This is a genomic window from Rhizobium phaseoli (genome assembly GCF_010668805.1).
GTDB classification, from domain to species: Bacteria; Pseudomonadota; Alphaproteobacteria; order Rhizobiales; family Rhizobiaceae; genus Rhizobium; species Rhizobium phaseoli_A.
The window spans coordinates 56248-111455 of sequence record NZ_WUFT01000010.1; the positions used below are offsets into that span (position 1 = coordinate 56248).

58 protein-coding genes and 1 tRNA gene (2 of these 59 only partly in view) are annotated in these 55208 nt (G+C 61.3%); 26 read left to right on the forward strand and 33 right to left on the reverse strand.

The features are described from left to right. Positions 1-120 carry the end of a FecR domain-containing protein gene (locus tag GR197_RS16830; protein WP_164011451.1) on the forward strand. Its footprint begins 3639 nt before the window's first position, so only the last 120 of its 3759 coding nucleotides appear in the window; its start codon lies beyond the left edge, outside the window; the stop codon is at positions 118-120. After that, a complete protein-coding gene (locus GR197_RS16835) occupies positions 120-2102 on the forward strand; it encodes a CHASE2 domain-containing protein (protein WP_164011453.1) in 1983 nt (660 codons plus the stop codon). Before GR197_RS16830 ends, GR197_RS16835 begins: the two co-directional genes overlap by 1 nt. Before the next feature lie 40 nt (positions 2103-2142). Here GR197_RS16835 and GR197_RS16840 read toward each other — a convergent pair whose 3' ends face one another. Continuing rightward, on the reverse strand, positions 2143-3009 hold the full coding sequence (locus GR197_RS16840) for a LysR family transcriptional regulator (RefSeq protein ID WP_164011846.1): 867 nt from the start codon (positions 3007-3009) through the stop codon (positions 2143-2145). Positions 3010-3078: 69 nt separating this feature from the next. Between GR197_RS16840 and GR197_RS16845 the strand changes: the two genes are divergently transcribed. Next, entirely contained in the window at positions 3079-4050 is a 972-nt protein-coding gene (locus tag GR197_RS16845) for a quinone oxidoreductase family protein (RefSeq protein WP_164011455.1), read from the forward strand. Positions 4051-4118: 68 nt separating this feature from the next. On the opposite strand, the gene GR197_RS16850 is transcribed toward GR197_RS16845, so the two are convergent. Then, the gene (locus tag GR197_RS16850; RefSeq protein ID WP_164011457.1) at positions 4119-4655 is read right to left on the reverse strand and encodes a GNAT family N-acetyltransferase; all 537 of its coding nucleotides are present in this window, start codon (positions 4653-4655) and stop codon (positions 4119-4121) included. A 322-nt stretch (positions 4656-4977) separates the two neighbouring features. Here GR197_RS16850 and GR197_RS16855 point away from each other — a divergent pair, with 322 nt between their 5' ends. After that, entirely contained in the window at positions 4978-5958 is a 981-nt protein-coding gene (locus tag GR197_RS16855) for an SDR family oxidoreductase (protein ID WP_164011459.1), read from the forward strand. Positions 5959-6773: 815 nt separating this feature from the next. Here GR197_RS16855 and GR197_RS16860 read toward each other — a convergent pair. Further along, entirely contained in the window at positions 6774-7586 is an 813-nt protein-coding gene (locus GR197_RS16860) for a class I SAM-dependent methyltransferase (RefSeq protein ID WP_164011848.1), read from the reverse strand. A gap of 310 nt (positions 7587-7896) precedes the next feature. After that, entirely contained in the window at positions 7897-8649 is a 753-nt protein-coding gene (locus tag GR197_RS16865; protein WP_164011850.1) for a nucleotidyltransferase domain-containing protein, read from the reverse strand. A 283-nt stretch (positions 8650-8932) separates the two neighbouring features. Here GR197_RS16865 and GR197_RS16870 point away from each other — a divergent pair, with 283 nt between their 5' ends. Further along, positions 8933-9628 carry a fumarylacetoacetate hydrolase family protein gene (locus GR197_RS16870; RefSeq protein WP_164011461.1) on the forward strand — a complete coding sequence of 232 codons (696 nt, stop codon included), beginning with the start codon at positions 8933-8935 and terminating at the stop codon, positions 9626-9628. Between the two features lie 10 nt (positions 9629-9638). Continuing rightward, positions 9639-10169, forward strand: coding sequence for a gamma carbonic anhydrase family protein (locus tag GR197_RS16875; protein ID WP_164011463.1), 531 nt, complete (start codon positions 9639-9641; stop codon positions 10167-10169). Between the two features lie 203 nt (positions 10170-10372). On the opposite strand, the gene GR197_RS16880 is transcribed toward GR197_RS16875, so the two are convergent. Then, positions 10373-10774, reverse strand: coding sequence for a hypothetical protein (locus GR197_RS16880; RefSeq protein ID WP_164011465.1), 402 nt, complete (start codon positions 10772-10774; stop codon positions 10373-10375). Positions 10775-11066: 292 nt separating this feature from the next. Next, positions 11067-11642: a transglutaminase-like cysteine peptidase gene (locus tag GR197_RS16885; RefSeq protein ID WP_164011467.1), complete on the reverse strand. Its 576-nt coding sequence runs from the start codon at positions 11640-11642 to the stop codon at positions 11067-11069. A gap of 191 nt (positions 11643-11833) precedes the next feature. On the opposite strand from GR197_RS16885, the gene GR197_RS16890 reads away from it, so the two are divergent. Further along, positions 11834-13117, forward strand: a complete 1284-nt coding sequence (locus GR197_RS16890) for a hypothetical protein (RefSeq protein ID WP_164011468.1) — start codon at positions 11834-11836, stop codon at positions 13115-13117. Positions 13118-13327: 210 nt separating this feature from the next. Here GR197_RS16890 and GR197_RS16895 read toward each other — a convergent pair whose 3' ends face one another. Genes GR197_RS16895 through GR197_RS16905 form a run of 3 tightly spaced genes read right to left on the reverse strand, consistent with a single transcriptional unit; the run spans position 13328 to position 15469 of the window. After that, on the reverse strand, positions 13328-13726 hold the full coding sequence (locus tag GR197_RS16895; RefSeq protein WP_164011470.1) for a Fur family transcriptional regulator: 399 nt from the start codon (positions 13724-13726) through the stop codon (positions 13328-13330). After that, on the reverse strand, positions 13723-14538 hold the full coding sequence (locus tag GR197_RS16900; protein WP_164011472.1) for an iron chelate uptake ABC transporter family permease subunit: 816 nt from the start codon (positions 14536-14538) through the stop codon (positions 13723-13725). The genes GR197_RS16895 and GR197_RS16900 overlap by 4 nt, the downstream gene beginning before the upstream one ends. Continuing rightward, positions 14531-15469, reverse strand: coding sequence for an ATP-binding cassette domain-containing protein (locus tag GR197_RS16905; protein WP_164011474.1), 939 nt, complete (start codon positions 15467-15469; stop codon positions 14531-14533). The genes GR197_RS16900 and GR197_RS16905 overlap by 8 nt, the downstream gene beginning before the upstream one ends. A 102-nt stretch (positions 15470-15571) precedes the next feature. Between GR197_RS16905 and GR197_RS16910 the strand changes: the two genes are divergently transcribed. The 3 genes from GR197_RS16910 (at position 15572) to GR197_RS32050 (ending at position 18108) form a co-directional block, all read left to right on the forward strand. Further along, positions 15572-16582, forward strand: a complete 1011-nt coding sequence (locus GR197_RS16910; protein ID WP_164011476.1) for a zinc ABC transporter substrate-binding protein — start codon at positions 15572-15574, stop codon at positions 16580-16582. A 132-nt stretch (positions 16583-16714) separates the two neighbouring features. Beyond that, complete coding sequence (gene zigA, locus GR197_RS16915) at positions 16715-17935, forward strand: zinc metallochaperone GTPase ZigA (protein WP_164011478.1); 1221 nt, start codon at positions 16715-16717, stop codon at positions 17933-17935. Further along, positions 17932-18108: a hypothetical protein gene (locus GR197_RS32050; protein ID WP_204330252.1), complete on the forward strand. Its 177-nt coding sequence runs from the start codon at positions 17932-17934 to the stop codon at positions 18106-18108. The genes zigA and GR197_RS32050 overlap by 4 nt, the downstream gene beginning before the upstream one ends. A 162-nt stretch (positions 18109-18270) precedes the next feature. Here GR197_RS32050 and GR197_RS16920 read toward each other — a convergent pair whose 3' ends face one another. Next, positions 18271-18597 carry an RcnB family protein gene (locus GR197_RS16920; protein ID WP_164011480.1) on the reverse strand — a complete coding sequence of 109 codons (327 nt, stop codon included), beginning with the start codon at positions 18595-18597 and terminating at the stop codon, positions 18271-18273. Between the two features lie 320 nt (positions 18598-18917). Between GR197_RS16920 and GR197_RS16925 the strand changes: the two genes are divergently transcribed. Both GR197_RS16925 and GR197_RS16930 read left to right on the forward strand, forming a co-directional pair. Next, complete coding sequence (locus GR197_RS16925) at positions 18918-19301, forward strand: VOC family protein (RefSeq protein ID WP_164011852.1); 384 nt, start codon at positions 18918-18920, stop codon at positions 19299-19301. A 183-nt stretch (positions 19302-19484) separates the two neighbouring features. Continuing rightward, positions 19485-20816, forward strand: coding sequence for a hemolysin family protein (locus GR197_RS16930; RefSeq protein ID WP_164011482.1), 1332 nt, complete (start codon positions 19485-19487; stop codon positions 20814-20816). Positions 20817-20877: 61 nt separating this feature from the next. Here GR197_RS16930 and chrA read toward each other — a convergent pair whose 3' ends face one another. Beyond that, a complete protein-coding gene (chrA, locus tag GR197_RS16935; RefSeq protein ID WP_164011484.1) occupies positions 20878-22299 on the reverse strand; it encodes a chromate efflux transporter in 1422 nt (473 codons plus the stop codon). A 1-nt stretch (position 22300) separates the two neighbouring features. Continuing rightward, on the reverse strand, positions 22301-23116 hold the full coding sequence (locus GR197_RS16940; protein WP_164011486.1) for a chromate resistance protein ChrB domain-containing protein: 816 nt from the start codon (positions 23114-23116) through the stop codon (positions 22301-22303). Between the two features lie 337 nt (positions 23117-23453). On the opposite strand from GR197_RS16940, the gene GR197_RS16945 reads away from it, so the two are divergent. Continuing rightward, positions 23454-23768 carry a hypothetical protein gene (locus GR197_RS16945; protein ID WP_164011487.1) on the forward strand — a complete coding sequence of 105 codons (315 nt, stop codon included), beginning with the start codon at positions 23454-23456 and terminating at the stop codon, positions 23766-23768. A gap of 239 nt (positions 23769-24007) precedes the next feature. On the opposite strand, the gene GR197_RS16950 is transcribed toward GR197_RS16945, so the two are convergent. The 9 genes from GR197_RS16950 to GR197_RS16990 form a co-directional block, all read right to left on the reverse strand. Next, the gene (locus GR197_RS16950) at positions 24008-24310 is read right to left on the reverse strand and encodes a hypothetical protein (protein ID WP_164011489.1); all 303 of its coding nucleotides are present in this window, start codon (positions 24308-24310) and stop codon (positions 24008-24010) included. A 71-nt stretch (positions 24311-24381) separates the two neighbouring features. After that, positions 24382-24678: a hypothetical protein gene (locus GR197_RS16955; protein WP_164011491.1), complete on the reverse strand. Its 297-nt coding sequence runs from the start codon at positions 24676-24678 to the stop codon at positions 24382-24384. Positions 24679-24832: 154 nt separating this feature from the next. Beyond that, positions 24833-24908 (reverse strand) — tRNA-Lys (locus GR197_RS16960). Between the two features lie 221 nt (positions 24909-25129). Continuing rightward, the gene (locus GR197_RS16965) at positions 25130-26041 is read right to left on the reverse strand and encodes a PhzF family phenazine biosynthesis isomerase (RefSeq protein ID WP_164011493.1); all 912 of its coding nucleotides are present in this window, start codon (positions 26039-26041) and stop codon (positions 25130-25132) included. Positions 26042-26170: 129 nt separating this feature from the next. Then, positions 26171-26941 (reverse strand): NUDIX hydrolase, encoded by a 771-nt coding sequence (locus GR197_RS16970; RefSeq protein WP_164011495.1) that lies wholly within the window; start codon positions 26939-26941, stop codon positions 26171-26173. Between the two features lie 8 nt (positions 26942-26949). Next, positions 26950-28059: an endonuclease/exonuclease/phosphatase family protein gene (locus tag GR197_RS16975; protein WP_164011497.1), complete on the reverse strand. Its 1110-nt coding sequence runs from the start codon at positions 28057-28059 to the stop codon at positions 26950-26952. 120 nt (positions 28060-28179) lie between these two features. Further along, complete coding sequence (locus GR197_RS16980) at positions 28180-29199, reverse strand: ABC transporter ATP-binding protein (RefSeq protein WP_164011499.1); 1020 nt, start codon at positions 29197-29199, stop codon at positions 28180-28182. Then, positions 29187-30881, reverse strand: a complete 1695-nt coding sequence (locus GR197_RS16985) for an ABC transporter permease (RefSeq protein ID WP_164011501.1) — start codon at positions 30879-30881, stop codon at positions 29187-29189. The genes GR197_RS16980 and GR197_RS16985 overlap by 13 nt, the downstream gene beginning before the upstream one ends. 7 nt (positions 30882-30888) lie before the next feature. Further along, the gene (locus GR197_RS16990) at positions 30889-31866 is read right to left on the reverse strand and encodes an ABC transporter substrate-binding protein (protein ID WP_164011503.1); all 978 of its coding nucleotides are present in this window, start codon (positions 31864-31866) and stop codon (positions 30889-30891) included. Between the two features lie 280 nt (positions 31867-32146). Here GR197_RS16990 and GR197_RS16995 point away from each other — a divergent pair, with 280 nt between their 5' ends. Then, positions 32147-33205, forward strand: a complete 1059-nt coding sequence (locus GR197_RS16995; RefSeq protein WP_164011505.1) for an aldo/keto reductase — start codon at positions 32147-32149, stop codon at positions 33203-33205. 332 nt (positions 33206-33537) lie between these two features. Here GR197_RS16995 and GR197_RS17000 read toward each other — a convergent pair whose 3' ends face one another. Next, a complete protein-coding gene (locus GR197_RS17000; RefSeq protein ID WP_164011507.1) occupies positions 33538-34758 on the reverse strand; it encodes a PLP-dependent aminotransferase family protein in 1221 nt (406 codons plus the stop codon). A 317-nt stretch (positions 34759-35075) separates the two neighbouring features. On the opposite strand from GR197_RS17000, the gene GR197_RS17005 reads away from it, so the two are divergent. The 5 genes from GR197_RS17005 to GR197_RS17025 all read left to right on the forward strand — a co-directional run bounded on the left by GR197_RS17005 (position 35076) and on the right by GR197_RS17025 (position 38467). Then, a complete protein-coding gene (locus tag GR197_RS17005) occupies positions 35076-36176 on the forward strand; it encodes a branched-chain amino acid aminotransferase (RefSeq protein ID WP_164011854.1) in 1101 nt (366 codons plus the stop codon). Positions 36177-36513: 337 nt separating this feature from the next. Beyond that, entirely contained in the window at positions 36514-36762 is a 249-nt protein-coding gene (locus GR197_RS17010) for a ribbon-helix-helix domain-containing protein (protein WP_164011509.1), read from the forward strand. Further along, complete coding sequence (locus GR197_RS17015) at positions 36749-37081, forward strand: type II toxin-antitoxin system RelE/ParE family toxin (RefSeq protein ID WP_164011511.1); 333 nt, start codon at positions 36749-36751, stop codon at positions 37079-37081. Before GR197_RS17010 ends, GR197_RS17015 begins: the two co-directional genes overlap by 14 nt. Then, positions 37071-37658 (forward strand): class I SAM-dependent methyltransferase, encoded by a 588-nt coding sequence (locus GR197_RS17020; protein WP_164011513.1) that lies wholly within the window; start codon positions 37071-37073, stop codon positions 37656-37658. The genes GR197_RS17015 and GR197_RS17020 overlap by 11 nt, the downstream gene beginning before the upstream one ends. A 455-nt stretch (positions 37659-38113) precedes the next feature. After that, complete coding sequence (locus tag GR197_RS17025) at positions 38114-38467, forward strand: ADP-ribosylation/crystallin J1 (RefSeq protein ID WP_164011515.1); 354 nt, start codon at positions 38114-38116, stop codon at positions 38465-38467. 205 nt (positions 38468-38672) lie between these two features. Here the strand turns inward: GR197_RS17025 and GR197_RS17030 are convergent, their stop codons facing one another. From GR197_RS17030 to GR197_RS17045, 4 genes are all read right to left on the reverse strand, one after another. Next, positions 38673-38837 carry a hypothetical protein gene (locus GR197_RS17030; protein ID WP_164011516.1) on the reverse strand — a complete coding sequence of 55 codons (165 nt, stop codon included), beginning with the start codon at positions 38835-38837 and terminating at the stop codon, positions 38673-38675. Positions 38838-38938: 101 nt separating this feature from the next. Next, positions 38939-39289: a hypothetical protein gene (locus GR197_RS17035; protein WP_164011518.1), complete on the reverse strand. Its 351-nt coding sequence runs from the start codon at positions 39287-39289 to the stop codon at positions 38939-38941. A gap of 94 nt (positions 39290-39383) precedes the next feature. Beyond that, entirely contained in the window at positions 39384-40403 is a 1020-nt protein-coding gene (gene ilvC, locus GR197_RS17040; RefSeq protein ID WP_164011520.1) for a ketol-acid reductoisomerase, read from the reverse strand. A gap of 50 nt (positions 40404-40453) precedes the next feature. Continuing rightward, complete coding sequence (locus GR197_RS17045) at positions 40454-41110, reverse strand: TetR/AcrR family transcriptional regulator (protein ID WP_204330254.1); 657 nt, start codon at positions 41108-41110, stop codon at positions 40454-40456. A gap of 181 nt (positions 41111-41291) precedes the next feature. On the opposite strand from GR197_RS17045, the gene GR197_RS17050 reads away from it, so the two are divergent. Together GR197_RS17050 and GR197_RS17055 are read left to right on the forward strand one after the other, a co-directional pair. Continuing rightward, a complete protein-coding gene (locus tag GR197_RS17050) occupies positions 41292-41738 on the forward strand; it encodes a hypothetical protein (RefSeq protein ID WP_164011524.1) in 447 nt (148 codons plus the stop codon). Positions 41739-41760: 22 nt separating this feature from the next. After that, complete coding sequence (locus tag GR197_RS17055; protein ID WP_164011526.1) at positions 41761-42126, forward strand: DUF4087 domain-containing protein; 366 nt, start codon at positions 41761-41763, stop codon at positions 42124-42126. A 6-nt stretch (positions 42127-42132) separates the two neighbouring features. Here GR197_RS17055 and GR197_RS17060 read toward each other — a convergent pair whose 3' ends face one another. The 3 genes from GR197_RS17060 to GR197_RS17070 form a co-directional block, all read right to left on the reverse strand. Continuing rightward, the gene (locus GR197_RS17060; RefSeq protein WP_164011528.1) at positions 42133-43815 is read right to left on the reverse strand and encodes a hypothetical protein; all 1683 of its coding nucleotides are present in this window, start codon (positions 43813-43815) and stop codon (positions 42133-42135) included. Further along, complete coding sequence (locus GR197_RS17065) at positions 43815-44870, reverse strand: glycosyltransferase family 2 protein (protein ID WP_164011530.1); 1056 nt, start codon at positions 44868-44870, stop codon at positions 43815-43817. Before GR197_RS17065 ends, GR197_RS17060 begins: the two co-directional genes overlap by 1 nt. Before the next feature lie 98 nt (positions 44871-44968). After that, positions 44969-45877, reverse strand: coding sequence for an AraC family transcriptional regulator (locus GR197_RS17070; protein ID WP_164011532.1), 909 nt, complete (start codon positions 45875-45877; stop codon positions 44969-44971). A 218-nt stretch (positions 45878-46095) separates the two neighbouring features. Here GR197_RS17070 and GR197_RS17075 point away from each other — a divergent pair, with 218 nt between their 5' ends. Continuing rightward, positions 46096-47142, forward strand: a complete 1047-nt coding sequence (locus tag GR197_RS17075) for an NAD(P)-dependent alcohol dehydrogenase (protein WP_003593509.1) — start codon at positions 46096-46098, stop codon at positions 47140-47142. A 180-nt stretch (positions 47143-47322) separates the two neighbouring features. On the opposite strand, the gene GR197_RS17080 is transcribed toward GR197_RS17075, so the two are convergent. The 4 genes from GR197_RS17080 to GR197_RS17095 form a co-directional block, all read right to left on the reverse strand. Next, positions 47323-49278, reverse strand: a complete 1956-nt coding sequence (locus GR197_RS17080; RefSeq protein WP_164011534.1) for an elongation factor G — start codon at positions 49276-49278, stop codon at positions 47323-47325. 373 nt (positions 49279-49651) lie between these two features. Next, on the reverse strand, positions 49652-50917 hold the full coding sequence (locus GR197_RS17085) for an NAD(P)/FAD-dependent oxidoreductase (protein ID WP_164011536.1): 1266 nt from the start codon (positions 50915-50917) through the stop codon (positions 49652-49654). A 339-nt stretch (positions 50918-51256) separates the two neighbouring features. After that, on the reverse strand, positions 51257-51775 hold the full coding sequence (locus tag GR197_RS17090) for a BA14K family protein (RefSeq protein WP_164011538.1): 519 nt from the start codon (positions 51773-51775) through the stop codon (positions 51257-51259). A 144-nt stretch (positions 51776-51919) separates the two neighbouring features. Then, positions 51920-52384, reverse strand: a complete 465-nt coding sequence (locus GR197_RS17095) for an Lrp/AsnC family transcriptional regulator (RefSeq protein ID WP_164011540.1) — start codon at positions 52382-52384, stop codon at positions 51920-51922. 155 nt (positions 52385-52539) lie between these two features. Here GR197_RS17095 and GR197_RS17100 point away from each other — a divergent pair, with 155 nt between their 5' ends. The 4 genes from GR197_RS17100 to GR197_RS17115 form a co-directional block, all read left to right on the forward strand. Beyond that, a complete protein-coding gene (locus GR197_RS17100) occupies positions 52540-53259 on the forward strand; it encodes an aspartate/glutamate racemase family protein (protein ID WP_164011542.1) in 720 nt (239 codons plus the stop codon). A 234-nt stretch (positions 53260-53493) separates the two neighbouring features. Then, positions 53494-54411 (forward strand): bifunctional helix-turn-helix transcriptional regulator/GNAT family N-acetyltransferase, encoded by a 918-nt coding sequence (locus GR197_RS17105; RefSeq protein WP_164011544.1) that lies wholly within the window; start codon positions 53494-53496, stop codon positions 54409-54411. A 60-nt stretch (positions 54412-54471) separates the two neighbouring features. Further along, complete coding sequence (locus GR197_RS17110) at positions 54472-55089, forward strand: TetR/AcrR family transcriptional regulator (RefSeq protein ID WP_164011546.1); 618 nt, start codon at positions 54472-54474, stop codon at positions 55087-55089. 108 nt (positions 55090-55197) lie between these two features. Next, positions 55198-55208: the beginning of an MFS transporter gene (locus GR197_RS17115; protein ID WP_164011549.1), read on the forward strand. It continues 1198 nt past the right edge of the window; 11 of the gene's 1209 nt are visible here — the first part of the coding sequence; it begins with the start codon at positions 55198-55200; the stop codon falls past the right edge of the window.

A 55208-nucleotide genomic window follows, 5' to 3' on the forward strand; every position in this document is an offset into this window, starting at 1 on the left:
GACAAGCGCATCGCACTCGAAGCAGCCGCTTATAACCTGCTCGATGAGGAGTTCGAGATCACGCCCGGTGTGCCCGGTTGGGGCCGCGCCTTCAAGGGCACCCTCAAAGTCCGCTTCTGATGCGGGATCAGGATAAGTCTCGGCAGGCTGGGACGACCCGCGGGCAAGCCGGAAACCGTCACCTCAGGCTGCTGGCGCTGTCGCTGACCGTATTGATCGCCATCTCGTTGCTGTCACGCCTGCCCGCCTGGTCGCTGCTGGAACTCAGAAGCTTCGACTATCTCTCGACTGCAGACGATCCACGCCCGCCGCCGGACGGGCCGGTCATCGTTGCGATCGACGAGCCGTCGCTTGCCGATATCAACGCGCAATGGCCCTGGCCACGCAGCCTGCATGCCGAACTCGTGAGACAGCTGCGCGCCGCCGGCGCCCGTGTCATCGGCCTCGACATCATCATGGCCGAACCTTCGAACCCGGATAATGATGCGGCAATCACCGAAGCCGTTGGCACCGACGTCGTGCTCGCCGGCGACGAAACGCTGATCGAGACGCCACAGGCTTCGCAGCTGATCCGTGCCACGCCGCTGCCGCAGCTGACGCAAGCGGGCGCTGCGACCGGCATCGCTTCGATCGATCTCAGCGGCGACGGCATCTTCCGCCGCATTCCGGGCTATGAGGACGGCTTTGCCGCCATGCTGGCGAAGACGTCGGGAACGCCGGCGGAGATCCTGCCGGCCGGCCGGCTCATCCAGTCCTTCGGCCCGGCCCGCAGCTATCCTACGGTCTCCTACTACCAGGCGCTCGACCCTGAGAATTTGCTGCCGCGGAATTATTTCAAGGGTCGCGTCGTTCTCGTCGGCCTCAGCCTGCAGAATGCGCCCGCGATCGACAAGGGCGGTGTCGATGCCTTTGCGACGCCCTATACGGTTCACACCGGCAAACTCGTCTCCGGCGTCGAGATCCAGGCGACGATCTACGACAATATCCGCGCTGGCCTGTCGATCGCGGAAGCCCGCCTGCCCATGGTTGCAGCCTGCATCCTGATATCGGTGCTGCTTGCCGCCACGACCGTCTGGCGCTCGACGGGATGGCTGACGATCGTCACCAGTGCGGCGGCTCTGCTCGCCTTCGCCGCCGTCAGCTTTGCCGGCATCCGACTTGCCCATGTCTTCGTCTCGCCGCTCGGCCCGACCGTCGCCTATATCTCGGTCGTCTTCGGCCAGGCCGCTTTCGATTATGCCGAGGAGCGCCGCAACAAGCGGCAGATCATCCGCGCCTTCGCCCAATATATCTCCCCCGATCTCGTCAAGCGCCTGTCGAACGATCCCTCGCAGCTGAAGCTCGGCGGCGAGCGGCGCACGCTCTCCGTGCTGTTCTCCGATGTGCGCGGATTCACCACCATCGCCGAGACGCTGAAGGACGATCCGGAGCAACTGACCGGTCTGATCAACCGGCTGCTGACGCCGCTCTCCGAGGTAGTGATGGACCATGGCGGTACGATCGACAAATATATGGGCGACTGCATCATGGCCTTCTGGAACGCGCCGCTCGACGATCCCGACCATGCCCTCCACGCCGTGCGCGCCGCGCTTGCGATGCAAATGGCGATTTCGCGGCTGAACAACCAGCTGGAGCGGGAGGCGGCCACGCGTGGCGGCAAGCCGCACGACCTGAGGATGGGCGTCGGCATCAACACCGGCGAATGCATCGTCGGCAATATGGGCTCGACCCGCCGCTTCGACTATTCCTGCCTCGGCGACAGCGTCAACCTTGCCTCCCGCCTGGAAGGCGCCTCGAAGAATTATGGCGTGGCACTGCTGCTTGGCGAGGAGACCGCAAGACTGGTCGCCGACACTTACACCGTGGTCGAGCTCGACCGGATCATCGTCAAGGGCCGTACCGTGCCGTCGCCGGTCTTCACCGTCCTCTACAAGGCCGATCCGCAGTCCCTCGCCGCCCACCGGGTGTTCATCGAGGCAAAATATGCCGGCACGCTCGCGCCATCCGACCCCGTCTTCGAGACGCTGGCGGCTGACCTGCCCGAGCTTGCGCCCTATTACGCGATTGTCAGGGATGAGCTGGTTGGCGACGGCGGGGAATGACGGTCTTGGGCAGCGCTGAAACTTGACGCTTGGCAGCCGATTACTTCCCGAAGGCGGGCTTGAGCGCGTCCACGACCACGCGCACAGAGGGGACATCCTTGATCTCCGAATGCACGACCAACCACACGTCCCTTGCAAGAGCATGTTCGTCCGTGATGCGTTGGAGATCGCCGGATTCCGCGACGGCGAAATCCGGGAGCATGACGACGCCGCCACCAAGTCTCGCGGCCGCGGCCTGAAATTCCAGTACGGATGATCTTACCGCTATTGGCCGGCCAGCGGCCAGCTCAAAAAGACGGACCTGCTGGGGCGAGGCGTTCATGGTTTCGTCATAGCCGATAAAAGTCCATTCGGATGGCCCAACGGTTTCGAGATATGACTTTGAGGCATAGAGGTCGAAGGTGATCTCGCCCAGCTTGATGATGGAATAGTCGCCATCTTCTGGTCGCGACAACCGCACGGCGATGTCCGCCTCCCGTCGATTCAACGACGCGAGCCGTTTCTCGCCGACAAGCGTGATCTGGACGGCTGGATGGTCTCGCCGGATGGCCACGATTGGCTGCGCCAGACGTACGCTCGAAAGCGCGGGAGGAGCGCTGATCCTTACATGTCCACGCAATTCACTCGAGCTGCTGCGACCAAGCTGCTCGATTGCAGCAGTTTGCGTGGCGATAAGCATTGCATGCCTGGCAACCTGTTCGCCATCGGCGGTTAGAACGACGCGCCGTCCACGACGGTCGATGAGCTTGCGTCCCAGTCTGGCTTCCAGCGATGCAACACGTCGGCTTATTGTCGCATGTTCAACGCCGAGCTGCTTGGCCCCGCCGAGAAACGTTCCGGACTGTGCGAGCGCCAAGAAATGCCGCAGGTCGTCCCAATCGATTTGTGTGAATTCTCTCCCAATCATTGGGCGATAATAGGGAATTTTTACGCATCTCGCCACCGAGTAGTTTGTCTGCATCAAGGAGACAAAACGATGACAGATCAGATCATACTGCTGAACTCGCCGGGCGACGTCACTCACTTCCAGGTCGATGATCAACGTGTCGATCTCCCTGGGAAAGGCGAGATCCAAATCCGCCACCACGCTATCGGAACCAACTTTCTCGACGTCTATCACCGCAAGGGCATCTACCCTCTGCCCGCATATCCCGCAGTGATCGGCGTGGAGGCCGCGGGCGTCGTCGAAGCTGTCGGTCCCGGCGTCGACAGCGTCAAAGAGGGCGATCATATCGCCTATGCGGGACCGCCGGTCGGAGCCTACTGTTCGACGCGGAACATCGCCGCCGACCGTGCAATCACGCTTCCCAAGGTGATTTCGGCCAAAACGGCGGCAAGTTCGCTGCTCAAAGGCATGACCGCTTACATGCTGTTGACGAAGACCTTCCATGTGCGTGACGGAAGTTCTGTTCTCGTTCATGCGGCCGCCGGTGGACTGGGCAGCATGCTTGTTCGTTGGGCAAAGTCGCTCAATGCCACGGTGATCGGCACGGTCAGCAGCGCTGAGAAGGCAGCACTGGCCGCCTCCTACGGAGCCGATCATCTGGTGGTTGGACGGGCAGCGGATATTGTCGCTGAGGTCAAGCGGCTGACGGGCGGAAACGGTGTCGACGTCGCCTTTGACGGAATTGGCGGCGACATGCTTGTTAAAAGCATCCGCTCGGTCCGACCTTTCGGCATGGCTGTCAGCATCGGCCAGGCCGCCGGTCCAGTTCCACCCGTTCCGGTCGAGGAACTCCGGCCAGGCAAGGCGCTCTCTCACCCGAGCATCATGGCTTGGTGCGCTGATATCGATAGATATCGTGAGGCCGCTCAAGCGGCAGTGCGGGCAATGGAAACAGGGATCGTCTCTCAGATCGGCGGCGAATACAGCCTGACAGATGTTGCGACGGCCCATGAAGAACTGGAGTCGGGACGTTCGGCGGGAAGTATCTTGCTGATACCTTAGAGCGAGCAAAAATGCGCAACGGTTTTGGGCCCGCGCAAACCGGCCAACCCGAACGTCCACGTCAACTCCTAAGTCCGGAATTCGTCGAGGGCGTACATATTGGTCGGTGCGCCGTGCAGCATCACTCCGCGGTCGAAGTGAAAGCCGCATTTCTCCAGAATGCGCTTTGACGCGACATTGATAGGGCGGACCAAACCGATCACCCGCTCCGCATGCAGATCGTAGAAGGCAAAGGTCAGTGTTTCCCGGACCAATTCCGTGGCATATCCCTGCCCCCAGCTTTCGGGGTGCAGATGATACGAAAGATTGAGGCCGCCGAATTCTTGCGAAACGGTCACGCCGCCGAAACCGATCAGCGCGCCGTTCGCTTCGACCGCCCAACGCCCGAACCCATGATCTTTCCAATGCCCGATATCACGGGCAAGCCGCGCAGTACTTTCTTCGGGCGAGTCCGGCCGCGGCACGGGTCGGTGTGCGACCAGTTCCGGTCGAGAGAAAAGCTCGGTCAGGAAATGAATATCCGTTGGCGCAGGAGCCCTGAGCGACAATCGCGCTGTATGCCTCACTGTCGGCGAGGCGGCGCCATTGAATTCTTTGTCGAACATCGTCTACCTCTTCATCGAGGAGGGATATCCTCGGCACTTCTCATCTAGGTGCGGCCAGGACGCAATATCCTCCGCACTTTTCATCTGGACGCTGCATCCTCCAACGCTCCTCATCGGGAAGTGTGCAGACCAGAGGCCGGAGCCTCGAAGGACACGCCGCAACGCTGCTCCTTGCATCCATCACCGCCCAGAACATCCGCCTCGCCCTCAGAGGCCGCTTCCAGGCATCTAGGGACGATGGCGAGATTTCTGGGAGACGATCAAGTTCTTTCGCGCTATGAAGAGCCATCATCGATCCCGCGCAGACCCCGAGGTCACTCTCATGGCTTTGAAAGTTCTTTTCATTGGCGGCACCGGCCAAATCTCCTATCCATGCGTCGAGCGGGCCGTTGCTCAGGGCCATCATGTCAGCGTCTACAATCGCGGCTTGAGAAGCAACCCGCTGCCTGAGGGGGTGACCTCGATCGTCGGCGAACTGGGATCAAGCAGCTATGCGGATCTCGCCAAGGCCAACTATGATGTCGTATGCCAGTTCATCGCCTTCACGCCCGATCAGGTCGCGCGCGACATCGAGGTCTTTGCGGGCAATTGCGGTCAGTATATTTTCATCTCGTCGGCCTCGGTCTATGAAAAGCCGCCGCGTCACTACGTGATTACCGAGGACACCCCGGCGATCAATCCCTACTGGCCATACAGCCAGGCGAAGATTGCCTGCGAGGAATTGCTCAAGAAATCCAGCAATCTCGCCTGGACGATCGTCCGCCCCAGCCACACCGTTCGCACCGGCCTGCCGATCATGATGGGCGACAGCGACGTCATGGCAAGACGCATGCTCGATGGCGAGCCCACCATCGTGGCGGGCGATGGCCACACACCGTGGACACTGACCCGCGCCGTCGATTTCGCAGTGCCTTTCGTCGGGCTTTTCGGCAAGGAGGCAGCGCTCAACGATATTTTCCACATCACCTCCGATCGCGCGCATATTTGGGACGATATTCAAAAGACCATCGCAAAGTTACTGGGCGTCGAGGCGAAGATCGTCCACATCCCGACGGACACCCTGATCAAATACAATCCGGAGTGGGTAGGCCCGCTGCTCGGCGACAAGGCCTGGACGGCAATCTTCGACAATTCGAAGGTCAAGCGCGTGGCCGGCGATTTCACCTGCGCCGAGAGCCTGGATGAAATCCTGGCCGAGCCGATCATGCACCTCAAGCAGCGCCTGGCCAAAGGCCGTCCGCCAAGGGGTGAACTCGATGCTCTGATCGACAGGATCTGCGCCGCCCAAGGCGCACTTGGTTAGGATAACCGGGAGGCGTGGAATGATGGCGACAGTGCACCGCGGACACGCCACCGCCTCGTTTATCGAAGAATGACCGGCTGAAAATACTATGACGAAGGCCTTACTCTATTTCTTTCTTACATTGATATTGACGGTTACGTCCTTGATTGTTCCTTCGCCGTAGGACACCCTCACCTTATACATATCCTTTCCGGAGTATCCGCTATTGGAAGTATAATATTCGGACTTGCCAGGAGATCGCCTGGAATTACACCTAATCTGGGCGGCGCCTGTCGCATAATGTGAAAAAATCTTTTCGCTTACGAATTCTACCGATCCATGCGCCGGGGGCTGCACTAGTTTTATGCTCGGCATTGTCGCAGCGGTGCAGTCTGCATTCAAATTGTAAGACTGGCCCATTTTCGTCCGCTCTCCACTCAGGGCGCGACTATGATCCTCGGAGATTTGAACACCATCCTTGGTGGTAACGCATCCAGACAGACCCAAAGCTACGAAAAGCATGGGAGTTAGAATATGATTTGCTCTGAAAAATCGCGAACTCGGCATGCTTCTTTCATCCTCTGGTTTTAATAATATTACAATTCACCTTATCCAACTGGCAGCTTATTGCAATGGCGCGAGCCTTCACGGACGCCCCGCAAGCCGTCCGCAAAGGGATGAACTTGATGCTCTGATCGACAGGATCTGCGCTGCCCGAGGCGCTCTCGGCTAGGCATGCATTACGGGCGTTCGCCGGCTCTAGCGCATGATGCCGAAAAGTGTGTGCGGTTTCCGGGCGACATCATGCTCTACTGTTAATTTAAAACAGGATGATTTTAGGCCACGGCCACGATGACATGTGCCTGAATTTTGGCAGCAACCTCGCCGCCGCCATGCCTGTCTGCAATCGCGGATGCAGCGTAATCGGTCGCAGCCTCCAGTTTTCCCGTCTCTCTGGCCTCGATCTCATTGCGAAGAAGCGTGCCCTGACAATAGGCAACGGCCGGAATGCGGGGCGAGGATGCGCGGCTTTGCTCGGCTCTCGTTTCGATCACCACATGGGAGAAACCTGCGCCCTCGAGTTCGGACCGGATCAGGTCCTTATCGTGGTAGCCGTGCGGCGTGCGTGCCAGGAAGCGCGGCGGATCGTTCGGGAAAATCCTGGCGAGAGCATTCGTCACATCGTTCGCAAACACATTCTCTTCGATGCGATCCCATACGCTCAGCAAAAAATGACCTCCCGATTTCAGGACCCGCCTTGCTTCGCGATAGGCAGCCGGCCGGTCGGGAAAGAACATCGCCCCGAACTGACAACAGACGAGATCGAAGGTCCGATCCTCAAACGGCAGCGCCAGAGCATCCGCCTGGCGCCATTGGATGCGACTGTCGGGCGTTTGCCGGGAAGCGGCATAATCGAGCATCGGCTGGTTGAGGTCGCTGACGACATAGCTTGCGCCTGACGACAATCTTGGCGCCAATACACGGGTGACGACCCCTGTGCCCGCGGCGGTTTCCAACACGGCGCTCGGCGAGAAGGACGCTGCCCGCCCCGCAAGATCGGCAGCGTACGGCTCGAAAATCAACGGCACCATATAGCGGTCGTAGTTTTCCGGAACCGAGCCTGCGAACACCTTATCCGTTTCCAGCATTGCCATCACATCCATCCTTCCGATGGTTCAGGAGATTAGCATGGAAGGACCTGTTTAGTTTTGTTTTCGCACGAGAGACGTTCAACAGCGTCTGCGGCCATGTCGGCTGACCAGCTCACGGTTGCGGATGATATAATGGATTGAAACCGTCGGTGCGCGGACCACCAACCTCCGTTAGGTGCGCAGCCCGCAGGGCGAAGCCTCGAAGGACACGCCTCTGAGGGAGGCTCTCTTCATTGGCCGCACCGAGCCGGGAGCCAGAGCGTAGCCGCGGATTCTTCCATTCCGTGCTGGAAACCCGTCAGCTTGACTATTCCAGGCGACGCGCCTCCAGCGGCGCCTCCTGCCTGAACCCCTCGAAATAGCGGCCGCCATGCAAGGCAAGCTCGCGGTCGGCCAAAGCCAGCAATCGCGCAGCGTCGCCCCCTGCCGCCAGCCTGAACGCCCCTTCGAATTCGGCTGCCAATTGTGCGTCGAGCGCTCTCATGAGACGCGGCGCCCACTTTCCGCGGCCGGCCCACGCCCCACGCCCGAGGAGGATGAGGTCGGCGAGTTTCTGATAGAGCTGCGCGGCGATGGCCGCGACCTCTTCGGGCGGGCGCGACCCGCGCAGATCGTCGGCAAGATCGGTGACGTGATAGCGCAGCATGTCGTAGCTTGCGCCGGCAAGAGGTTTCGGCCCTGCCGCGAGCATGCTTTCGGCCCTGGCCTGAACGATGCGTGCGCGGTCGAAATCCGGCCCCACGATGCTGCCTGTCGCCACCATGGTGACCATGACGGGGCAGCCGCTCTCCGCATCGGCATGAAGATAATGCGCCAGCGTCTGTTCGTCGTGGACGAAGGCCTCGACCGGGAAACCGTCCTCAGTGAACGACTCCCGCCAGGCTCTTTCCAGCGATGGGAACACGACCACCAGATCAATATCCGAAAACGCAGTCCCATCGCCACGCATGAGCGAACCAGCCACGTAGACGAAAGCGGCCTCGGCAAAGCGGCTGGCGACGCAGCGGCGGGCAACGGCCAGCGCCCGCTCCGCAAGAATATGTTTCTGGATATCCACGATTTCGTCCTCGAATACTGGGACACGAGCGGCAACAAAAAACCCGCTCGTCTCCGGCGGGTTGGTCTCAGCGGCAATGAACGGAATTCAGTTCACGCGTCTACCAACCCCCGCGGCGCGGTGGTCGTAGACTGTGTTGAAACTGCAAAAATCCTATCCATGGCCAACGTTAACCTGCGACATTGACAGCGTCAATGCATCGAAGCCGGACACCCAAGACGCTTCCCCGGCGCGATGTTTTCCGTCTAAGGTGCTGCCAGACTTCGAAAACAGAAAGAGCCCGCTCATGTCCGATCCCGCAACCGTCATCCCGCTTCCGCAACCGGTTTTGCTCCCGGTCGAAGGCAGCGCCGAGCGTTTTCCGGTGCGCCGCGTCTATTGCGTAGGGCGCAACTATGCCGACCATGCGATCGAGATGGGTCATGATCCCACCCGCGAGCCGCCCTTCTTCTTCCAGAAGAATGCCGATAACCTGCTGCCGGCCGGCAATGCTTTTCCTTATCCGCCGCTCTCGAACGACGTCCATTACGAGGTGGAATGTGTGCTTGCGCTGAAATCCGGCGGCGCCAACATCAAGACCGCAGACGCGCTCGACTGCATCTACGGCTATGCCGTCGGCGTCGACTTCACCCGCCGCGACCTGCAGGGCGAGGCCAAGAAGCTCGGCCGTCCCTGGGAACTGGCCAAGGCCTTCGAACATTCCGCCCCCGTCTCGTCGATAGTTCCGGCAAGCCGCCTCGGCCATCCCTCGCAGGCAAAGATCTGGCTGGAACAGAACGGCAGGCCTGTCCAGGACGGCGATCTCAACCAGATGATCTGGAAGGTGCCGGAAATCATCGCCGAACTGTCGAAGCTCTTCACGCTGGCGCCGGGCGATATCATCATGACCGGCACGCCTGCCGGCGTCGGTGCGGTCGCCAGGGGCGATCGCATCAGTTGCGGCATCGACGGCGTCGCCACCCTATCGGTCGAGGTCGTTTGAGGAGAGAGCCATGTCGGTTTACGCGCTCGGCGGATCAACGCCGAAACTGCCCGCCGCCGGCCTCTATTGGATCGCACCGGACGCCAACATCATCGGCGAGATCGAACTCGGCGAGAATGTCGGCATCTGGTTCGGCGCAGTGCTGCGCGGCGACAACGAGAAGATCACAATCGGCGAAGGCACCAACATCCAGGAGGGTGTGATGGCCCATACCGACATGGGCTTCCCGCTGACCACGGGCAAAGGCTGCACCATCGGCCACCACGCCATCCTCCACGGCTGCACGCTCGGAGACAACGTGCTGATCGGCATGGGCGCCACCATTCTGAACGGCGCGAAGATCGGCAACAACTGCCTTGTTGGCGCCAATGCGCTGGTAACCGAAGGCAAGCAATTCCCCGATAATTCCCTGATCGTCGGAGCACCGGCCCGCGTCGTGCGCTCGCTCGACGCGGCGGCAATCGAAGCCATCCGCCGTTCGGCGGAAAACTATGTCGCCAACTGGCAACGCTTCGCGCGCGATCTCAAGCAGATCGGCTGATCGGGTAATTCAGAAGTGGTGGCCGGCCCCGTCCTTCGAGGACCCTGCGGGGCACCTCAGGATGTGGTTGGAGAGAAGTGGCAGTCTACAGCGAAGAAAACCACGATGAGCAGGTCGGCGAGGATCGGAACATCGAGAGAGCAGAGCGACAGCGCTATGCCAAGGCTACCGCAATGACGACTGATTTCGTTGAAAAAACCGCCTTATTCGGCAGCTTCGAGAAACTGACTGCTTCGTGAGGAAGAGGCAAGCGCCTGAACCCTGGCTTCCGCCTTGGCGATCAGCTGATAGAATTCGTCCTGCGCCTCGACATCCAGTTGAATGACGGCATTGACATCATCGGGCGTATCGCAAACGCAGGCGATCGCCGAAATGGGACAGATGCCGCCGGGGTAGCGCTTGCCGGCTCCGGTATAGGCGCGACGGCCCCACCGCTCGGAATAGACCGTCTCTTCCCGCTCGAGATGCAGGATCGTTCCCTTGCAGGCGGTCACAATAGCCGCTTTGCCGTAAGCGAACCAATGATAGTTCAGCTTCCGGAGAATATATTTGCCGGTGATATCCTCGCCAGCCAGTTCGGCAGGGTTTTCAATCATTCTGATCATGAAGGCTTCCCTCAACGTTTGCAGAATATCCTTCATCTCTTCTTAAGCGGCAAGTCAAAAAACGCTGATTTTGGAGACACTTAGTCACAAAGTGTTTCCGATTCTTACATGATTCACGCGCTGGGCCGTGTTTCGGGCACACAATTCCTCGTCGAATTTACCGCACGTGCACCCGATTTCGCCATTGCCAGCAGGAGAGTTTCGGGCTGCAAGACAGGACCAATTCGCGGCCGAGACCGGGCTGCCGGTGTCAGACACCTTGGCGATGCGATTGAACGACGACGCGTCTGGTTCAGGAGAACTCACCGGCGCGAGGACCAGCAAGCGTCACGCGCCAGCCCGTTCGCGACCGGAAATCCTGCGTGGCCAGAAACGTATAGCCGGTTATGCGCCAGGGCTTCACGGCGCTGCTCAGATTATCGAGTACGAAATCGCCACCGTCCGTCCGGGCAATGAGAACGACATGGTTTTGATCATGCGGTCCGATGACCACGGAAAGCGCCAACCGGTTCGAGGGAAAACCAGCCTCTATCAGGTCCTTCATCTTCTGGAGGGCGTAGTCCTCGCAGTCGCCACGGCCGGCGACCGGGAGAGACCAAACATCCTTGGATCCGGAAGAGGGGCGATCTTCTGCGGGAATGATGCGTCCATTTACAGCACGATTGACCTTTTGAAGAAGCGCCATGCCTGCCGCGTCGTTCAGCTGTTGCGTCGCCATCCTGCCGCACAGCCATTTGTATTTGGCGCAGGCTGCGCCGAATCCCACAGGCGCGCCGATGCTTCTCGTTACAGGCAGCGATGACCCGGCAACAGCCTGAAAAGCCAGAAGAATGAATGAGATAGCAGCAAGAGAAAAGAGACGCGCCATAGCCGATTCCCCTTATTTGTATCGTCACGATAGCAGAGTCGGTCTAAAAATTTATTAAAATTTTATACTTGCGAATTTAACCTTATTATAGGACTGAAACAGGTTAACTATTGTTTATTCTTCACGTTAATTGATCGTTAGTATAAGAAGTCTCTCCATTAACATTCAGTTAACCTTGGGAGACGAGTGAAATGATCAGCAGAGCATCGAAATTGGGCATTGCCTTTGCTTCGCTTCTGGCAAGCAGCAGCTTGGCAACCGCAGCCCCGGCAGTGGTTAACTGCAACAGCGCAGTTCGCGGCACACTCGAATACAGGCTGTGCATGCCGACCAAATCAATTCCGGCCGGCAGCAAGTTCAGCCCGAGAGATAGCGACCCCAGCAGCCAGGGCACCGGCAGCGGCAAGAAAACATCGAACACCGGCTCGACTACCGAAAACAGCGGCAACCAAGTTGCGGACGGTGGCGGAAACGATACCGGCGGCGGAGATGACACCGGTGATGGCAAGGACCACGATCATCACGGTGGCAAAGACCGCGATCATCACGGCGGCAAGGACCGCGATCATCACGGTGGCAAAGACCGCGATCACCACGGCGACAAGGACCGCGATCACCACGGTGACAAGGACCGCGATCACCACGGCGACAAGGACCGCGATCATCACGACGACAAGGACCGCGATCATCACGACGGTGACAAGGGCAAGGATCACGGTCACGGCAAGAGCGACAATGGTGGCTCCGGCAAGGGCGACAATGGCGGTTCCGGCAAGAGCGACAATGGCGGCTCCGGCAAGGGCGACAACGGCGGCTCCGGCAAGAGCGACAACGGCGGCTCCGGCAAGAGCGATAATGGCGGCTCCAGCAAGAGCGACAATGGCGGCTCCGGAAAGGGCGACAATGGCGGCTCCGGAAAGGGCGACAATGGCGGCTCCGGCAAGGGCGACAATGGCGGCTCCGGCAAGGGCGACAATGGCGGCTCCGGAAAGAGCGACAATGGCGGCTCCGGCAAGGGCGACAATGGCGGCTCCGGCAAGAGCGACAATGGCGGCTCCGGAAAGAGCGACAATGGCGGCTCCGGCAAGAGCGACAATGGCGGCTCCGGCAAGAGCGATAATGGCGGCTCCGGCAAGAGCGACAACGGCGGCTCCGGCAAGAGCGACAATGGCGGCTCCGGCAAGAGCGACAATGGCGGCTCCGGCAAGGGCGACAACGGCGGCTCCGGAAAGAGCGATAATGGCGACTCCGGCAAGAGCGACAACGGCGGCTCCGGCAAGAGCGATAATGGCGGCTCCAGCAAGAGCGACAATGGCGGCTCCGGCAAGAGCGACAATGGCGGCTCCGGCAAGAGCGACAACGGCGGCTCCGGAAAGAGCGACAATGGCGGCTCCGGCAACAGCGACAATGGCGGCTCCGGAAAGGGCGACAATGGCGGCTCCGGAAAGGGCGGTTCTGAATCCAAGCCGGACTAACCTTACCCACACAGAAATGCAAAAGGTGGGGCCGCTCTCGCGGCCTCACCTTTTTGAGTCATCGCTTTGTGTATTGATCTGCAGCAAACACCCAGAGGAAACAACGCGTGGATCGTCACCTTCGGGCACGCCGCCTCCCCGCCCTGCCTTGTATGTGCAGGTCAGGGATTTCGTGCGATAGGATAAGGCGCCGACGGATAATGTGGCCGCTTACGCCGCACAAGCCTCGCACAAACCGCGGATCTCGATCGTCGTCTTCGCTGGTTTGAACTTCTGCCCCCGCACCCAGGCCATCAGCCGATGGTCGACCTCGTGGTCGTGGAACTCCATCACCTGGCCGCAGCTTTCGCAGATCGCGAAGGCGACGATGCCATGGCTGTGGCAGTCATCGCCCGGATGGGCGCAGGCGACGAAGGAATTGATGCTTTCGAGCCGATGGACGACACCGTATTCGAGCAGCTTTTCCAGCGCCCGGTAGACCTGCAGCGGCGCGCGAAACCCGTGGTCGCGCAGCTTGTCGAGTATGGTGTAAGCGCTGAGCGGTCCTTCGGCTTTTTCGAGCACGTCGAAGACCAGCGACTGGTTCTTGGTGAGTTGCGGTGTCGTCATGAACCTTGTCCTTGCATGGCCGCGCGGTGACGCCTGGCGGGAAGCAGGCTGAGCATGAAGAGGATCAGCGCCGCGACCACGATCGATGGGCCCGACGGCGTGTCGTAGGTGAGCGAGCCGAACAGCCCGCCGACGACGGCGGCCGCCCCGATCAGCGAGGCGAGCACCGCCATGATCTCCGGCGTCGCCGAAAAGCGTCGCGCCGCAGCCGCCGGAATGATCAGCAGGGAGGTGATCAGCATGATGCCGACGATCTTCATGGCGATGGCGATGACGACGGCCATCAGCAGCATGAAGAACAGCCGCGCCCGCTCAGGCCTAAGCCCCTCGGCCTCGGCAAGCTCGGCATTGACGGTCGCAGCCAGCAGCGGCCGCCAGAGCCAGGCCATTGCCACGAGCACGAAGAGCCCGCCGCCCCAGATCAGCACGATGTCGGTCGTTGAGACGGCAAGGATATCGCCGAACAGGAAGGCGATGAGATCGATCCGCACCCAGCTCATGGAGGCGACCATGACAAGGCCGATTGCCAGTGTGGCATGCGAGAGGATGCCGAGCAGCGCATCGGCCGACAGCGCCTGTCGCTTCTGCAGGAAGAGCAGCAGCACCGACACGAGCGCGGCGACGGCAAAGACCGCCAGCGTCAGATTGAGTTCGAAGAGCAGCGACAGCGCGACGCCGAGCAACGCCGAATGAGCGATCGTATCGCCGAAATAGGCCATGCGCCGCCAGATGATGAAGCAGCCGAGCGGCCCCGTCGTCAGCGCCAGGCCGACGCCGGCAAGGATGGCGCGCACGAAGAAATCGTCAAGCATGGCGGCCCTCCCCACTGTGAGAATGGGCATGCGGGTGCTCATGTCCATGGCGATCGTCGTGATCCTGCGCATGGTCGTGGTCGTGCGCGTGATGTCCGTCAAGCTCATGGTCCCGTTCGGGACCATGAGCGGGGTGGCAGTGATCGGTGACCGTGCCGTCGGCATGTTGCACGCGCCCATCCGGCAGGTGCGTATGGTCGTGGTGATGGCTGTAGACGGCAAGCGTCTGCGCCGCCCGGCTGCCGAACAGGCGCACATATTCCGGGCTGCGGCTGACTGCCTCCGGCGTGCCGCGGCAGCAGACATGGCCGTTAAGGCAGATGACCGTATCGGTCTCGGCCATGACGACGTGGAGATCGTGCGAGATCAGCAGGATGCCGCAGCCAGTCGCATTGCGGATCGACTTGATCAGGTCGTAGAGCGCGATCTCGCCTGAGAAATCAACCCCCTGCACCGGCTCGTCGAGCACCAGCAGATCGGGTTTGCGGGCAATCGCGCGGGCCATCAGCGCCCGCTGGAACTCGCCGCCGGAGAGATGCTGCACTTCGGCATCAAGCATGTGAGCAACGCCGGCGGATTCGAGCGCCGAAAGCATATCACGCTCCGGCAGCGGGCCGGTCAGCGTCATCAACCGGCGCACCGAAAGCGGCAGCGTCCAGTCGATCGAAAGCTTCTGCGGAACATAGCCCACTTTGAGGCCGGCCTTGCGCTCCACCCTGCCTTCGTCAGGCTTTAGCACGCCGATCGCCGCCTTGGCGCTGGTCGACTTGCCGGAGCCGTTCGGCCCGATCAGCGTGACGATCTCGCCGCGCGACACGGAAAATTCGACGCCGCGCACCAGCCAGCGGCCATTGCGAAGAACGCCGACATTCTCAAGCGAAACCAGCGGTTCGGCCCTGATACCAGCCGGGGACTTTGCGGGAGAGAGCATCAATTTTTCCGAAAGTGCTGTTGCGTCCTGCTATCGCACACGTTATAGCATAACGCAATTGATGTAATAACATAACATATTGAATTCAAGCGGAGCATGCCGATGAAACGCGCCTTGAGGTCTGCCCTCCAAATGCTGGCCCTTAGAATGCCGGTTCTTGTAATCCCGGCTTTGGCAATCCCCGCTTTGTTGTTTGCCGGCACGATGCGTGCGGCCGATGCGCCTGTCGTCGTCACCTCGATCAAGCCGATCCATTCGCTGGTTGCGGCGATCATGCAGGGTGTGGGCGAGCCGGAACTGATCGTCGACGGCGCCGCCTCGCCGCACACCTACAATCTGAAGCCCTCGAATGCGCGGGCCTTGCAGGAAGCCAAGGTGATTTTCTGGGTCGGTCCCGGCCTCGAGGCTTTCCTCGAAAAACCGCTGCAGGCTCTGGGTTCGGATGCCAGCTTCGCAGAACTCGACGACGCGCCTGGTCTCGTGAAGCTGCCGTTTCGCGAGGGCGGCGCATTCGAGCCGCATGACGACGGCGATGAACATATTGGGGCCGAAGCCGCGCACGGCGCCGAAGCCGACCATGATCACGACCACGGCGCCTTCGACACCCATCTCTGGCTCGATCCGATGAACGCCAAGGCGATGGCCGCCATGATCACCACGACGCTGGTCGCCGCCGATCCCGCCAATGCGCTGACCTATCAGGCCAATGCCAAGGCGCTGGACGACCGGCTGACGGCGCTGGACAAGGAGATCGCCGCCGCCGTCGCCCCCGTCAAGGACAAGCCCTTCATCGTCTTCCACGACGCCTATCAGTATTTCGAGCACCGCTACGGCATCCGCGTCGCCGGCTCGATCACCGTCAGCCCGGAAACCATCCCCGGTGCCGAGCGCGTCTCGGAAATCCACCGCAAGGTCGGCGAACTCGGGGCTACCTGTGTTTTTGCCGAACCCCAGTTCGAGCCGCGGCTCGTCGATGTCGTCATCGAGGGCACGCGCGCCAGGTCAGGCGTGCTCGACCCGGAAGCCGCCACGCTGAAGGCCGGCCCCGACCTCTACTTCACCCTCATGCGCGGCATTGCCGAGAGCATGAAGGATTGTCTCTCCAACGCATGACCTTCATGCGGCGCTCTGCACGTCCTCGCGGACGCGCGGGGAGAGATGAGGCGGAAAAAGGCGGCGACACCCCCGTTCCGCCTTTTTTCGGCAACACTTATGTAATGATATAACATTAATAAAGGTGACGTGATGAATATCAGACAGAAAGACAACAGACTTCCGGTCACGGTGCTTTCAGGCTTTCTCGGCGCCGGCAAGACGACGCTACTCAACCATGTGCTCGCCAATCGCGAGGGGCTGCGTGTCGCCGTCATCGTCAACGACATGAGCGAGGTGAATATCGACGCCGCCCTCGTGCGCGGTGGCGGCGCCAATCTCTCTCGCACCGAGGAGCAACTGGTCGAGATGACCAATGGCTGCATCTGCTGCACGTTGCGCGACGACCTGCTGAAGGAAGTGCGCCAGCTCGCTGATCAGGGCCGCTTCGATTATCTGCTGATCGAATCGACGGGCATCGCAGAGCCCCTACCCGTCGCCACCACCTTCGAGTTTCGCGACGAGAACGGCCAAAGCCTTTCCGACCTCGCAAGGCTGGACACGATGGTGACCGTCGTCGATGCCGCCAATCTGCTCGCCGACTATGCCTCGGCCGATTTCCTCGCCGACCGCGGCGAAACGGCAGGCGATGGCGATACCAGAACCATCGTCGACCTGCTGGTCGAGCAGATCGAATTCGCCGATGTCGTGGTACTGAACAAGATCGGCACGGCGAGCGAGACGGAACGCGACGCCGCGCGGAAAATCATCACTGGTCTCAACCCGGATGCGAAGCTGATCGAGGCGGATTTCGGCAAGGTGGCGCTGAAGGAGATGCTCGGCACCGGTCGCTTCGATATCGACAAGGCCGAGACCCACCCGCTCTGGTACAAGGAACTGCACGGCTTCAAGGACCATGTGCCGGAGACCGAGGAATACGGCATCCGCTCCTTCGTTTATCGCGAGAAGCGTCCCTTCCATCCGGCAAAATTGCAGGCCTTTCTCGACAGGACATGGCCGGGCGTGGTGCGCGCCAAAGGCTTCTTCTGGTTGGCGACGCGCCCGCATCACGTCGGCGAAATCAGCCAGGCGGGCGCGATCGTCCGCACCGGCAAGATGGGTCTGTGGTGGGCAGCGGTGCCGCGCGAACAATGGCCGGACGAGCCGGGCTTCCTCAGCGCCATCAGCCCCTATCTCGACCCCGTCTGGGGCGACCGTCGCCAGGAGATCGTCTTCATCGGCGCCGACCCGATGGAAGAGACCTGGATCAGAGGAGAGCTCGACGCCTGTCTCGTCGAAACCGCAGTCTTCGCGCCCGAGCATTGGCGCAACCTGCCCGACCCCTTCGCCAGCTGGAACCGGCAGGCGGCATGAAGGCGACGGCAATCAAACGCTACCGTTGCATCTGCGAGGAATGTGATCCGTTGCCGCCGATCGAGGGGCTTCATCCGTCGACCCATGAGGGGGATGTGAAGGTTGATCGAACACCAGGGGGATTGTTTCGTATTATTGCCAAGCGGGTGACGGCGGCACGGCGGCAGAATTAGGCGCGGGCCGTGCCCAATCTCCCTCATCCCTTCGGGCTTGACCCGAGGAAGGAATGAGGTGGTGGGGAGAACAACGACGCTCATCGATAGGGTGTCCATTTTCCACCACCCCCTCCCGGAATCGGAAAGGGCGGCTAAAGCCGCCCTCCTCATATCCACCCATCAACGACCGGCAATAATGCTGGAGATCACACCGCTGGTGACGCCGATCAGCAGGTAGTCGTTGTCGGCCCGGACCCAGCGATAGCCGCGCGGCGGCGGCGCCAGCCGGTAGCGGCGGTAGTCATTGACGTCGTGAAACCGGCGCCTCTCGCTGGCATTGACGCGGTATCCCTTCTTCCAATGCGGCCGGAGGACCGTTTTCTCGACGATCACCCTCTTCTGCACGACGACAGGCGGACGGCGATAATCATCCGCGCTGGCCTGGGAGACAACCATCGGGGAGAGAAGGAAGGAAGCGGAAAGAAGAGCTGCAAAAACCTTTTTCATGTGGCGTTCCTTTGTGTTGGGCACGGGAGAAAACTAGGCCCGAAAAGATGAACCGAAACTGAAATTTAAATTAAACTTTCGTAATGGAATCCGATGACTGAGGCATAAATCTTATATTTCAGATGAGGCTTATACAGCTTCGCAAACAACGGTTTTGCCCGAGACGGCGATTGGCGGGCCGTTGCGAAGATCAGATTCGATTTTCGGAAGGATTGGGCGCAGATTCAATTCATGGAGCGCCCTTCGCCCGTCCGATCCAGCGCTTGGCGCTGTCGGATCGTCGCGCGGGATTGCTCGATAAACAGATGATGGAGGAAACCATGCCCGGCATCAGCATGCGCTACATCGTCGACGACGTCGACGCCGCCCTGGAATTCTACACGAAACATCTTGGCTTCTCGATTGCGCTTCACCCCGCGCCGACCTTCGCCATCCTGACCAGGGACGGGTTTCGTCTGCTCGTCAGCGGTATGACGGGACCGGGCGGCGGAGCCCAGGCAATGCCGGACGGACGGAAGCCGGAGCCCGGCGGGTGGAATCGCATCCAGATCGAAGTGGCGGACCTGGAGGCGGAAGTCGCCGCGCTGCGCCTGGCAGGCGCGCGTTTTCGCAACGAGATCGTGCAGGGCATAGGCGGCAAGCAGATCCTGCTCGAAGACCCGGCAGGAAACCCGGTCGAACTCTTCGAAGCGCCGAAGAGATGAACGCCACGGCAGCGATCATTCGGTCGGCTGCGCACTCTTGCGCGCCGCATCGGGCAACTGCGCAGATCATCTGACGCGGTGGGCCAGCAGCGGCATCATCACTGCAAGAATGGCGGCTGCGCCTTGCTACCTGTGTGCCAGCGTGTAGTTTCGGGCTAGCATCATTTCAGAGGTAGGGAAAACATGTCCGAATCCGCGGGCGGGCTCTTCGACTTTGTCGGGATACTAGCCGTGCTACTTCTCGTGGCTGCCAACGGCTTCTTCGTCGCCGCCGAATTCGCCCTGGTCTCGGTGAGGCGCAGCCGCGTCACCGAACTTGCCGCGGCAGGCCGCATGAATGCCTCGGCGCTTCAGCGCGCCGTCGACAATCTCGACGCCAACCTCGCCGCCACCCAGCTCGGCATCACCATCTCGTCGCTGGCGCTGGGCTGGGTTGGCGAACCGGCGCTTGCCCACCTGATCGAACCTCTGCTGTCCTGGCTGCCCGGACAGTGGGCGACAACAGGCGCGCATACCGTCGCCATCGTCATTGCCTTCGTCATCATCACAGCACTTCACATCGTGCTCGGCGAGCTCGCGCCGAAAAGCTTGGCGCTTCAGCGAAGCGAGGCGACCTCGCTTGCCGTGGTGCGTCCGCTCGGGATTTTCCTGTTGCTGTTCAAGCCGGCGATCTCTGTCCTGAACGGCATGGGTAACCTGGTGCTGCGAGGTGTGGGGCTTCGCGCCGGAACCGGCGAATCGTCGTTCCATTCGCCGCAGGAGCTCAAGCTGCTCGTCGCCGAAAGCCAGGAGGCCGGCCTTCTCAACCAGGTGCAGCAGCAGCTCGTCGAGCGAGTCTTCAACATCGGCGACAGGCCGATCTCGGACATCATGACCCCGCGTCTCGATATCGAATGGTTCGACGCCGATGACAGCGAGGCGGAGATCCTGAAAACGATCCGCGAATGCAGTCACGAACAATTGCTGGTCGCCCGCGGCTCGATCGACGAACCGATCGGCATGGTGTTGAAGAAGGACCTTCTCGACCAGGTTCTCGACGGTGGCAAGGTCCGGCCGATGGCGGTGATCAAGCAACCGCTGGTGCTGCACGAGGGCACCTCGGTCGTGCGTGTGCTCGACAGTTTCAAGGCCTCACCAGTCCGGCTCGCCATCGTCATCGACGAATATGGCAGCCTCGAAGGGATCGTCACCCAGACCGATCTGCTCGAGGCCATCGCCGGCGACCTGCCCGGATCCAACGAGGAGCCCGACATCGTCGTGCGGGAAGACGGATCGCTGTTGATCGATGCAATGATGCCGGCCTTCGACGCCTTCGAACGGCTGGGCCTGCGCGATCGCCCGGATGCCGATTTCCATACGCTTGCGGGCTTCGCGCTGCACCAGCTCCAGCATATCCCTGAAGCCGGCGAAACCTTCGTTTTCGACAGTTGGCGTTTCGAAGTGCTCGATATGGATGGCATGCGCATCGACAAGATGCTGGCGACGCGCATCCCCGCGGACGGGGCGGAAGGCTGATGCCTGTCGCCCGGAAGTATGCAGCGGTTCCGGGACAACGACATGCACAAAATTAGGAGCTTTAGCTGACAGCCAGCGTCCAGAGCATTCCCGATATCGCACAGGCAAGCAACGTCGTGATGACCGAGGTCCTGAACCGGAAGATCGCGATGGCGGCGGCGGCAGACAGCGCCATTGCCGCCGGCACGGCCGATTGCAGCACGGGGATATCGAGCCGCAGGCCGCCAAGGCGGACGGTGGTGACCTCGGCAAAAAGCGTGTGCAGGCCAAACCAGATGGCGAGGTTGAGAATGACCCCGACCACCGCCGCCGTGATCGCCGACATAGCGCCGGCAAGCGCCACATTGCCGCGCAGTTTTTCAATGAACGGCGCGCCGAGGAAGATCCAGAGGAAACAGGGCACGAAGGTAACCCACGTCGTCAGGATTGCCGCAAGCGTGGCGGCGAGCATCGGATCGAGCGATCCGGGATTGCGGTAGGCGCCCATGAAGCCAACGAACTGAAGCACCATGATCAGCGGCCCCGGCGTCGTCTCGGCCATCCCCAGGCCATCCAGCATCTCGCCGGGTTTCAGCCAGCCGAAACGCTGCACGGCTTCCTGCGCGACATAGGCGAGCGCGGCATAGGCACCACCGAAGGTAACGACCGCCATCTTGCTGAAGAACAGACCGATCTCGGTGAAGACGTCGTGTGCCCCGAACGCTGCATAGAGGGCGGCGACAGGTACGAGCCAGAGAGCGAGCAGAGCTGCCGACATACGCAGCGACCAAGCGAGATTGGGGCGCGCATGATCAGGTATGCCGTCCCCGAGCGCAGACTCGGCATCCGAAAGCACCGAACCGCTCCCAGCCTTGTGGCCGCCCCCCGGCCTGAAGGCGGCAAGCCCGAACCTGCCGCCGATGAAGCCGGTCATGGCGGCGGCGAGCACGATCAGCGGGAACGGCACGTGCAAGAAGAAGATGGCGACGAAGGCCACGGCCGCAATCAGGAGCATGAAGTTGTTTCTGAGGGCTCGGCCGCCGATGCGGATGACGGCCTGCACGACCACGGCAAGCACCGCCGCCTTCAGCCCGAAAAACACGCCGGCGACGATGCCGACGCTGCCATAAGCCGCGTAGATATAGCTGAGGCAAAGGATCGACAGGAATCCCGGCAGCACGAACAGCAGGCCGGCGACGAGACCACCGAGCGTGCGGTGCATCAGCCAGCCGATATAGACGGCGAGTTGCTGCGCCTCGGGGCCGGGAAGCAGCATGCAATAATTCAGCGCATGCAGAAAACGATGCTCGCCGATCCATCGCTTCTCATCGACGATGATCCGGTGCATGACGGCGATCTGGCCGGCCGGACCACCGAAGCTCAAGGCGGCGACGCGCAGCCACACCTTGAAGGCTTCGCCGAAGGAGACGCCGTGGTGATGCCCCTCTCCCGCATTTCTCTCCACCGTTTGGCCGGTAGGGCTATTGTCTGTCATCTCGGCCATCTCATGCCCTCTTCTTCGGCGCGGGCCAGTTGTGGGTTTCCTCGGTCGCGTCCCGGCACCAGCGGAAGAAGGCATCGTAGAGAAGCATGCCGGCCTCGACCTGCTCCAGATCGTCGGAATACATCCTGGAGAGGCCGAGCGAAGCGGCAAGCAGGCCAGGCGCCTCGGGCGCGAGATCGAGCCTTGCGGTATCCGCCGCCCTGATGATCTGCGCCAGCCGCAGAAGCGGCTCGGACGCCAGGCCGAATTCCTCGACCATCACGTCGAAGGTGCAGAACTCGCCGCGATGGCTCCAGAACACGCCTTCGATATCGAAGGGGACCGCCCCGAAGCGCTCGCCGACGGCACACACTTCGGGCGCCGGCACGAATAGGAAGACCGCGTCCGGATCGACGAAGCGCCGGATCAGCCAGGGACAGGCGATGCGGTCGATCTTCGGCCGCGCCCGTGTCACCCAGACGGTGCGTCCTTCAGCGTCGCGGCGCGGCAGCTTTTCCTCAGGCACCGCCGCCCCGCCGGCAATCCAGGCTTCGAAGCCGCCTTCGAGGCTTTCGGCATCGATCCCGCTATGGCGCAGACAGGCGGCCACGCCATGGCTGAGCTTGCCGCCCTTCTGACAGACCACAACGACGGCATCGGCATCGATGCTGCCCGCCCAGGACGCGACCGCGGCATGATCGCGCCGGATCGAGCCCGGAACCAGCCGCGGATCGAGTGCGAAGTCGGTCTCGGTGCGAACATCGATGATGCAGGGCGCCCCGGGAGTTCCGATGAGGCGGCTGAGTTTTTCGGTGGAAATTTCGAGAAATGACGGCATGACGCGTCCCTCCGTTGATCGGTGTTACTGGACGCGATTCTTCAGCATGACGCCTCGTGGGGTGATCGCAACCCCATGGCAAAACCATGCGCAAACAGACCCCGTCGTGTCAAGCGGACCGCTTGCACGGAACAGAGACTCGCGCCGTTTACATCGGAGCGGCAGGTCTTCCGGTGGGCAAGCAAGCCCACCGCCCGTTGCAAAAGCGGACGGCTCTGGCTGCCGATTCGGGCGAGCTGCGGCGCGCACCCCCCTGATAGCAACCGACTCCCAGCGCCAACACGGAACAAAAAGCCCACTTTGGCATTCTTCATTCACCGAAAGAGGAGAAAGTACCATGACGTACGACCCCAATAATGCCAACGACCCGAACCGCCCGCTGAACCCAAATCTGGATCTGCGCACGACGCCAGGCCCGCGCACCAATAATACGTGGGTTGTCTGGGTCGCTGCATTGGCCGTGATCGCTGTCGCTGCATTCGCCTATTCGCAGTGGAGCACCCCCGGCACATCCCCTGATACAACAGCCTCCACGACGCAATCCGAGCCGGCGCCGGTCAAGCCGATCGCTCCGACTGACAACAGTGCAACGCCTGCACCGGCGCCTGCAGCACCGGCACCGGCTACGCCGGCTGCCCCTGCCCAGCAGTAACGCCTGCTCACCCGAAAGAAGTCGGCAAAGCGCCGGCTTCTTTCTGCCGTAGTCTCTTGAATATCGCGAAACAGACCCTATTTCAGGGATAGTGAATTTGTCTCTGACGGCTGACCACGGATGTACTGGCAGCCGTTATCGAGACAGATCGAGGAAGGGTCGGTGCGAGTTTCGCCCGGCCTTTTTTCTTCAGTGGGTCACCGATGAATGCATGCCGGTGATGACGCTGAAATCGGAAACTATTTCGGGATCCTGTTATAGAACGACTGGGGATCGTACACGCACTGGTAGTCGAGAAGGCAAATCTTGCCATTGCCATCCCTTAACCTCGCCGTTTCGTACTTGTCGCCCAGATTGCACCTGGCTGGTGGATAACGAAAACTGCGGCCACCCAAGCCCATGCGCACGAAAACGGCTTTGTCTTTGCGGATGATTTGGGAAAGCTCATCGCAGCTATGATCCCTGGCATTGACTTCCACCGCCTCGATGGCGAGGGCTGCGGACGGAAACAGCAGCGCGACGGCCAGCACAACGCTTTTCATGAAAACTCCTGACTATGAAGATATGAAGTTGGAGCATCGCACCGATGCCCACCATGCCTCAACCGATGAACCTAAGGGAAATTATAGGGCGACGCGGGATCGAAGACGCAGGCATAGTCGAGAATGCACTGCTTTCCGCCAGCATCGCGAAAACTCGTCGTCGCGCGCTTGTCGCCCATGCTGCATTGCGCCGGCGGATAGCGAAAGCTGCGGCCACCGAAGCCGACGCGGACAAAGACCTTTTTATTCTGACGGATGATCTGCGCAAGCTCGCCGCAGCTATGCTCGCTTGCCTTGACCTCCTTCGCGCCAGCGGCAAAGGCCGGCAATGGCAGAGACAAGGCAATGGCTAGAATGACGCTTCTCATGAACCCCTCCCCCTCATGAGAGAGCAAATAGGGCGCCGGGATCGGCGCTGCCAGATCTACGAACAGCTCGACCATGCCGCCCGTTTCCGGAATAGTTTCCGCCGGGCCGGAAATTCCGGCCCAACGTCAAATACATCAATCTTTTCAAGAAATTTGGTGGGTGATGTAGGGCTCGAACCTACGACCCGCTGATTAAGAGTCAGCTGCTCTACCAACTGAGCTAATCACCCGTTCGCGCTTGGTTGCGCGGTGTGACGGGGCGTATAAACAGGATCGGCAGGCTTGTCCAGCACATCGGCGAATTTTCTTTGGTTAATCGCGAAGATTTTTCGGCATGGCTGAAATGCGGCGCGCAACCCCGACCATCGGAACCGATTTTCCGAAAGGATTATGCGCAGATTCAACGCGATAGGGCGTCCTTAGCGATCGGACGCGCGGCGCTCTGATGAAATCAAAGGTCGAGCGTGCCGCTGGCCAGTCGCACCGCCTGGCCGCCGATCCGCGCGTTGGAGATCGCCCCGCCGTCGACATCGATATGCAGGTGGATGAAGGATGGCCGGCCCATCTCGACGCCCTGCTCGATCATGATCGGGTGATGCCCGTCCGTCAGCCGGTCGAAATGGTGGATGGCACCGGAGAGTGCTGCAGCCGCCGAGCCGGTGGCCGGGTCCTCGACGATCCCCATGCCGCTTGCGAACATGCGCGCATGGAACTTCGCCACGTGGTTGACGCCGCCGCGGCAATAGACATAGGCCGATGCAAGCGCACCGTCGACGAAGGGCACGATCTTTTCCCAGAGCTGCGGATCGAATTCCACCCGTTGCGCGGCTCCGACATCGTGCACCGGGATGAGCAGGAAGGGAACGCCGGCGCTCCAGACCGAGGGCACGTGATTTTCAAAACCGATCTCGGTCACCTTCAGCGACAGCGCATCTGCCATGCCGAGCTTGTCGAGCGGCATGATGGCCGGCTGCGATTTCCGCGGCAGGTCGAATTCGGCAAAGCTCGCCTCGCCTTCCCTAAGCCGCACGGCGCAGCGCACCGGCCCGACATTTTCCTCAAGCACCGTCACGAGATCGAGCGTCGCCGCGCCATGCGCCCGCTCGGCCAGCGCCACCGCCGTGCCGACCGTCGGATGGCCGGCAAACGGCAGTTCGCGCCCGGGCGTGAAGATCCTGAGCTTCGCCGCATAGGCGGGATTGCTCGAAGGCTGTACGAACACCGTTTCGGAGAGATTGATCTCCCGGGTGATCGCCTGCATCGCCTCGTCGCTGAGATCGGCGCCGTCGAAGATCACCGCCAGCGGGTTGCCCGCAAGCTTTCGATCGGTGAACACGTCATAGACGCTGTAGCTTCGCGCCACATCGGCCTCCTTGAATCGGTCATCGCGCCGCCAACCTGCCCGACCAAACGGCCGAGTGCAAGGCGCTAAGTCAGATGGATGCAAGGAGCCAAGCTGGAGCGTGTCCTTCGAGGCCGGCCTGTGGCCTCCTTATGCGCCCGCCTTGCCGAAATACCAGCTAATCACCGGCAGCATGGAGATGTTATAGGGATAGGCCTTGGGATCGGCGGAGCGGATCGCCACCGCACCGGCGATCTCCTTGTCCTCGGCGACCAGCATATGGGCCTCGATCCGCTCCACTATCTCATCCGCCGTCATGTCGAAGCGGAAGAGCCGCATGAGCGTTACCGTGCGTCTGGAATAGCTGGCGTAGAGCCCCGGCCCGGCCGCCGCGTCGGCGAGGTCCAGGCCTGTCTCCTCGTGGACTTCGCGGCGCATATTGGCCTCGATGTCGCAACGCCCGTCGACGATGTCCTCCTGTTCCAGCGAGCCGGCGGCGAAATAGACCTGGCCGGGGTTGGCGGTGTGTGCGCCCATGCGGATCGCCACCAGTGCGCCGTCTGAGCTTTCGAGCACCGGATAAGCAAAGATATGCAGGCCGCCCTGGCGCTGCGGCTGCCGGCGCCACCACATGAAAGCGGAAAAGGGCGTGACGTAGCCCTCGCCCGCAATCCCGTCCTCACTGAACGACAGCCGCTGCTGGAACACCAGTCGCCCCTCGAACAGCGCCGGGTTGGCGGCGGTTTCCTTGGCCCAGTTCTCGCGGATCGCTGCTTCCTCGGCGACGACGAAGGGATGGCTGCCGGGCAGGACGCGCAGATCGACGCCGGCGATCGGGAAGACCGTGGCCTCCGGCGGCCAGCCGGCGAAATCATCGGAAAAATCGCTGTTTGCAAAATTCATGTTCAAATTGGTTTTCATGTTCGCTTTCAGGGGAGATCGAGTGTCATGACGACGGGGCAGTGATCGGACGCCTTCGGCCGGTCCCAGCCTGTGCGCGGATAGCGCTCCACCTCCTGCCCCGGCGGGAAGATGGTGCGATAGGGCTGGCCGCTGCGGATGATGTCAGGCAGACGGCCGGCGTTGTGGGCGGCAAGATCAGGCGAAAGCCAGAGATAGTCGAGCTGGCAGAGCCACTGCTCCTGCGGCCCGCGGGCGTGATAAAGCGTCCAGCGGTCGAGGGCCGCGCGGCGGCGCACGACGTTTTCGGCAAAGCCGTCATGGCTGAAAACGTCGAGCGCGCTCTCGGCCTCATCGTGATGCTCGAAACGATAACCTGCCCCGCGGCGGCCGATGACGTCGACACGCTCCTGGTAATCGTTCATGTCGCCGCAGATGGCAAAATTCTTCTTGCCCGTGTGGCCGGCGCCGAAGCGGTCTTCGATGATGCGGCGCACGGCGCGCGCCTCGGCGCGGCGGATCGGCATCGTCGATTGCCGCCCGTCCAGCCCGTCGCGCGGATTACCCATCGATTTGAAATGCACGACATAGAGCGAGAACGGCCGGCCGCCGATGAGGAGATCAAGCTCCAGGCAGTCGCGTTTGAAGATCTTGTCGTCGATGCGGTTGGTAAGCGCCAGCTCCTCGTCGAAGAGATCGAGATCGCGATAGGTCGTCATCGCATGACTGCGGACTTCCCTGAGCTCGATCTTCTGGCCGTCGCGCGTTTCCTCGCGCATCAGCACGGCGACATCGATGCCGCGGCTGTCATTGCCCTCGACCAGATATTTCTGCCGGTAGCCGTTTCCGACCATGCGGAAGAGATAGCCGTATTCGAAGGCCTGAAGCGCGGCCATATTGTCGATTTCCTGCAGGCAGAGAATATCGGCATCCGCATCGGCGATCGCCAGCGCCGTCATCTGCCGGGTGTCGTCGGTGGCTGCAATCACGCGGGCCTGCTCGAGCTGCTGATAGACACCCTCGCTCGACACTTGGAAAAGCTTGATGACGCGGTCCTGGCGCAACTGATTGCGAAAGCCGGTGAAATCGAAACGGGTCAGCAGATTTTCGACATTGAAGGTGGCGAGGCGAAGCGACATGGCGAAGGTCCGGTTGCGGGCAGTACCTTATCCGGCAATCGCACGGGGAAAAGATGGCGGGCCAAGAAATGTGCGGACAAATGCCCTTTTTGCAGCCCCGGATGCAATTGCCTGGCTCGATCAAAGCCGCCACCCGGCACGGATGACGACGCGCACCGCTTCACCGGGCACGACAGCCACGCGGCTAAAGGCGCGCAGCGTCTGGCCGTTACCGAGCGTGAGCTTCACGGCATAACGTTCGCCCTCGAAGAGCACGGCTTCGATGATCGCCGGAGCCCCCTCGCCGCCGATGGTCACATCCTCCGGCCGCACCAGAATATCGGCGCCATCGGTATTGGCCGCCTGCATCGCATCCTGCAGCTCGTCCCATTCCAGATGGCGTTCGCCGCCCATGACCGGCAACGTCAGGATTGCCCCTCGCCCGATCAGCCCTCCGACTATCCGGCCCTCCGGCTGGGCATAGATCTCTGCCGGCGGCGCCACCTGCAGCAGGCGGCCCTCCGACATGACGGCGACATCGGTCGCGAGCGCCATCGCCTCGCTCTGGTCGTGGGTGACGTAGATCATCGTGGCACCCGAGCGCTGGTGGAATTCGCGGAAGGTTTCCTCCATCTCCTGCTTCAAGTGCCGGTCGAGATTGGCGAGCGGCTCATCGAGCAGTACGACGTCGGGCGATGTCACCAGGCAGCGGGCGAGCGCCACGCGCTGGCGCTGGCCGCCTGAAAGGTCGGCAGGACGCCGCCCGGCGTAATCGGCAAGCCGCACGGTGGAGAGCGCCTCGCCGACCTTCGCCCGGTAAGTCTCGCCGGAAATGCCGCGCACTTTCAAGGGGTATCCGACATTGTCGGCCACACTCATCTGCGGCCAGAGCGCATAGGACTGGAACACCATCGCCATGTTGCGCTTCTCAGGCGGCAGCGCCTGGGCGGCATCGGCAATGAGCCGCTCGCCGAGATGGATCGAACCGTCGGAGGACGTCTCGAAACCGGCGATCATCCTCAGAACCGTCGTCTTGCCGCAGCCGGAAGGCCCGAGCAGCGCCAGGAAGCCGCCGTCGCGCACATCGAGCGAGAAATCGCTGACGGCGGCACGACCGGTGCCGAAATCCTTGGCCAGTCGGTTGAGGATCAGTTTCGCCATGGGACCACCCCTTTCGGCAGGCGTTTTGCCAGGAGTTCGAGCAGCAGCATCATGACGACCACCATGAGGACGACGAGCACCGAGAGCGCCGAGGCAAGGTCCAAGCTGCCGCTGTCGTCGAGATTGTAGATGGCGACACCGAGCGTCTGGGTGCCGGCCGACCAGAGAAGTGCTGAAATCGTCAACTCGTTGCAGGCAATCAGGAAGACGAGGATGACGGAAGCGCCGGCGGCCGGCGCGATCAGCGGCACGATGATGTCGAAAAGCCGGCGGAAGAAGCCGGCGCCGGAAAGCCGTGCCGCTTCCTCCAACGCCGGGTCGAGCTGTTGGAAAGCGCTGACGACGGGTTTCAGGCTGACGGCGAAGAAGGAGGAGAGGTAAGCTATCAGGATGATCCAGATCGTGCCGTAGAGCGAGATGTGCAGGAACGGGATGGGCGCCGCGAAGACCAGGATGAAGGAGACCGCCATGACGATGCCGGGCAGCGAATAGGGTATCTCGATCAGGCTGGACACGATGCGGGAAGCCGCATCTCTTCGCCGCGTCAGCGCATAGGCCGCAAGCACCGTCACCGCCAGGAGACAAAGGGCGGTAGCGGCGGCAAGCGACAGCGAATTGATAAAGGCCGTGCGCGCCACCGCCTGCCGGAACAGGATCTCCTCGAAGGCATGCAGCGACATGGTTTTGAAGGTCAGCGGCACGCCATAGGCCGGCACCAACGCGCCGGCAACGAGCGCGAAGAAGGGGGCGGCCAGCATGAAGAACAGGATCACCCAGAGCAGCGGGGTAAAGACCAGACGCCAGGCGCCGAGTTCGAAGGCAGCACTCGCGCCCGATAACCCGATGACACGATAATCGCGGCCGCGCAACGCTCGGTCCTGGATCATCAGCCCGGCGACCGAGATCATCGCGATAACAGCCGAGAGCACGGCGACATCGCCGAAGGTGCGGCTGGTGAAGGCGGAAAACTTGGTGAAGATGAGCGTCGGCAGCGTGAAGATCGAGGCCGGAATGCCGAGGATGGCGGGAATGCCGAAATTGCCGGTGCAGGAGACAAAGGAGATTGCGGCGCCAGCGATGATGCCGGGCAGCGACAGCGGCAGGATGATATCGCGGAACACCCTGAGGCTCGAGGCGCCGGAAAGCCGCGCCGCCTCGACCCCGTCGCACGGCAGTGTCATCAGCCCGGCCCGCAGCGCCAGATAGACCAGCGGCGCATGCTGCACGCCATAAAGCAGCGCGATGCCGCCCACCGAATAGAGCGGCTGCGGCGAGCCAAGCGGCGGGGCGATGGAGAGCGCCTTTAACAGCGGGCTTGATGGCCCCGACATCTGCACCCAGGCAAGCGCCGTCACCTGCGGCGGGATCATCATCGGCAGCACGAAGAAGAAACTGAGCAGCCCTTTGCCACTGATATCGGTCAGCGTCAGCAGGAAGGCGAAGAGGCAGCCGATGACAAGCGAGATGATCGTGCCGAAAATTGCCGTGACGATGGTGTAATAGGTCGCCGACCAGAGCGACGGATCGCCGAGCACAGTCAGAACGCCGCCATTGGCGAAGGCCGCGATCCCGACCATGGCAAGGCGGGCGAGCGGCAGCACGCTGAGGATGAGGACGGTGACGACGATAAAAGGAAACAGCCAGGCGGGCTGGCTGTTTCCTGTTCTCACATATCCTTGCATGGAAGGATCAGTTCGAGCCGTAGATGCCCGAGAAGATCTTCAGATCCTGGTCGGTATTCTTTAAAGCTTCAGCCGCCTTGATCGGCAGAATCTTGATGCTGTCGCGCGCCGGAAAACCTTCCGGCAGCTTCATGCCGTTGCGGGCCGGGATGTAGCCGAGCTTGAGAAAACCTTCCTGGCCCTTTTCGGAGAGCACGTAATCGACGAACTTCTTCGCGGCATCGGCATTTTTGGTGCTGGCGAGGATCCCGACCGGCTCGGTGACGGCCGAAACGCCTTCGCTTGGGAAGACGAACTCGACCGGAGCACCCTTGGCCTTCTCGCGGATCGGCAGATAGTCGACGACCATGCCGTAAGCCTTTTCGCCCGAAGCGACCGACTTCAGCACGGCGCCGTTGCCGCCGGCCGCGATCGCGCCGTTTTCGGCAAGCGACTTGTAGAAATCCCAGCCGAGGCCCGGCACGGCGGCGAGTGTCTGGGCGTGGATCAGGGCCGCGCCAGAGGCAAGCGGGCTCGGCATGGTGACGAGGCCCTTGGCTTCCGGTTTGGTCAGATCCTTCCAGCTCGTCGGCTTCATCGCCGCCGAAGTGTTGTACATGATGCCGGTCGTGATGAGCTTGGTCGAGTAATAATAGCCGTCGGCGTCATAGAGGGCGGCGTCGTACTGCGCGGCTTCCGGCGACCTGTAGGCGAGCAGCTTGCCGTCTTCCTTCAGGCGCTCGAGCGTCACCACATCGGCGATCAGGAGAATGTCGGCAACCGGGTTGCCGGCCTGGATCTCGGCCTGGAGTTTGGCCATGATCTTCGGCGTGCCGTCGCGCACCCAGTCAACCTTGATATCGGGATTGGCGGCCATGAAGCCATCGACCGTCGCCTGTGCATCTTCGTTCGGCTGGCTGGTATAGAGAACGAGGTTTGCGGCCGAAGCCGGAATGGCAAGCAAGCTCGCGGCGACAAGGGCTGCGGCGGAAACGATCGTTTTCATGGGAGGGTCCTCGGGATTGCGTCACCCCTCCCATATTAGGGGTGGTTGACAGAGATGTGACAGAGCACCACCACTGCCGAGGCCGCTGGCGACCATTTCGCAAAGCCGGTCGATTATGCCTGAATCTTTGAGAAGCCGGCCGTTGATCATCCTCGCTGGGGAGGAATTGAAAGCGTAAGCTCAAGCGGGTTGAGCGCTTCACGCAGGCGTGAACGCCCTGCCATTGCCATCGGACCGTTTTGCGGTACGTCAATCATTTTTCGATGAAGGAGGAGTTTCAATGGAATATCGTTCGCTCGGCCGTTCCGGCCTGAAGATCTCAACATTGACCATGGGCACGATGACCTTCGGCGGCGTCGGATGGGCCAAGACCGTCGGCGACCTCGGCGTCTCCGAGGCGCGCAGGATGATCGATATCTGCATCGATGCCGGCATCAACCTGATCGACACCGCCAATGCCTATTCCAACGGCGAATGCGAAAACATCATCGGCGACGTGCTCTCCGGCAAGCGTCCGCAAGGCGTGCTGCTTGCCACCAAGGCCCGTTTCGGCATGGGTGACGGCCCGAACGACCAGGGACTGTCGCGCTACCACCTGATCCGGGAATGCGAAGCGAGCCTCAAACGCCTGAAGACCGATGTCATCGACCTCTACCAGGTGCATGAATGGGACGGCCAAACGCCGCTCGAGGAGACGATGGAAGCCCTCCACACGCTGATCAAGCAGGGCAAGGTGCGTTACGTCGGCTGCTCAAACTATTCCGGCTGGCACATCATGAAGGCGCTTGGCATCGCCAACGAGCACCGCTACCAGCGCTTCGTCAGCCAGCAGATCCACTATACGCTGGAAGCCCGCGACGCCGAATACGAGCTGCTGCCGATTTCGATCGATCAGGGCCTCGGCGTGCTGGTCTGGAGCCCGCTGGCCGGCGGCCTGCTCTCCGGCAAACACCGCCGCAACCAGGCCGCTCCCGAAGGCACGCGCCAGTTCGCCGGCTGGACCGAACCGCCGATCCGCGACGAAAACCGCCTCTGGAACATCGTCGAGACGCTGGTCGCGATCGGCGAGGAACGTGGCGTCTCGGCCGCCCAGGTGGCGCTCGCATGGCTGATCGGCCGCAAGGCGGTGACCTCGGTCATCATCGGCGGCCGCACCGACGCACAGTTCCGCGACAACATCGCCGCCGCCGAGCTGATGCTGACGGACGAGGAGCGCAAGCGCCTCGACGCCGTCAGCCTGCCGCCGGTGATCTATCCCTATTGGCATCAGCTGAACACGGTGAGCGACCGGCTTGGTGAAGCCGATCTCGAGCTGTTCCGCCCGCATCTCCAGCAGTAGGCGATCATGACGGCGCCGTGGCCGACCGCGTCGGCTACGGCAAGAGCGAGACGGCGAACGAAGGCTGGACGACGATCTTCTGATTGGCGCTGGCTGGCTTGCTCCCTCTTCTCCCCAGCGGAGAGAAGGTGGCCCGAAGGGTCGGACGAGGGGGCCACACGGCACGCCTTGGCTTGCCTTCGCTGACGCTCGGCGCATTCGCGGCGTTCGCCGCTCACCCCCTCATCTTCCTGCCGGCATCGACCGGGGTCGAGCCACGGGTCTCGACCCGTCCTTCGGACCCCCGCTGGGGAGAAGGGACTTGTGGCAGCGTCTCGCCCTACCTAGAACAATCACCCGCCGATCTCGGCCGAGATCAGCGCCCCCAGGCGGCCGATGCCGTCCTCGATCATCTGCTCGTTGGCGCAGGAGAAGCTGACGCGGAAAGTGTTGGCGCCGGAACCGTCGGCGAAGAAGGCCTTGCCGGGCACGAAGGCCACCTTTGCGGTTTCGAGCGATTTCGCCAAGAGCTTGGCCCCGTCCATGCCTTCCGGCAGCGTGATCCAGATGAACATGCCGCCTTCCGGCTTCGTCCAGCTCGTGCCTTCAGGCATATAATTTTCGAGCGCTGCCAGCATGCAGTCGCGACGATTCATGTAGGCGGACTTGATCTTCGCGACCTGGGCCTCAAAGCCCCGCTCGGCGACATCTGATATCGCCATCTGGTTGATCGTTGAGGAATGCAGGTCGGCGGCTTGCTTCATCAGCACCAGCTTACGGATAACAGGCGCATTGGCGACGATGAAGCCGACACGAAGGCCGGGCGCCAGCGTCTTCGAGAAGCTGCCGCAGTAGATCGTGCGCGTATCGTTGATGTGGCCCTTTTCGGCGATCTCGAGCGCCAGGATCGGCGGGATCGGGTCGCCGTCGTAACGCAGCGACTGATAGGCCGCGTCTTCGATGAGGGCGATGTCGAGCTCTTCGGCCAGCGCCAAAACCTTCCGGCGGCCATCGAGATCGACCGTTTCGCCGGTCGGATTGGAGAAGTCGGCGGAGAGATAGGCGAATTTCACCTTGCCGCCGGCTGCCGCTGCCGCCGCACGGTAGGAGTCCGGCGTCCGGTTGCCGTTCGGCGTCAGCTGGTCGTAGGCCGGCTCATAGGCGTTGAAGGCCTGCAGTGCGCCGAGATAGGTCGGCCGGGTCACCAGCGCGGTATCGTTCGGCGACAGGAACAGCTTTCCGAGATAATCGAGACCTTGCTGCGAGCCGGAGACGATAAAGACATTGTCGAGTTCGCAGGGGATGCCGAGATCGGCCATCTGCCGGACCAGCCATTCGCGCAGCGGCTTATAGCCTTCGCTGACCGAATATTGCAGCGCCGAAATGACGCCAGCGCCGTCGAAGATATCGGCATAGGCCCGCTTGAATTCCTGATCGGGAAACAGCGCCGGATCCGGAATGCCGCCGGCAAAGGAAATGATATCGGGCCGGTCGAGAAGCTTCAGGAGTTCGCGGATCTCGGATGCGCGCATGCGCGACGAGCGCGACGCAAACATGGTGTCCCAGTTCAGCATGGGGTTTCCTCGTATTTTCTATTCCCGGCAGAAGACCATGCCGGGAAATTTATGTCAATAATACTGACCTATTTTCTTGTCATGGTGACATGTTGGAATCTTATATTCAAATGCCTTTGGACGGTCGGGATTTCACTTGATGTAACCGCCATCCGACATCGAAGGCGCCCGGTTGCGAATTTGCTGCTCGACGTCAGCCACTTCAAGCGATTATTCCTCTAATCAAAGTCGAAACCGGCTGATTCACACCCTTCCAAGACCAGCTCGGCGACGGTAGTGTCGCCGCCATTATTCAATTTACTATCAAGGTGCCAGAAATGACCGTGACGTCAGCCTCTCCTGAAATCAAAATCGAACTCCACAAGTCTCCCGTCTCGGACGCCGATCGCATTCAGGCACTCGAGACCCCCGGCTTCGGCAAGCTCTTCACAGATCATATGGTCCTGGCACGATGGACTGCCGAGAAGGGCTGGTACGATGCAAAGGTTACGCCGAGGCGACCCCTGGAGCTCGATCCTGCGAGCGCCGTGCTGCACTACGCTCAGGAAATCTTCGAGGGCATGAAAGCCTACAAGGCGGACGATGGCCGGATTCTGCTCTTTCGGCCTGAAGAGAACGCACGCCGCTTCGCGCAGTCGGCGACCCGCATGGCGATGCCTCCCGTGCCCGAAGACCTCTTCCTGAAGGCGGTCGAAGAACTGGTCCGTGTCGACAAGGCCTGGATTCCGTCCGGCGACGCCAGCCTGTATCTTCGCCCCTTCATGTTCGCCAACGAGGCGTTTCTCGGCGTTCGTCCGGCTCAGGAATATGTCTTCTGCATCATCGCCTCTCCGGTCGGCGCCTACTTCAAGGGCGGCGCAAAGGCGGTTTCCCTTTGGGTCGAGACCGAATACACCCGTGCAGCCGCCGGCGGCACGGGTGCAGCAAAATGCGGCGGAAACTACGCAGCCAGCCTCGTGGCGCAAGCCGAGGCGACCAAAAAGGGTTGCGATCAGGTGGTCTTCCTGGACGCCGCAGAGCATCGCTGGGTCGAAGAACTCGGCGGCATGAACGTCTTCTTCGTGATGAACGATGGATCTGTGGTGACCCCGCCCCTTGGCGGCACGATCCTGCCGGGCATCACCCGGGCTTCCGTGATCGTGCTCGCCGAAGAAAGGGGTTTGCGCGTCGAGCAGCGCCCCTACTCGTTCGCGGAATGGCAAGACGACGCTGCCAGTGGCAGGCTCGTCGAAGCGTTCGCTTGCGGCACTGCCGCAGTCCTGGCGGGCATCGGCCTGGTTCGACATGCCGGCGGTGAGTTTCCAGTCGGAGACGGACAGACCGGCAAATTGACCGGTGAACTGCGCCAACAGCTCGTCAGTCTGCAGAAGGGCGTAACGAACGATGAGCACGGCTGGACGCGCCTCATCCCGACCTGAACTTCGGACGTTCCACGCGAACGGCGGCGTCAACACCGACAGAGTGGGCGCCGCTCTCCGTCGCCCGCAAAGCCGTCGGGCTGGAGATATATTCCGTCCTCGCCGGAGCGATCAATGTATCGTACCGACGATCGTGCAGCTCGAGATTACCACCATGATGCGGATCGACGCCGATTTTAAGGATTTCGAACGGGGCGTCTATATCGACAAAAAAAGACTGACCTTGATGTGACCCAAGTGTTCGACGGCGGCGAGCAACGCTTCTATCATAAAGTGGGAAATGGTAATCTGGCATCGGGGACGCCGAAACCGGCATGGACGGACGGCACTGAATTCAATGGCGAAAATGACGATCTCCCTTCCGGATAATCTGGCGGACTACGTCGCACGCCGTGTCGCAAGCGGCAGATATAGCAGTGCCGGCGCATATCTGGCGGAACTCGTCTTGAAGGATCAGAACCACCGCAAGCTCGATGACGAAGAAGTGCGCGATATTCTGAGGCTGGCTGAGGAAAGCGGCATCAGCGACCGGCGCATTGCCGATATTCTGCTGGAAACGAAGGCGAAGCTGCGTGACCACCTATAGGCTGACCCGAACCGCAGACGCCGTGTTGTCGGGCATCGACGAATATGCCAGTCTGCATTTCGGCGAGGCGCAGGCGGATGCCTATCTTCTCGACTGGGACAGGATTTTCGTGCTTCTTTCGCGCGTCCCCGCCATGGGAGATGAATGCGACGAACTCGGCGCCGGCCTTCGCCGCCTCCTCCACATGCGCCATGTCGCCTTCTACCGCGAAATACCGGACGGCATCCTCGTCGTCGACATTATCGGCGCCGACCGGCTTCCCGAAAGGCACCTTCAATCCAACCGACGCTCGCCAACGGCCGACCCGCATGCCTCGTGACACGACCTCCGTTTTTTACGAGGAACACGCCGAGACATACGCCAACCGGGCGCGCAGCCTGCCGAAGCAGCAGCTCGATGCCTTCCTCGCCGGCATTGCACCGGGTGGCGCAATCCTCGAACTCGGCTGCGGTGGCGGCCAGGACAGCGCCTATATGCTCTCGCAAGGTTTCGACGTGACCCCGACAGACGGTTCGGCCGAACTTGCAAGACAGGCGGAAGTGCGGATCGGCCAGCCGGTCAGGATCATGCTGTTTCAGGAACTCGACGCCGAATGCGCCTTCGACGGCGTCTGGGCGCATGCGAGTCTGCTCCATGTTCCGAGGTCTGAACTGCCCGATATCTTCGCCCGCATCCACCGCGCGCTCAAAACCGGCGGCCTTCTTCACGCAAATTTCAAGGCGGGAGAAGCGGAAGGCCATGACGGCTTCGGGCGCTACTACAACTATCCCTCACGCGAATGGCTGTCGGCGCTTCTGACGAAGGACGGTTGGCGCAACCTCGCCATCACCGAACACGACGGCGGCGGCTATGACGGCAAGCCGACCCGCTGGCTGACGATCAGCGCGGAGCGGTAGAGGTCGGAGCTTTCGACCCGGCCTTTGTTTCCGGCAGTCTGGAAATTGCCTGAGGCGCGTTGACAACATCAACTTTTGATCAAAACTGCTTCATAACCGTCAACCGGAAAGCCTATAGTTGTGCAAATAGCAGAGAACCTCCAAGTGGCAGTCGACATGCTCTTTAAGGAGAATGTAACGTGGCCCGAACTGATCAAACAAATAAGGATTATGTCGGAGGGGACATTTTCACCGCTGAAAAGATTGCGCTTTCACATCAAGGCTGGCGGCGGCGGTGCAACTATTGGATCAACCACGATCGTGACTGCAAGAAGCACGCGATAGGGCATATCAAACACCATGGACCGAATTCGCTTATTGCGATAGTCGGCGAAAAACTCGTCGTTACAAGCCCATCGACTGCATAGTTGATTTATCCATTCGAAGCCTTTCTACCAGATTGCCGAGAGACCGAAATGAGCGAAGATATAGAGACCGTTACACTATGGCGACCAGTTGGGCCTGAGGAACTGGCGCTCATTCATGAGCTTGGCATGCGCGGTTTTCCCCCTCGCTTGCCCGACCAACCGATTTTTTATCCCGTGCTTTCAGAAGACTATGCAGTGAGGATAGCCCGGGACTGGAATGTACCGAGGAGCGGATCAGGTTTTGTGACCAGGTTTGAAGTCAAAAAAGATTATCTCGATGGCCATTCAGTTCAGGAAGCGGGCGGTCGGGCGCACCTCGAATATTGGATACCCGCAGAGGAAATGGACCAGTTTAATGCGGCCATAGTCGGAATTATCGACGTAACAAAAACCTTCCCGTGATCTTGCCGCGCTCGATTCACAAGATGACACGTTGAGATGGCACCGTCAGATCCGAGATTATCACTCCAGCGTTTCAACGCGAGAAGGCAAACGCCGCAACTCTCCGATTTCGTCGAGCAGGCGATCGATGATCCAATGCCGCTGCGGCGGCATCGCATCTATCAGCGCGATAAATGCATTTTCAACGATATCGCCCTTGATCCATTCAAGGACGAGATGACGATCTGCCGATGCAACGTCCCCCCAGAAGTCGCTGCCCCCTGTAGAGGCTTTTGAGATCAGCGCCGGCGAGTTGCAAAAGGGCGTTCGGCGTCGGCTGCTTCAGCCACAGATCAAGGCATGCCCGGAACTGAAGATCGAGCTTCGCCATGGCGACTATCCAAACCCAGGCCGATGCATCAAAATCGGGATCCTGCAACCTTTTATAGGTCCAGGCCGAGTAGAAGAAATTCGCGATTGCCGTCCGCTCCGCTATCGGCCATTGCTGCCAGTCGCACAATAGAAGCTTGGAAGCGATGATGGGCGGCTCGAAACCGAATGCGGACGCGCCGAGGACAGCGCAGTGGAGAATACGCGGCAGGAGTGCCTGAAGTCGTCGACCGAGCCGATCGTCGTTATCGCACCTGCCGCATATGGGCCTAGCACCGCCGCATCGATCTCCCGCAAAGGCGCCGATTTTAGTCCAGTGAGGATTTTCTCGGCATCGCGGAGCGGTGAGGCGTCCAGCGAAGATGGGAACGGATATTCGAAGAATGTGGGATAGAGGGTCTTAAGACTATCTTCCAGGTCCTGCCTTGCCGACAGCACAATCGTTTCAAACACGTCAGATCCCATATGGCAGCTTCGATAACGGACCAATAGCAAAAGAGGCCGGAGCTTTCACTCCGGCCTCTTATGTTTATTTTATCGGAACCGCTTAGTTCACGCTCTTGTCGACCAGCTTGTTCTTGCCGATCCAGGGCATCATGCCGCGCAGCTTGGCGCCGACTTCCTCGATCTGGTGGCTGTCGTTCAGGCGGCGGATGCCCTTGAAGCGCGAGCCGCCGGCGCGGTATTCCTGCATCCAATCGGAAGTGAACTTGCCGGTCTGGATGTCCTTCAGCACGCGCTTCATCTCGGCCTTGGTCTCGGCGGTAATGATACGCGGACCGGAGACGTATTCGCCCCACTCGGCCGTGTTCGAGATCGAGTAGTTCATGTTGGCGATACCGCCTTCATAGATCAGGTCGACGATCAGCTTCACTTCGTGCAGGCATTCGAAATAGGCCATCTCAGGCGCGTAACCGGCTTCGGTGAGCGTTTCGAAACCAGCGCGGATGAGCTCGACGAGACCGCCGCAGAGAACGACCTGTTCGCCGAAGAGGTCGGTTTCGCACTCTTCGCGAAAGTTGGTTTCGATGATGCCGGAACGGCCACCGCCGACGCCGCAGGCGTAGGAGAGCGCGAGTTCAAGCGCATTGCCGGAAGCATTCTGATGGACGGCAACGAGGCAGGGAACGCCGCCGCCCTTCTGGTATTCGCCGCGGACCGTGTGGCCCGGGCCCTTCGGCGCGATCATGACGACGTCGACCGAAGCCTTCGGCTCGATCAGGCCGAAATGCACGTTGAGGCCGTGAGCAAAGGCGATGGCAGCGCCGTCGCGGATGTTCGGAGCGATGTCGGCCTTGTAGATGTCGGCCTGCAGCTCGTCGGGGGTCGCCATCATCATCAGGTCGGCCCAGCCGGCAGCTTCGGCAACCGTCATGACCTTGAAGCCATCGGCCTCGGCCTTCTTGACTGTGGGCGAACCGGCCTTGAGGGCGATGACGAGGTTCTGGGCACCGCTGTCCTTGAGGTTCAGCGCATGGGCACGGCCCTGCGAGCCGTAGCCGATGACGGCGACCTTCTTGGCCTTGATGAGGTTGAGATCGGCATCACGATCGTAGTAGACGCGCATTTGAAGTTCCTTCCCTTGTGCTTGTCTTGTTGACTGTCATTAAGGCGAAATCAGCCGAGAACCGGCATCTCCGCCAGAACCTTCTCCGTGCCATGGAGCCTGAGGAAGGCGGTGACCGCCCTCTCCGCCTGGCGTGCGGTATCCTTGAGGCCGGGTTCACCGAGCAGCATGCGCACATGCAGGTCGGAAACAACAAGGCCGTAAAGCGTGTGATAAGCCTCATCGGCATCGGAAAACCGCAGAAGCCCTGCCCTCTTTCCGGCATCGATCAGCGCCATGGCGCGGCGGTCGATCTGGCGGCGGCCGCGCTCGAGCAGCAGCTTGCCGAGCTTCGAGCCGTCGCGGTTCGACTGGCCGATCGCCAGCCGGTTCAGCGCCAGCGAGACGTCGCCAGCCAGCACCTCCAGCAGGTCGCGCGCGAAAATCACGACATGGTCGTGCAGGCTCGCCGCCGTCAGCCGTTCGCCGTTGCGCTCGAAGGTGCGCACCTTGCTCGCCTGATAGGCAATCATCGCCGACAAGAGCCCGTCGCGATCACCGAACCATTTGTAGAGGCTTTCCTTCGAGCAATTGGCGGCACGCGCGACGCCCGAGGTCGTCAGCGCCTTCTCGCCGCCATCGACGAGCAACCGTAGCGCCTGCTCCAGAACGGCGTTCTGGCGCGGCGAAAATTCGCTCGGCTCTGCGGTATCGACGGACAAGGTCATAGCTCCATATACGTACCGTACGGTACGGTTCTTGGCGTTTATGCGCCAAACCGATCAGGTCGTCAAGAAGCCCGGATAGATTTTTTAATACGGGAAACCGCGCTGAAATACCAGAATTGGATAGGCACCGCCGCTCAGCGATCGCATAGTGCCACGCTACGCGATTTTCCCGGAGGCTTCGATGTCACGTCTGTCTGCAGCTGTTTTCTTGCTCGGAGCAATTTTCCTTGGCGGCTCAGACGCTCTCGCCCAGTCTGACAGCGACGTCTATAACCGCATCGAGGAACTGCACGGCGATGCCGCAGGATTTGACCGGCCGCTGCGCCAACTCGTTCAAGCCATGCGCGCCGGCGATGCCGAAACCATTGCCAGCCTTGCCGAATACCCTTTGACGATCAAGGCCAATGGCGAGAGCTATGACGTCGAGAGCGCCGAGGATTTCATCGACAATTTCGACGACCTGGTGGCACAGGAAACGCGCAGCGCCGTCGGGCGCCAGCAATATCAGGATCTCTTCGTCAACAGCGACGGCGTCATGCTCGCAAACGGCGCAGTCTGGATGGGCGCCGTCTGCGAAGACAGCGCCTGCGAGACGAGCCATTGGGCGATCATCGCGATCAACAACTGAAATCTGGCAACAAGGAAAACCCATGAAATACCGGATAGCCGCCGCGGTGATGACCGCAGCCCTTGTGGTCGCAACCAGTGCGCGGGCCGCCGAAACCCGTTGCGGCTGGCTCGAAAATCCGACCCCCGCCAACTGGTGGCTGGAGGATGCCGACAGCACCTGGACGATCATGACCCAGGGTGACGATGCCGGCGAACTGGAAGGAATGGAGCTGATCCATGACATCTCCGAGCACGATTACGTCAGAACCAATGGCAATTACGGCTATGCCTGCGCCTGCTTGAGCGTCGAGACGGACGGCAAGGAACGCATCACGAAAATCCTCTCTTTCCGCCAACTTGCGCTCGCCAAATGCCGTGCTGACAAGGCGCTGAAATTTCCCGGCTGATCAGCTTTAAGACGCAGTAGCGCAACCGGCGGGAATCGAGACAGGCTCTGCCGGCATAGTCTTATCGATCGCGTAAAGCTTTGCGAAACCGGCATCCTCGATCAACGTCAGGTCCGCCGGCATCAAGGTGCCGACATAGCGGTCGGGGATATCGGCATTGGCGACAAGAATAAAATCGAAACGTCTGCGCCAGTCCGAAAGATAAGGCGTAAACTCCTCGTACTCCCGCATCATTGCGGGACATGAAAGCACGCCGATCGACAGCAGATTGCCCTCAGGGACCGCAATCTCCGACCATGGCGGCAGAACGGATAACGGCTGCTTGCCTTTTGCCGTGAAGACCGTCGGCACGAAAGCATGGGAGAAGGGAACGGCGAGCGTCGGCAGGTGCCGGAAAGTATCCAGCCCCCAGGCAAAATACCGATTGGAGTGGGCAAGACCGACCGCCGTCGCGGGTTCATGCCCCAGAGGCAGCACAGCCGCACCAGCCGGCACATTTTTCAGCACACGCTCGACAGCAGTGACATCCTTCTGTGCCAACCACCAGTTCCAACCGACCCAGGCTGTACGGCCGAAGACCGCAAGATTGACGAGGAGCGCCAAGAACAGCGCCTGCCGGCGCGTGAGATTTGCAAACGGGCACACCATCGCCATGGCGACGAGCGCCGTCATGATCGGAAAGCGCCAACTAATCCATCCAGTGCCGAGCATGTGCCGTGGCGAAACACAGGAGAGAAGCAATAGGCCGCATCCGGCGACGGCAAGACCTGCATGCATGCGGATGTCGCCCGCCCGTGCGGCACGCGTGCAGACGAGGATCAGCGGCAAAATCAGCACGACATCCACCAGCGGGACGTAGGTGGCGATGGCCGACAGCAGATTGATGGCGATAAGGGCGACGCCGTCGTTCCAGACAATTCCAAGGCCATCACCACCGGCATTGGGCAAAGCTGCCGTATGGAGATAGAGCGCGAGCGGCGGCAGGATGCAGGTCGCGAGCGCCAGCGTCAATCGGCCGGCAAGCCTGACGACGCCCGCCTTCGATCGCACTATGTCGAAGCGCCAGGAAAATTCGAGACCGCAGACGATCGCCATATAGAAGCCGAGCGAGAAGATGTGCATTGCCGTCAGCAGCAATGCCGCGGCAAGCCGCCAGGCAAACAGCAGGCCGGGATTTCGGCCCTGCAGCCGTAAATCGACGCAGGCGAAGAACAAGGCCATACCAAGGCCGATCTGGAAGTTGATGAAACCGCCGATCATCGTCGAGCACCAGCCAAGCGACGTTATTGCGATCTGCCAATAGTGCCGGCCGCCGAACAGGGCGCGATGCAGGGAGATCGCGCCAAGCGGCGGCAGCACGATCGCCAGGAAAAGCAAGGCCCGCGCCAGCCTGTCGGCGCCGACAACCGGCCCCAGCCAGGTGGCGAGAAGATCGATGCCGACATTGGTAAAGGTGCGGCTCCAATCGACCGCGTAGATTTGAGGAAACGGCTGCTCGCCGATCCCGCCCGAAAGAAGCCAGATACGGGCGTAGTGATTGGCGTAGTCGAGAACCGGCGGAAAGCGAAACAGCACCACCAGGGCCGCGGCAAGCGCGACGAAAGCAATGATCGCAATGGTGGAATCCTGCCTGGCGTCTAGTTCTTCGGGCCTGGATGCCGAATGAACAGGCGCAGCAATCCGGTCCATCATCCGATCCGGCTGTTCTTTTGCGAGCGCGGCTCACCGGATGTAAAGGCTGCATCCAGCGCGGAGCGCTTGTCGCCGGCGCTCATCTCCGAAAAAGCCGTCGGCAGCTCGGCATGTTCGCCGCTGCGCAGGATGGTCTCGATCATGAACATTGGCCGCCTCTTGCTCTCCTGCACGAGACGGCCGAGATATTCGCCGATGATGCCGATGCAGATCAGCTGGATGGCGCTGAAGGCGCTGACCGCAGCCATGATCGACGACCAGCCGGTGACCGTCTCGTCCTGCAGCCAGCGCACGAAGGTATAGGCGAGCAGCGCCATCGCGACCCCGGCGCTGATCATGCCGAGCCATGTGGCGATGCGCAGTGGCGTCGTGGAAAAACTGGTGATCGCATCGAGCGCGAAATTGATCATCTTGCGCAGCGGATATTTCGTCGTGCCGGCAAAACGGGCGTCGCGCTCATAGGGAAGCGCCACCTGCCTGCCGCCGATCCAGCTGACCATGCCGCGAATGAAACGATCGCGCTCCGGCATCGCCAGCAGAATATCGACCACGCGCCGGCGCATCAGCCGGAAATCGCCGGTATCGCGCGGGATGGTCACGGAAGCGAGCCTGGAAAGCGCACGGTAAAAAAGCGACGCGGAGGCGAGCTTGAACCAGCTTTCGCCTTCGCGGCGCGTGCGCTGGCCGTAAACGACATCGGCGCCACGCTCCATGATCGGCATCATCATCAAAAGTAGCTCGGGCGGGTCCTGCAGATCGGCGTCGATCAAAAGAACGCGCTCGCCCCGCGACGCGGAAAGACCGGCCGTCGAGGCCAGCTGGTGGCCGTGATTGCGCAGGAGACGAACGCCGAGCACCTGCGGCAGCTTCGCCGCCAGATCCGAGATGATCTCCCAGGTGCCGTCGGACGAGCCGTCATCGACGAGGATGAGCTCAAAGGCGTCGCCGGCAACGCTCTGCGCGGCAGCGGCGGCGCGGCGGCAGAACTCACGCAGACCTTCTTCCTCGTTGTGACAAGGCGCGACGATGGAAAGAGACGGTGCTTGCGTCATGCGGACGGCGGTGCCTGCTTGATTGATAGCACCAGCCTAACCGGGAATCGTCAAACATCCTTTAATGGCCGGATGGCGCCGCCGGACGTTCTTGAACGCTATTCCGCCGCCATGATCTCGCGCCCGCCGTCGACATCGCGGGCCGGCGAGGCCCCATAAAGACGGCTGTATTCGCGGCTGAACTGCGACGGGCTCTGATAGCCGACGCGGTGGCCGGCCGTGCCGGCGTCGAGCCGCTCGACGAACATCAGCCGACGTGCTTCATGCAAGCGAAGCTGCTTCTGATACTGCACCGGCGTCATTGCCGTGACCGATTTGAAATGGTGATGGAAGGACGAGACACTCATGTTCACGCGGTCGGCAAGGTCCTCGATGCGCAGCGGCCGCGCGAAATTCTCCTTCAGCCAGGAGACGGCGCGCGCGATCCTGTTGCTGTGGCTGTCAGCCGTGGCGATGTTGATCAGCCGAGCGCCGTGCGGCCCGGTCAGCACCCGGTAGAGGATTTCCTGCTCGATCAGCGGCGCCATGGCAGGAATGTCGCCTGGACGATCGAGCAAGCGCAGCAGGCGGACGGCGGCATCCATCAATTCCGGCGGCGCGACGTTCACCACCATGCCGCGCTGCCCGTCGGTATGGGCGGCCGGGCGCGGAATATCGATGCGGCTGAGCAGCTCCAGAAGCTTTTCGGAATCGATTGCCAGCCCCAGGCAGAGATGCGGAACCTCAGGGCTCGCTTCCGTGACCCGCCAGGCGACAGGCAGGTCGAGCGAGGTCAGCAGATAATCCCCGGTGCCGTAGCTGATCTGTTCCGTGCCGAGCTGCAGGCTCTTGGCTCCCTGCAGCACGAAGGCAAAACAGGGCCGGTAGCTGCTGTGCAAGGGATCGCTGGGCCTGGACCGGCGGCTGACATGAAGATTGCCGATTGAAGTGGAGAACTCACCGTCGTGAGGCGCAAAGCGCATCGCGATATCGACGATCTCCTGATAGGGGCTGAAGGGCAAAGTCATGCGGCAACTCTCTCTGTCAGCTGTCTGACTGTCAGCTGTCTGGCGCGGGCGATATCGCCCTTATCTAGAGTGTCTTTGCCATTTCGCAAACAGCCGGGCGCCTGACTTTTGCAGGATCGTGCAAGAAGCTGAGAGGATCACTCTAACGCCCTTGCCAGCATCCGGGCAATAGTCCGCCATCCCGCTCAACCCCTCCCAACCCCAAAAGGAAGCATCAGATGGCTATCGCAAAAGGCTATGCCGCTACCGACGCGTCGCAACCGCTGACCCCCTTCACCTTCGAGCGCCGCGAACCCAATGATGACGACGTCGTCATCGCAGTTCAATATTGCGGCGTCTGCCACTCCGACATTCACCAGGCCCGCAACGAGTGGGGCAATTCCATTTTCCCGATGGTACCGGGCCACGAGGTCGCCGGCGTCGTTTCCGCCGTCGGCTCCAAGGTCACGAAATTCAAGGTCGGCGACCGCGTCGGCGTCGGCTGCTTCGTCGATTCCTGCGTCGGCTGCGCTACGCGTGACCTGGATTACGAGCACTACATGCCGGGCCTCGTCCCGACCTATAACGGCTATGAAGCGGATGGCACGACCCCGACCTTCGGCGGCTACTCCGACTCGATCGTCGTCAAGGAAGGTTATGTGCTGCGCTTCCCCGACAATATTCCACTCGATTCCGGCGCCCCGCTGCTTTGCGCCGGCATCACGCTTTATTCGCCGCTCGCGCATTGGAAAGCCGGTCCCGGCAAGAAGATTGCGATCGTCGGCATGGGCGGCCTCGGCCACATGGGCGTGAAGATCGGTGCTGCCATGGGCGCCGACATCACCGTCCTCTCCCAATCGCTGTCGAAGAAGGAAGACGGCCTCAAGCTCGGCGCCAAGGACTATTATGCAACGAGCGACGCCGAGACCTTCACCAAACTCGCCGGCACCTTCGACCTGATCATCAACACGGTCGGCACCACAATCGACTGGAACGCCTATCTCAACCTGTTGAAGTCTGATGGCACGATGGTTCTGGTCGGCGTTCCCGAGCACCCGGTTCCGGTCCACGCCTTCTCGGTCATCGGCGGGCGCAAGAGCCTGGCGGGCTCGATGATCGGCTCGATCAAGGAAACCCAGGAAATGCTCGACTTCTGCGGCAAACACAACATCGTCTCCGAGATCGAGAAGATCGACATCCAGAATATCAACGAAGCCTATGAGCGGGTCGTCAAGAGCGACGTCCGCTATCGCTTCGTCATCGATATTGCCTCGCTGTCGGCTTGAAGAATGAAAGGCGGCTCCTTCGGGGGCCGCCTTTTTTTGATAACGGCATACTCCACCGGCCCTCATGCTGAGGTGCGATCCAAAGGATCGCCTCGAAGCATCATCCGCCAACGCCGCTTCTACCGCCACTTCAGAGCGCCCGCCCCCTGCTTCGAGGCTCCGGCCTTCGGCCTGCGCACCTCAGCATGAGGCTCTCGTGGACTGCAGCCGCAACAGATATTCCACCGGGTTGAACGGATCAGGCCCCGAACGCAGACGCAGGCGCGGCGGCCTTGATATCGGGGCGTAGTGATCGAAAGCGGTTTCCATCGTCCCTGCCCCGCTCGTCAGGCCCGGCAATTGCTGCTGGACGCTTTGAACCATCTGAGACGCCAGAGCGCCTTCGAGCCGCGCCACGCCATCGGCGATCACGGAATGCGACGTCGCCGCAGCGGACTTCGCCAGCAGAGTGAGCACGCTGCTCAGGCTCTCGACGGGCGCTTCCAGGTGAAAGCGGTCGAAAGGTTCGCAGACGGCCGTTTGCGCAGCCGAGAGTGCCGTTGCCAGCACCCAGGGCGTCAACTGCCGAAAATCGGCAGCGGTGCTTGCGGGCGAACTGTGCCGCGCCGCCGTCATCGCCACATGGCAATCGATGACCTGCCAGCCGAAAATGCCCTGCTTCAGCGCCTCGAACACGGTTTCCTCGACCGCCCGGTAAAAGGCGACGGGCATCTGGCCGACCTCCACCTCCAGCGCGAAGCTGTTGCCCGAGCCGGCAGGGCGCGGCTCGACGCGCAGGCCGATAGTGGCGAGAAACGGATTCGGTTCCTTGAAGAGGATCTGCAGGCCGGCCCCGCTGCCGACGGGTCTTTCGACTAGGATGACCGTGCTTTCCTCGAAACCCGCCTCGAGGCCGAAATCCGTCAGCAGCGTCGATTGGATCACTTCCTTCTGCACCTCGCCATAGAGCGACACGAAGACTTCATTCGTCTCCTCGGTCCTGCGCAGATTGATCAGCGGATCCTGCTCGGCCATCTGGTTCAGCGCCAACCAAAGCGCCGCGCTGTCCGAGAGCCGTCGGGCAAGCACGCGTGTTTCGAGCGTCGGCGGGGCAAAGTAAGCCCGCCCGCCCAAGGCCGGATTGCTGCCCACCGCATCGCCGATCCGGGCACCGGCAAGGCCGCTGACGCAGGCGATCTGACCGGCGCAGAAGCTCGCGGCGCCATGGCTGCGGCCGGCCTCGAACACGTGGATTGCAGTCACCCGTTCCTCGCCCCCGGGCAGATCCAGATATTGCCGCAGCCGCACGGTGCCCGAAGTCAGGTAGAGATAGGCGAGCTTTTCGCCGCCCCAGCCGCGCTCGATCTTGAAGGCCTTGCCGGCGACCGGCCCGTCCGGATCAAGCCGCCGCTCGGGCAACAAAGTCGCGATAGCAGAGCTAAGCGCCGGCACGCCGGCGCCGGTCATGGCCGCTCCTGCGAAAACGGGATGCACCAAGCCCCTTGCCACCTGATCAGCCAGACTGCGCCCGAGCCTTTCCCTGGTCAGCCGTTCTGGGGCGAGCACATAATCGTCGAGCAGCGCTTGGTCGTTCTCGCCGAGCGCTTCGCAGAGCGCCGAAAAAAGCGGCTCGTCTCCCGGCGCCAGAGCCTCCACCCGGGCAAGCTTGCTGCCGGCATCGATGACGGAGGACATGGCGATGGGACGCACCGCCAGTTGCGCGGCAAGGGCCTCCGTCACTTCCCGGTACCGCGCGCCTAGACGATCGACCTTGTTGACGAAGAAGACGAAGGGAACGCCGAGCCGCCGCAGCGCCCGCACCAGCACACGCGTCTGCGCCTGGACGCCTTCGACCGCCGAAACGACGACGACCGCCGCATCTAGCAACCCAAGCACCCGCTCGACCTCGGCGATGAAATCGGGGTGACCGGGCGTGTCGATCAGATTGACGGTCCTGTCGCCGATCGCAAACGACACCACCGCGGCCCTGATCGTGATGCCGCGTTGCCGCTCGAGTTCGAGTGTATCCGTCTGTGTATTGCCGGTATCGACGCTGCCAAGCTTGTCGATAACGCCGGCGTCAAAAAGCAGTCTTTCGGTAAGGCTAGTCTTGCCTGCATCCACATGGGCGAGGATGCCCAGATTCAAAGTGCGCATGAACCACCAACTTCTCAGAAATTCGGATGTGATTTTCGTGAGAAGTGAGTCGGCGCATTGGAACCTCTATCCGTTGATACGGCTGGATGCGACGCCCCAGGTGGTGGTTGGGGGAAGCGCGCGGGATTCTAAGGCGGTATGGGGAGATGTGTCAAGCGTGGGTACTACCGCTTTGCGGGCTCCGGCCGTCGGCGCGTGCGCCCAGGGCACAACGATCAGCCCTCATGGTGAGGAGGCCAGCAGGGCCGTCTCGAACCACGAGGGCGGGTGGCTACATGCCTATATCCCTCGGTGAAACGTCGGTGGCCGGCCTCGTCCTTCGAGGCCCCTTCGGGGCACCTCAGGATGAGGCCGGAGAGACGGCGCAGGACGCCTACCCCTCCTGCCGCATCGTCTCCCGCTGGGTGATCAGCCGGGCGCTGTGCTGGCCGCTGAGATAGATCCACAGCCAGCTCCAGGCGACGGAGAAGCGCGAGCGGGTGCCGATCAGGAAGTAGATGTGGGCAAGGCCCCAGATCCACCAGGCGATCCAGCCCTTCAGCTTGATCCGGCCGAAATCGATGATCGCCGCACTCTGGCCGATCGTCGCCAGACTGCCCTGGTGCCGATAGCGGAAGGGTGCCGGCGCCGATTTTCCCGACAGGCGGGCGCGGATGACCTTGGCGACGTAGCCGCCCTGCTGCTTGGCCGCTGGCGCAATACCCGGCACCGGTTTGCCGTCCTCGCGCATGACGGAAGCGGTGTCGCCGATGACGAAGACATCGGGCAGACCAGGCGCGCTCAGATCCCTCTCGACAACCGCACGCCCAGCCCGGTCGGCGGCAACGCCGAGCCACCGTGCCGCCGGCGAGGCGGTGACACCGGCCGCCCAGACGATCGTCCGGCTGGCGACGAAGGTCTCGCCGATCTTCACGCCGTCGGCGTTGCAGTCGGTCACCGGCCTGCCGAGATGAATCTCGACGCCGAGTTTTTCCAGCGCCGTCTGCGCATAGGCCGAAAGCTCCTCGGCGAAGGCCGGCAGCACCCGCGGGCCGGCCTCGACCAGCACGACGCGGGTCTTGCGCGTATCGATATTGCGGAATTCCTTCGGCAGGGTGAAATGCGCGAGCTCGGCGATGATGCCGGCAAGCTCGACCCCGGTCGGCCCGGCGCCGACAATGGTGAAGGTCAGAAGCGCGTCGCGCACGGCGGGATCGCTCTCCATCTCCGCCTTCTCGAAGGCGAGCAGCACGCGCCGGCGGATCGTTGTCGCATCCTCGAGCGTCTTCAGGCCGGGCGCCACCGGCTCCCATTCGTCATGGCCGAAATAGGCATGCGTTGCTCCGGTCGCCAGCACCAGCGTGTCATAACCGAGAGTCATGCCGCCACGTAGGGAAACCGTCTTGGCAGCGCTGTCGACGCCCATGACCTCGCCGAGCAGCACCGTCACGTCGGGCCGGTCGGCATAGAGACGGCGGATCGGCCAGGCGATCTCCGAGGTGGAAAGAATGGTGGTCGCCACCTGATAGAGCAGTGGTTGGAAAAGATGATGATTGCGCCGGTCAACGAGCGTGACCTTCACGCCTGCACCCTTCAACCCGTTGACGAGCTGCAGCCCGCCAAAACCGCCGCCGACAACGACGACATGATGATCGCTCATGACTTGCCCCTTCTGCGCCATTTCGCTGAAAGCCAATGTGGCCTTTGCCGCAAAGGTTGCAACCGCCTTTTCGGCATGCCTCCCGTGCGCCGATCGCAGTCGAAACGGCATGTCGCGCAAAAGTGCGCAGCGGTTTTGCGAGAGCGGCATGTTGGAAAATCAAAGACCTAAGGCGCGACGAGCGAATCCGAAAGATCGCGACGCGCTTTAGCGCCGAGATTTTCGGCTACTCCAGCAATCCGCCCCCTGCGAAGCTTGTGGAATGGAAGTCAGGCGGAGTTATGCTGCCCAGACCGTAACTTCGGCTGGGCGCTAACACAGGCGTGCCGTTCGAACCAATCAATAGGGACCGGCGCACTGGCGACGGGGTCCGTAATAAGGTTGGAAGGTATTGTCGAACGCCCTGTACGACCGATAGCGCGAATAGCACCACCTCTCGTGGCTGCCGCCTCCATAATAGGCAGTCGAGGCATAGGCCCGATAGGGCCGGCCATAATAGCGGTAACGTGAGCCATAGTAGCGATAAGGCGAACGGTAGTAGCCGTAGGGCGAGTCGTAGCCGTAGGGTGAACCGTAATACGAGCCGTAGTAGGGCTGTGCCAATGCGCCGCCTATGATGGTGCCGACGGCCAAACCGCCCAAAGCCCAGCCCCAGCCTGATCCATGACTATGATGGCCGTAATACCCGCCTCGGTAGTGGCCGCCACCCCAGTGACCGCCATGTCCACGCCATTCCACTTGCTCAATCTGCTGTTGCGTTTCGATTCTGGGTGGGTTGATAGCCGGAAACGCTTGAGCCGGCGTGATGCCGGGGACACTTATGATCAAGCATAACGCGGCGCCGGTTAGCTTTCTCATGACCATTCTCCTCTGCTCCTCCAGGCAGAGAAGATATCTTCCCCTCCCCTGAAACAAAGGTGAACGCAATATGTCGAAAAATGTTCCGTAGAGAGACAAATTAATCGCCATCGATGGCGCTGATCATGCCCCTTCGAATGACGATCACCGGGCGTATCCCACAGGGATCGCCATTCCATGTTTCAATACTTCCATCGAGATCGACGCCGAGACGTCGAAGAGTTCCAGCTTGCGCACGATCTGCTTGTAGATCACGTCGTAATGCTCGACGCGCGGCAGCACGATCTTCAGGATGTAATCGTGATTGCCGGTCAGCCGGTGGGCCTCGACGATTTCAGGAATGTCGGCGATGATCCTGCGGAAGGTTTCCGTCCATTCGTCTGAATGATGCGCTGTCTTGACGAGCGCGAAGACAGTCGTCGGCACGCCCATCCTCTCCCGGTCGAGCACGATGATACGCCGGGCGATATGGCCGCTTTCCTCCAGCCGCTGGATGCGCCGAGAGCAGGCCGACACTGATAGCGCCACACGCTCGGCAAGATCGGTCACGGATATGCCTGCATCCTTTTGCAGCATGTCGAGAATTCGTCTGTCGCGATCATCCAGCATGTGTGTGAAATGAACCTCACGCCTCTTTCTTGCATAGTTTCCCGAAACCACGCAAAATCATATCACGTATTTCACACGGGAGACAAACAACGCAAACACGCCGCGCCGGGATTGCGGCATCATTTTCGAAAGTTCAGGAGCATGGAGACAGGAAGATGGAAACGATAGGTTTGATCGGCGGCATGAGTTTCGAAAGTTCGGCGGTCTACTACCGCCTCGTCAACGAGATGGTGCGCGCCCGCAAAGGCGGCCTCGCCTCAGCCGAGCTCATTCTGCATTCGGTCAACTTCGAGGAGATCGTGGCCCTTCAGAAGGCCGGCGACTGGGAAGGCGCCGCCCGCCGTCTCGGCCAGGTGGCAGCGCGCCTGGAGGCAGCCGGTGCCGGCTGCGTCCTTATTTGCACCAACACCATGCACCTGATCGCCGACCAAGTCGCAGCAAAGATTTCCGTACCGCTGATCCACATCATTGACGAGACGGCGAAATCGCTGCAGGCGGCCGGCCGCAAGCGGCCGCTGCTGCTTGCCACCCGCTACACCATGGAGCATGGCTTCTACGGCGACCGGATGAAGAGCCTCGGTCTCGATATCATGGTGCCCGACGCCGCCGACCGCACCACCGTGCACGACATTATCTTCAACGAGCTCTGCGCCGGCAGGGTGCACGACAGCTCGCGCGAAAAGCTGATCGATATCATCGACCGCGCCGTCGCGCACGGGGCCGACAGCATCATCCTCGGCTGCACCGAAATCTGCCTGATCCTCGATCCCAACCGCCTTCCGCTGCCGGGCTTCGACACCACCACGATACATGCCCGCGCGGCGGTGGATTTCGCGCTCGGCGCGGAGGACGCGGAAACGGAAGAGGCTGCGTGAGGGCAGTCACAATTTAGTTGACTCAGTCAACTAAATGCATGACAAAGTCTCCATCAGGAGATTTTAGTCAACTTGTGCGGACAGTCGCCGACCTCTCTTCCGTCATGCTCGGGCTTGTCCCGAGCATCTGCCTCCGTTCGATAGGGCAGCAGATCCTCGGCACAAGGCCGAGGATGACGCCGAACGAGGAGCGAACCTTATCACGTCTGGCCAGATCTCCATCTGGAGATCACCATGTCCGATATCGCCCTCATCAAAACCGCCCGCGATTTCAACCGCTTCTACACGAATTTCCTCGGCCTCTTGAACAAGGCCTATCTCGACTCCCGCTTCACGCTGACGGATGCCCGCATTCTCTTCGAGATCGGCTCGCAAGAGGGCGTCAGCGCCGCAGCCCTTGTCCGCGACCTTCATCTCGACCCGGCCTATCTCAGCCGCATCCTCAAGCGTTTCCGTGCCGAGGGGCTGATCAAGACCAGTCCGGACCCGGCCGACCTGCGCAGCCAGATCATCAATGTCACCGACCGGGGACGGGAGCAGTTCGAAGAACTCGGCCGGCGCGCCAATGCCCAGATCGCCGCCCGTTTCGACAATCTGGCGATCGGCGAGCCGCAGGCCGTCGTTTCGGCCATGGACACCATCCGCGCCCTGCTCGACTCTGCGGCCAAGCCTGTGCCCGCCGTCATCCGCGCCCACCGGGCCGGCGATATCGGCTGGATCGTACAGAGCCAGGGCCGCTTCTACGCCGAGGAATATGGCTGGGACCTGCGCTTCGAGGCGTTGGTTGCTGACGTTACCGGGAAATTCCTCGCCAATTTCGATCCCGAAAAAGAATATTGCTGGATCGCCGAGCGCGGCGGCATCAATGTCGGTTCGGTCCTTGTCACCAATGGCGGCGACGGCATCGCCAAACTGCGGCTGCTTTATGTCGACAAATCAGCCCGCGGGCTCGGGCTCGGCAAGTTGCTGGTCGACGAATGTATCGGCTTTTGCAGGCAGAAAGGCTACAGCGAGATTCAGCTCTGGACCAACGACATGCTGGAGACCGCCCGCGCCATCTACGTCAAATCAGGCTTCCGCCTTGTCTCCGAGGAGAGACATCGGATGTTCGGCCCGGAGGCCAATGGCCAAAACTGGGCCCTCACCCTCTGACTCGCACTGTCGCAAAAATTTCGCTTGATTTGGAAACGTTCATTTCCTAATTAGGCGAACATGAACGAAACGACTCTCCAACAGAAAACCCGCAGCCGCGGACGCCCGCGGGAATTCGACGCCGAGGCTGCACTCGACGCCGCCCTTCGCGTCTTTTCCGAGCGCGGCTATCATGCTGCCTCGATCAGCGAACTCACAGAAGCCATGGGGCTTGCCGCCGGCAGCGTCTACAAGGCCTTCGGCGACAAGCGCGGCATCTTCCTCGCTGCCTTCGACCGCTACCGCGCCGTGCGCCGCGGCGTGCTCGCAGCCGAACTCGATCGTGTCGAAACCGGCCGCGACAAGCTGCGTGCACTCGTTACCTTCTTTGCCGCCTCCTCGCATGGGCAGATCGGCAGGCAGGGCTGCCTCGTCGTCGGCAGTGCCGGCGATCTCGCCCTCTTCGACGAAGAGGCGGCCGAACGCGTCGCCACCGCCTTCACGAACGACGAGACGCTTCTTTCAGACCTGATCCGCCTCGGCCAGTCCGACGGCTCGATCAAGGCGGATCTCGATATATCGGCGGTAGCACTTGGGCTTCTCTGCCTCACCAAGGGCATGCGCGTCATCGGCAAGACAGGCCGCAGCGGCGAGGAAATGGCTGCCGCTGCCGAAGCTGCCATGAAGATGGTGACCTGACTTTAAGCCACCCTTCCGGAGCGACAGGCCGCTGCATGACCGGAAACGGGTGGCCAGCGGCAATATGACTTGAGAATATTCCTTACAATTTGAATACCGGAGTTTCTGATGAGCATTTC

Coding starts and splice junctions, on each gene's coding strand:
- GR197_RS17070 (WP_164011532.1), bottom strand. CDS start 45,877: ATGACTTTGCCCTTCAGCCCCTATCAGGAGATCGTCGATATCGCGATG.
- ilvC (WP_164011520.1), bottom strand. CDS start 40,403: ATGCGCGTCTACTACGATCGTGATGCCGATCTCAACCTCATCAAGGCC.
- GR197_RS16985 (WP_164011501.1), bottom strand. CDS start 30,881: ATGCAAGGATATGTGAGAACAGGAAACAGCCAGCCCGCCTGGCTGTTT.
- GR197_RS16835 (WP_164011453.1), top strand. CDS start 120: ATGCGGGATCAGGATAAGTCTCGGCAGGCTGGGACGACCCGCGGGCAA.
- GR197_RS17080 (WP_164011534.1), bottom strand. CDS start 49,278: ATGCGCACTTTGAATCTGGGCATCCTCGCCCATGTGGATGCAGGCAAG.
- GR197_RS16900 (WP_164011472.1), bottom strand. CDS start 14,538: ATGCTTGACGATTTCTTCGTGCGCGCCATCCTTGCCGGCGTCGGCCTG.
- GR197_RS16910 (WP_164011476.1), top strand. CDS start 15,572: ATGAAACGCGCCTTGAGGTCTGCCCTCCAAATGCTGGCCCTTAGAATG.
- GR197_RS16920 (WP_164011480.1), bottom strand. CDS start 18,597: ATGAAAAAGGTTTTTGCAGCTCTTCTTTCCGCTTCCTTCCTTCTCTCC.
- GR197_RS16955 (WP_164011491.1), bottom strand. CDS start 24,678: ATGAGAAGCGTCATTCTAGCCATTGCCTTGTCTCTGCCATTGCCGGCC.
- zigA (WP_164011478.1), top strand. CDS start 16,715: ATGAATATCAGACAGAAAGACAACAGACTTCCGGTCACGGTGCTTTCA.
- GR197_RS17055 (WP_164011526.1), top strand. CDS start 41,761: ATGAAATACCGGATAGCCGCCGCGGTGATGACCGCAGCCCTTGTGGTC.
- GR197_RS17075 (WP_003593509.1), top strand. CDS start 46,096: ATGGCTATCGCAAAAGGCTATGCCGCTACCGACGCGTCGCAACCGCTG.
- GR197_RS16940 (WP_164011486.1), bottom strand. CDS start 23,116: ATGCCGTCATTTCTCGAAATTTCCACCGAAAAACTCAGCCGCCTCATC.
- GR197_RS17095 (WP_164011540.1), bottom strand. CDS start 52,384: ATGCTGGATGATCGCGACAGACGAATTCTCGACATGCTGCAAAAGGAT.
- GR197_RS16905 (WP_164011474.1), bottom strand. CDS start 15,469: ATGCTCTCTCCCGCAAAGTCCCCGGCTGGTATCAGGGCCGAACCGCTG.
- GR197_RS17030 (WP_164011516.1), bottom strand. CDS start 38,837: ATGGCGAAGCTCGATCTTCAGTTCCGGGCATGCCTTGATCTGTGGCTG.
- GR197_RS16880 (WP_164011465.1), bottom strand. CDS start 10,774: ATGATCAGAATGATTGAAAACCCTGCCGAACTGGCTGGCGAGGATATC.
- GR197_RS16950 (WP_164011489.1), bottom strand. CDS start 24,310: ATGAAAAGCGTTGTGCTGGCCGTCGCGCTGCTGTTTCCGTCCGCAGCC.
- GR197_RS17045 (WP_204330254.1), bottom strand. CDS start 41,110: ATGACCTTGTCCGTCGATACCGCAGAGCCGAGCGAATTTTCGCCGCGC.
- GR197_RS16855 (WP_164011459.1), top strand. CDS start 4,978: ATGGCTTTGAAAGTTCTTTTCATTGGCGGCACCGGCCAAATCTCCTAT.
- GR197_RS16945 (WP_164011487.1), top strand. CDS start 23,454: ATGACGTACGACCCCAATAATGCCAACGACCCGAACCGCCCGCTGAAC.
- chrA (WP_164011484.1), bottom strand. CDS start 22,299: ATGGCCGAGATGACAGACAATAGCCCTACCGGCCAAACGGTGGAGAGA.
- GR197_RS17110 (WP_164011546.1), top strand. CDS start 54,472: ATGAACGAAACGACTCTCCAACAGAAAACCCGCAGCCGCGGACGCCCG.
- GR197_RS16850 (WP_164011457.1), bottom strand. CDS start 4,655: ATGTTCGACAAAGAATTCAATGGCGCCGCCTCGCCGACAGTGAGGCAT.
- GR197_RS17020 (WP_164011513.1), top strand. CDS start 37,071: ATGCCTCGTGACACGACCTCCGTTTTTTACGAGGAACACGCCGAGACA.
- GR197_RS17085 (WP_164011536.1), bottom strand. CDS start 50,917: ATGAGCGATCATCATGTCGTCGTTGTCGGCGGCGGTTTTGGCGGGCTG.
- GR197_RS16885 (WP_164011467.1), bottom strand. CDS start 11,642: ATGGCGCGTCTCTTTTCTCTTGCTGCTATCTCATTCATTCTTCTGGCT.
- GR197_RS16980 (WP_164011499.1), bottom strand. CDS start 29,199: ATGGCGAAACTGATCCTCAACCGACTGGCCAAGGATTTCGGCACCGGT.
- GR197_RS16925 (WP_164011852.1), top strand. CDS start 18,918: ATGCCCGGCATCAGCATGCGCTACATCGTCGACGACGTCGACGCCGCC.
- GR197_RS16990 (WP_164011503.1), bottom strand. CDS start 31,866: ATGAAAACGATCGTTTCCGCCGCAGCCCTTGTCGCCGCGAGCTTGCTT.
- GR197_RS17100 (WP_164011542.1), top strand. CDS start 52,540: ATGGAAACGATAGGTTTGATCGGCGGCATGAGTTTCGAAAGTTCGGCG.
- GR197_RS32050 (WP_204330252.1), top strand. CDS start 17,932: ATGAAGGCGACGGCAATCAAACGCTACCGTTGCATCTGCGAGGAATGT.
- GR197_RS16930 (WP_164011482.1), top strand. CDS start 19,485: ATGTCCGAATCCGCGGGCGGGCTCTTCGACTTTGTCGGGATACTAGCC.
- GR197_RS16995 (WP_164011505.1), top strand. CDS start 32,147: ATGGAATATCGTTCGCTCGGCCGTTCCGGCCTGAAGATCTCAACATTG.
- GR197_RS17010 (WP_164011509.1), top strand. CDS start 36,514: ATGGCGAAAATGACGATCTCCCTTCCGGATAATCTGGCGGACTACGTC.
- GR197_RS16895 (WP_164011470.1), bottom strand. CDS start 13,726: ATGACGACACCGCAACTCACCAAGAACCAGTCGCTGGTCTTCGACGTG.
- GR197_RS17090 (WP_164011538.1), bottom strand. CDS start 51,775: ATGAGAAAGCTAACCGGCGCCGCGTTATGCTTGATCATAAGTGTCCCC.
- GR197_RS16890 (WP_164011468.1), top strand. CDS start 11,834: ATGATCAGCAGAGCATCGAAATTGGGCATTGCCTTTGCTTCGCTTCTG.
- GR197_RS17065 (WP_164011530.1), bottom strand. CDS start 44,870: ATGACGCAAGCACCGTCTCTTTCCATCGTCGCGCCTTGTCACAACGAG.
- GR197_RS16875 (WP_164011463.1), top strand. CDS start 9,639: ATGTCGGTTTACGCGCTCGGCGGATCAACGCCGAAACTGCCCGCCGCC.
- GR197_RS17000 (WP_164011507.1), bottom strand. CDS start 34,758: ATGCTGAACTGGGACACCATGTTTGCGTCGCGCTCGTCGCGCATGCGC.
- GR197_RS17005 (WP_164011854.1), top strand. CDS start 35,076: ATGACCGTGACGTCAGCCTCTCCTGAAATCAAAATCGAACTCCACAAG.
- GR197_RS16975 (WP_164011497.1), bottom strand. CDS start 28,059: ATGTCGCTTCGCCTCGCCACCTTCAATGTCGAAAATCTGCTGACCCGT.
- GR197_RS16870 (WP_164011461.1), top strand. CDS start 8,933: ATGTCCGATCCCGCAACCGTCATCCCGCTTCCGCAACCGGTTTTGCTC.
- GR197_RS17105 (WP_164011544.1), top strand. CDS start 53,494: ATGTCCGATATCGCCCTCATCAAAACCGCCCGCGATTTCAACCGCTTC.
- GR197_RS16860 (WP_164011848.1), bottom strand. CDS start 7,586: ATGCTGGAAACGGATAAGGTGTTCGCAGGCTCGGTTCCGGAAAACTAC.
- GR197_RS16845 (WP_164011455.1), top strand. CDS start 3,079: ATGACAGATCAGATCATACTGCTGAACTCGCCGGGCGACGTCACTCAC.
- GR197_RS16970 (WP_164011495.1), bottom strand. CDS start 26,941: ATGAAAACCAATTTGAACATGAATTTTGCAAACAGCGATTTTTCCGAT.
- GR197_RS17060 (WP_164011528.1), bottom strand. CDS start 43,815: ATGGACCGGATTGCTGCGCCTGTTCATTCGGCATCCAGGCCCGAAGAA.
- GR197_RS16840 (WP_164011846.1), bottom strand. CDS start 3,009: ATGATTGGGAGAGAATTCACACAAATCGATTGGGACGACCTGCGGCAT.
- GR197_RS17050 (WP_164011524.1), top strand. CDS start 41,292: ATGTCACGTCTGTCTGCAGCTGTTTTCTTGCTCGGAGCAATTTTCCTT.
- GR197_RS17025 (WP_164011515.1), top strand. CDS start 38,114: ATGAGCGAAGATATAGAGACCGTTACACTATGGCGACCAGTTGGGCCT.